At 55.2% G+C, this 57,671-nt stretch carries 51 protein-coding genes and 1 tRNA gene (1 of these 52 running past the window's edge); 21 read left to right on the top strand and 31 right to left on the bottom strand.

The window, feature by feature from the left end:
• From WEB64_RS14570 to WEB64_RS14520, 11 genes are all read right to left on the bottom strand, one after another.
• Nucleotides 1-56, bottom strand: the 5' portion of a protein-coding gene (locus WEB64_RS14570; RefSeq protein WP_368061174.1) for a TRAP transporter permease. It extends 2,569 nt beyond the left edge of the window; only the first 56 of its 2,625 coding nucleotides appear in the window; it begins with the start codon at nucleotides 54-56; its stop codon lies off the left edge, out of view.
• 80 nt (nucleotides 57-136) lie between these two features.
• Complete coding sequence (locus WEB64_RS14565) at nucleotides 137-1,120, bottom strand: TAXI family TRAP transporter solute-binding subunit (protein ID WP_368061175.1); 984 nt, start codon at nucleotides 1,118-1,120, stop codon at nucleotides 137-139.
• A 179-nt stretch (nucleotides 1,121-1,299) separates the two neighbouring features.
• A complete protein-coding gene (locus WEB64_RS14560; protein ID WP_368061176.1) occupies nucleotides 1,300-3,681 on the bottom strand; it encodes an RND family transporter in 2,382 nt (793 codons plus the stop codon).
• Nucleotides 3,682-3,728: 47 nt separating this feature from the next.
• Nucleotides 3,729-4,874, bottom strand: a complete 1,146-nt coding sequence (locus tag WEB64_RS14555) for a WD40/YVTN/BNR-like repeat-containing protein (protein ID WP_368061177.1) — start codon at nucleotides 4,872-4,874, stop codon at nucleotides 3,729-3,731.
• Nucleotides 4,875-4,993: 119 nt separating this feature from the next.
• On the bottom strand, nucleotides 4,994-6,382 hold the full coding sequence (locus WEB64_RS14550) for a DUF1329 domain-containing protein (protein ID WP_368061178.1): 1,389 nt from the start codon (nucleotides 6,380-6,382) through the stop codon (nucleotides 4,994-4,996).
• 196 nt (nucleotides 6,383-6,578) lie between these two features.
• Nucleotides 6,579-9,221 carry an aminopeptidase N gene (gene pepN, locus WEB64_RS14545; RefSeq protein ID WP_368061179.1) on the bottom strand — a complete coding sequence of 881 codons (2,643 nt, stop codon included), beginning with the start codon at nucleotides 9,219-9,221 and terminating at the stop codon, nucleotides 6,579-6,581.
• A gap of 53 nt (nucleotides 9,222-9,274) precedes the next feature.
• Nucleotides 9,275-10,120: a DUF2797 domain-containing protein gene (locus WEB64_RS14540; RefSeq protein ID WP_368061180.1), complete on the bottom strand. Its 846-nt coding sequence runs from the start codon at nucleotides 10,118-10,120 to the stop codon at nucleotides 9,275-9,277.
• Between the two features lie 9 nt (nucleotides 10,121-10,129).
• Nucleotides 10,130-10,390 (bottom strand): YeaC family protein, encoded by a 261-nt coding sequence (locus WEB64_RS14535; protein ID WP_368061181.1) that lies wholly within the window; start codon nucleotides 10,388-10,390, stop codon nucleotides 10,130-10,132.
• A 115-nt stretch (nucleotides 10,391-10,505) separates the two neighbouring features.
• Nucleotides 10,506-11,381 carry a rhomboid family intramembrane serine protease gene (locus tag WEB64_RS14530; protein ID WP_368061182.1) on the bottom strand — a complete coding sequence of 292 codons (876 nt, stop codon included), beginning with the start codon at nucleotides 11,379-11,381 and terminating at the stop codon, nucleotides 10,506-10,508.
• Nucleotides 11,382-11,385: 4 nt separating this feature from the next.
• A complete protein-coding gene (locus WEB64_RS14525) occupies nucleotides 11,386-12,396 on the bottom strand; it encodes a metallophosphoesterase (protein WP_368061183.1) in 1,011 nt (336 codons plus the stop codon).
• A gap of 2 nt (nucleotides 12,397-12,398) precedes the next feature.
• Complete coding sequence (locus tag WEB64_RS14520) at nucleotides 12,399-13,283, bottom strand: NAD(+) kinase (protein ID WP_368061184.1); 885 nt, start codon at nucleotides 13,281-13,283, stop codon at nucleotides 12,399-12,401.
• Between the two features lie 103 nt (nucleotides 13,284-13,386).
• Here WEB64_RS14520 and WEB64_RS14515 point away from each other — a divergent pair, with 103 nt between their 5' ends.
• The gene (locus tag WEB64_RS14515; protein ID WP_368061185.1) at nucleotides 13,387-14,325 is read left to right on the top strand and encodes a DUF1853 family protein; all 939 of its coding nucleotides are present in this window, start codon (nucleotides 13,387-13,389) and stop codon (nucleotides 14,323-14,325) included.
• A 12-nt stretch (nucleotides 14,326-14,337) separates the two neighbouring features.
• On the opposite strand, the gene WEB64_RS14510 is transcribed toward WEB64_RS14515, so the two are convergent.
• Both WEB64_RS14510 and WEB64_RS14505 read right to left on the bottom strand, forming a co-directional pair.
• On the bottom strand, nucleotides 14,338-15,621 hold the full coding sequence (locus WEB64_RS14510; protein WP_368061186.1) for a DNA repair protein: 1,284 nt from the start codon (nucleotides 15,619-15,621) through the stop codon (nucleotides 14,338-14,340).
• Between the two features lie 213 nt (nucleotides 15,622-15,834).
• Complete coding sequence (locus tag WEB64_RS14505; RefSeq protein ID WP_368061187.1) at nucleotides 15,835-17,916, bottom strand: FAD-dependent oxidoreductase; 2,082 nt, start codon at nucleotides 17,914-17,916, stop codon at nucleotides 15,835-15,837.
• Between the two features lie 152 nt (nucleotides 17,917-18,068).
• Here WEB64_RS14505 and WEB64_RS14500 point away from each other — a divergent pair, with 152 nt between their 5' ends.
• Nucleotides 18,069-19,121, top strand: a complete 1,053-nt coding sequence (locus WEB64_RS14500; protein ID WP_368061188.1) for an AraC family transcriptional regulator ligand-binding domain-containing protein — start codon at nucleotides 18,069-18,071, stop codon at nucleotides 19,119-19,121.
• A gap of 220 nt (nucleotides 19,122-19,341) precedes the next feature.
• Here WEB64_RS14500 and WEB64_RS14495 read toward each other — a convergent pair.
• A tRNA-Asp gene (locus tag WEB64_RS14495) sits at nucleotides 19,342-19,418 on the bottom strand.
• 206 nt (nucleotides 19,419-19,624) lie between these two features.
• Here WEB64_RS14495 and WEB64_RS14490 point away from each other — a divergent pair.
• A complete protein-coding gene (locus WEB64_RS14490) occupies nucleotides 19,625-20,518 on the top strand; it encodes a MaoC family dehydratase (RefSeq protein WP_368061020.1) in 894 nt (297 codons plus the stop codon).
• A 37-nt stretch (nucleotides 20,519-20,555) separates the two neighbouring features.
• Here the strand turns inward: WEB64_RS14490 and WEB64_RS14485 are convergent, their stop codons facing one another.
• The 4 genes from WEB64_RS14485 to WEB64_RS14470 all read right to left on the bottom strand — a co-directional run bounded on the left by WEB64_RS14485 (nucleotide 20,556) and on the right by WEB64_RS14470 (nucleotide 26,102).
• Nucleotides 20,556-22,124 carry a response regulator gene (locus WEB64_RS14485; protein ID WP_368061021.1) on the bottom strand — a complete coding sequence of 523 codons (1,569 nt, stop codon included), beginning with the start codon at nucleotides 22,122-22,124 and terminating at the stop codon, nucleotides 20,556-20,558.
• 45 nt (nucleotides 22,125-22,169) lie between these two features.
• Nucleotides 22,170-22,796, bottom strand: coding sequence for a response regulator FixJ (gene fixJ, locus WEB64_RS14480; RefSeq protein WP_368061022.1), 627 nt, complete (start codon nucleotides 22,794-22,796; stop codon nucleotides 22,170-22,172).
• Between the two features lie 74 nt (nucleotides 22,797-22,870).
• On the bottom strand, nucleotides 22,871-23,734 hold the full coding sequence (locus WEB64_RS14475) for a M23 family metallopeptidase (protein ID WP_368061023.1): 864 nt from the start codon (nucleotides 23,732-23,734) through the stop codon (nucleotides 22,871-22,873).
• Nucleotides 23,700-26,102, bottom strand: a complete 2,403-nt coding sequence (locus WEB64_RS14470) for a Lon protease family protein (protein ID WP_368061024.1) — start codon at nucleotides 26,100-26,102, stop codon at nucleotides 23,700-23,702. Before WEB64_RS14470 ends, WEB64_RS14475 begins: the two co-directional genes overlap by 35 nt.
• A 204-nt stretch (nucleotides 26,103-26,306) precedes the next feature.
• Here WEB64_RS14470 and WEB64_RS14465 point away from each other — a divergent pair, with 204 nt between their 5' ends.
• The 5 genes from WEB64_RS14465 (at nucleotide 26,307) to WEB64_RS14445 (ending at nucleotide 31,647) form a co-directional block, all read left to right on the top strand.
• Nucleotides 26,307-26,591, top strand: coding sequence for a hypothetical protein (locus WEB64_RS14465; protein WP_368061025.1), 285 nt, complete (start codon nucleotides 26,307-26,309; stop codon nucleotides 26,589-26,591).
• Between the two features lie 127 nt (nucleotides 26,592-26,718).
• Nucleotides 26,719-27,942 (top strand): CaiB/BaiF CoA transferase family protein, encoded by a 1,224-nt coding sequence (locus tag WEB64_RS14460; protein ID WP_368061026.1) that lies wholly within the window; start codon nucleotides 26,719-26,721, stop codon nucleotides 27,940-27,942.
• A 124-nt stretch (nucleotides 27,943-28,066) separates the two neighbouring features.
• A complete protein-coding gene (locus WEB64_RS14455; protein ID WP_368061027.1) occupies nucleotides 28,067-29,029 on the top strand; it encodes a TAXI family TRAP transporter solute-binding subunit in 963 nt (320 codons plus the stop codon).
• 104 nt (nucleotides 29,030-29,133) lie between these two features.
• On the top strand, nucleotides 29,134-29,610 hold the full coding sequence (locus tag WEB64_RS14450) for a DUF1850 domain-containing protein (RefSeq protein ID WP_368061028.1): 477 nt from the start codon (nucleotides 29,134-29,136) through the stop codon (nucleotides 29,608-29,610).
• Between the two features lie 18 nt (nucleotides 29,611-29,628).
• A complete protein-coding gene (locus WEB64_RS14445; RefSeq protein ID WP_368061029.1) occupies nucleotides 29,629-31,647 on the top strand; it encodes a TRAP transporter permease in 2,019 nt (672 codons plus the stop codon).
• Between the two features lie 57 nt (nucleotides 31,648-31,704).
• Here the strand turns inward: WEB64_RS14445 and WEB64_RS14440 are convergent, their stop codons facing one another.
• From WEB64_RS14440 to pncC, 3 genes are all read right to left on the bottom strand, one after another.
• On the bottom strand, nucleotides 31,705-32,175 hold the full coding sequence (locus WEB64_RS14440) for a flavodoxin family protein (RefSeq protein WP_368061030.1): 471 nt from the start codon (nucleotides 32,173-32,175) through the stop codon (nucleotides 31,705-31,707).
• A 358-nt stretch (nucleotides 32,176-32,533) separates the two neighbouring features.
• Nucleotides 32,534-33,583 carry a recombinase RecA gene (recA, locus tag WEB64_RS14435; RefSeq protein ID WP_368058586.1) on the bottom strand — a complete coding sequence of 350 codons (1,050 nt, stop codon included), beginning with the start codon at nucleotides 33,581-33,583 and terminating at the stop codon, nucleotides 32,534-32,536.
• A gap of 146 nt (nucleotides 33,584-33,729) precedes the next feature.
• On the bottom strand, nucleotides 33,730-34,224 hold the full coding sequence (gene pncC, locus WEB64_RS14430) for a nicotinamide-nucleotide amidase (RefSeq protein WP_368058539.1): 495 nt from the start codon (nucleotides 34,222-34,224) through the stop codon (nucleotides 33,730-33,732).
• 114 nt (nucleotides 34,225-34,338) lie between these two features.
• Between pncC and mutS the strand changes: the two genes are divergently transcribed.
• Nucleotides 34,339-36,924, top strand: coding sequence for a DNA mismatch repair protein MutS (mutS, locus tag WEB64_RS14425; protein WP_368058541.1), 2,586 nt, complete (start codon nucleotides 34,339-34,341; stop codon nucleotides 36,922-36,924).
• A gap of 216 nt (nucleotides 36,925-37,140) precedes the next feature.
• Nucleotides 37,141-37,464, top strand: coding sequence for a ferredoxin FdxA (gene fdxA, locus WEB64_RS14420; RefSeq protein WP_368058543.1), 324 nt, complete (start codon nucleotides 37,141-37,143; stop codon nucleotides 37,462-37,464).
• 90 nt (nucleotides 37,465-37,554) lie between these two features.
• On the opposite strand, the gene WEB64_RS14415 is transcribed toward fdxA, so the two are convergent.
• From WEB64_RS14415 to WEB64_RS14405, 3 genes are all read right to left on the bottom strand, one after another.
• Complete coding sequence (locus WEB64_RS14415; RefSeq protein ID WP_368058545.1) at nucleotides 37,555-38,193, bottom strand: LysE family translocator; 639 nt, start codon at nucleotides 38,191-38,193, stop codon at nucleotides 37,555-37,557.
• Nucleotides 38,194-38,223: 30 nt separating this feature from the next.
• Nucleotides 38,224-39,252, bottom strand: coding sequence for a hypothetical protein (locus WEB64_RS14410; protein ID WP_368058547.1), 1,029 nt, complete (start codon nucleotides 39,250-39,252; stop codon nucleotides 38,224-38,226).
• Between the two features lie 108 nt (nucleotides 39,253-39,360).
• Nucleotides 39,361-40,194, bottom strand: coding sequence for a metal-dependent hydrolase (locus tag WEB64_RS14405; protein ID WP_368058549.1), 834 nt, complete (start codon nucleotides 40,192-40,194; stop codon nucleotides 39,361-39,363).
• Between the two features lie 203 nt (nucleotides 40,195-40,397).
• Between WEB64_RS14405 and WEB64_RS14400 the strand changes: the two genes are divergently transcribed.
• Entirely contained in the window at nucleotides 40,398-41,096 is a 699-nt protein-coding gene (locus WEB64_RS14400; RefSeq protein ID WP_368058551.1) for an SGNH/GDSL hydrolase family protein, read from the top strand.
• Nucleotides 41,097-41,107: 11 nt separating this feature from the next.
• Here the strand turns inward: WEB64_RS14400 and WEB64_RS14395 are convergent, their stop codons facing one another.
• Nucleotides 41,108-42,520 carry a PLP-dependent aminotransferase family protein gene (locus WEB64_RS14395; protein ID WP_368058553.1) on the bottom strand — a complete coding sequence of 471 codons (1,413 nt, stop codon included), beginning with the start codon at nucleotides 42,518-42,520 and terminating at the stop codon, nucleotides 41,108-41,110.
• A gap of 178 nt (nucleotides 42,521-42,698) precedes the next feature.
• On the opposite strand from WEB64_RS14395, the gene WEB64_RS14390 reads away from it, so the two are divergent.
• The 6 genes from WEB64_RS14390 (at nucleotide 42,699) to WEB64_RS14365 (ending at nucleotide 48,032) form a co-directional block, all read left to right on the top strand.
• The gene (locus WEB64_RS14390) at nucleotides 42,699-43,046 is read left to right on the top strand and encodes a hypothetical protein (RefSeq protein WP_368058555.1); all 348 of its coding nucleotides are present in this window, start codon (nucleotides 42,699-42,701) and stop codon (nucleotides 43,044-43,046) included.
• Nucleotides 43,018-43,827 carry a PhzF family phenazine biosynthesis protein gene (locus tag WEB64_RS14385; RefSeq protein WP_368058557.1) on the top strand — a complete coding sequence of 270 codons (810 nt, stop codon included), beginning with the start codon at nucleotides 43,018-43,020 and terminating at the stop codon, nucleotides 43,825-43,827. Before WEB64_RS14390 ends, WEB64_RS14385 begins: the two co-directional genes overlap by 29 nt.
• 103 nt (nucleotides 43,828-43,930) lie before the next feature.
• Nucleotides 43,931-45,112, top strand: a complete 1,182-nt coding sequence (locus WEB64_RS14380) for an NAD(P)/FAD-dependent oxidoreductase (RefSeq protein ID WP_368058559.1) — start codon at nucleotides 43,931-43,933, stop codon at nucleotides 45,110-45,112.
• A gap of 168 nt (nucleotides 45,113-45,280) precedes the next feature.
• Complete coding sequence (locus WEB64_RS14375) at nucleotides 45,281-46,921, top strand: protein kinase (protein ID WP_368058561.1); 1,641 nt, start codon at nucleotides 45,281-45,283, stop codon at nucleotides 46,919-46,921.
• A complete protein-coding gene (locus WEB64_RS14370; RefSeq protein WP_368058563.1) occupies nucleotides 46,918-47,679 on the top strand; it encodes a PP2C family serine/threonine-protein phosphatase in 762 nt (253 codons plus the stop codon). Before WEB64_RS14375 ends, WEB64_RS14370 begins: the two co-directional genes overlap by 4 nt.
• Nucleotides 47,679-48,032 carry an FHA domain-containing protein gene (locus tag WEB64_RS14365; RefSeq protein WP_368058565.1) on the top strand — a complete coding sequence of 118 codons (354 nt, stop codon included), beginning with the start codon at nucleotides 47,679-47,681 and terminating at the stop codon, nucleotides 48,030-48,032. The genes WEB64_RS14370 and WEB64_RS14365 overlap by 1 nt, the downstream gene beginning before the upstream one ends.
• A 1-nt stretch (nucleotide 48,033) precedes the next feature.
• On the opposite strand, the gene WEB64_RS14360 is transcribed toward WEB64_RS14365, so the two are convergent.
• On the bottom strand, nucleotides 48,034-48,918 hold the full coding sequence (locus WEB64_RS14360; protein WP_368058567.1) for a carboxylate/amino acid/amine transporter: 885 nt from the start codon (nucleotides 48,916-48,918) through the stop codon (nucleotides 48,034-48,036).
• A 140-nt stretch (nucleotides 48,919-49,058) separates the two neighbouring features.
• Between WEB64_RS14360 and WEB64_RS14355 the strand changes: the two genes are divergently transcribed.
• On the top strand, nucleotides 49,059-49,685 hold the full coding sequence (locus WEB64_RS14355) for a lysozyme-like domain containing protein (RefSeq protein WP_368058569.1): 627 nt from the start codon (nucleotides 49,059-49,061) through the stop codon (nucleotides 49,683-49,685).
• 13 nt (nucleotides 49,686-49,698) lie between these two features.
• On the opposite strand, the gene WEB64_RS14350 is transcribed toward WEB64_RS14355, so the two are convergent.
• Nucleotides 49,699-50,823, bottom strand: coding sequence for a patatin-like phospholipase family protein (locus WEB64_RS14350; protein WP_368058570.1), 1,125 nt, complete (start codon nucleotides 50,821-50,823; stop codon nucleotides 49,699-49,701).
• 272 nt (nucleotides 50,824-51,095) lie between these two features.
• Between WEB64_RS14350 and WEB64_RS14345 the strand changes: the two genes are divergently transcribed.
• The 3 genes from WEB64_RS14345 to WEB64_RS14335 all read left to right on the top strand — a co-directional run bounded on the left by WEB64_RS14345 (nucleotide 51,096) and on the right by WEB64_RS14335 (nucleotide 53,642).
• A complete protein-coding gene (locus WEB64_RS14345) occupies nucleotides 51,096-51,224 on the top strand; it encodes a hypothetical protein (RefSeq protein ID WP_368058572.1) in 129 nt (42 codons plus the stop codon).
• Complete coding sequence (locus tag WEB64_RS14340) at nucleotides 51,221-52,489, top strand: nitrate/nitrite transporter (protein WP_368058574.1); 1,269 nt, start codon at nucleotides 51,221-51,223, stop codon at nucleotides 52,487-52,489. The genes WEB64_RS14345 and WEB64_RS14340 overlap by 4 nt, the downstream gene beginning before the upstream one ends.
• Nucleotides 52,490-52,637: 148 nt before the next feature.
• On the top strand, nucleotides 52,638-53,642 hold the full coding sequence (locus WEB64_RS14335) for an AraC family transcriptional regulator (protein ID WP_368058576.1): 1,005 nt from the start codon (nucleotides 52,638-52,640) through the stop codon (nucleotides 53,640-53,642).
• A gap of 13 nt (nucleotides 53,643-53,655) precedes the next feature.
• On the opposite strand, the gene WEB64_RS14330 is transcribed toward WEB64_RS14335, so the two are convergent.
• The 4 genes from WEB64_RS14330 to WEB64_RS14315 all read right to left on the bottom strand — a co-directional run bounded on the left by WEB64_RS14330 (nucleotide 53,656) and on the right by WEB64_RS14315 (nucleotide 57,407).
• Nucleotides 53,656-54,837 carry an acetyl-CoA C-acyltransferase gene (locus WEB64_RS14330; RefSeq protein WP_368058578.1) on the bottom strand — a complete coding sequence of 394 codons (1,182 nt, stop codon included), beginning with the start codon at nucleotides 54,835-54,837 and terminating at the stop codon, nucleotides 53,656-53,658.
• 29 nt (nucleotides 54,838-54,866) lie between these two features.
• Nucleotides 54,867-56,018, bottom strand: a complete 1,152-nt coding sequence (locus tag WEB64_RS14325) for an acyl-CoA dehydrogenase family protein (protein ID WP_368058580.1) — start codon at nucleotides 56,016-56,018, stop codon at nucleotides 54,867-54,869.
• Nucleotides 56,019-56,079: 61 nt separating this feature from the next.
• The gene (locus WEB64_RS14320; protein WP_368058582.1) at nucleotides 56,080-56,841 is read right to left on the bottom strand and encodes an SDR family NAD(P)-dependent oxidoreductase; all 762 of its coding nucleotides are present in this window, start codon (nucleotides 56,839-56,841) and stop codon (nucleotides 56,080-56,082) included.
• 392 nt (nucleotides 56,842-57,233) lie between these two features.
• Nucleotides 57,234-57,407: a hypothetical protein gene (locus WEB64_RS14315; RefSeq protein WP_368058584.1), complete on the bottom strand. Its 174-nt coding sequence runs from the start codon at nucleotides 57,405-57,407 to the stop codon at nucleotides 57,234-57,236.
• Nucleotides 57,408-57,671: the final 264 nt, after the last annotated feature.

The following is a 57,671-nucleotide window of genomic DNA, read 5'->3' as shown; positions in this document are numbered from 1 at the left end:
TGGCTAATCTTGTCGACGTCTGCGGATTCGGAGGCTGTGGGCTCGCCGTTGGCCATATTGAGGTCCTGATTTTACTACGGTGAGAAATACAGAATGGCCGGGCAAGCACTGGTCATGCCCGGCTTTTGGGACAGACTTACTTTAGCAAGCCGGCTTCTTTATAGTATTTCTCTGCACCCGGGTGTAGAGGCGCACTTAAAGCATCAGAAACCATTTCGGACTTATCGAGGTTTCCAAACGCCGGATGCAAGCGTTTAAAACTGTCGAAGTTCTCGAAAACAGCCTTAACAACTTCATAGACCACATCGTCTGCAACATCAGAGGACGTCACAAAGGTCGCCGCAACGCCAAAGGTCGTGGTGTCTTCATCGGCACCGCGATACATGCCTCCTGGAATGGTAGCAACCCGATAATATGGATTATCAGCCACTAACTTCTTGGTGGCTTCATTATCCACATTCACCAGTACGCTATCACAGGAAGTCGTTGCTTCCTTGATTGAGCCGGACGGATGGCCAACCGTGTAAAAGAACGCATCGATGTTGCCATCACACAACGCCTGGGACTGCTCAGCCGCCTTCAACTCCGCAGCCAGGGCATACTTGTCCATGGTCCAGCCCATTTCCTCCATCAACACTTCGGCAGTTGCACGCTGGCCAGACCCAGGGTTACCGACAGATACTCGCTTACCAGCCAGGTCTTCAAAATTCTTGATCTGCGATCCCTTGCTGGCCACCACAGTGAACGGTTCCGGGTGAAGGGAGAAAACCGCTCTCAGCTTCTCATTTTTGCCGTCACTCTCGAACTCACTGGAGCCATTGTAGGCGTGATATTGCCAATCTGACTGGGCGACCGCGAGATCCAGCTCACCCTGGCGGATCGCATTGAGGTTGTAGATCGAGCCGCCGGTACTTTCAACGGAACACCGGATGCCGTGTTCTTTGCGGTCCATGTTAACCAGGCGGCAAATCGCACCGCCTGCAGGATAATAAACGCCGGTAACGCCACCGGTACCGATGGTGACAAAGCGCTGTTCTTCTGCTGATGCAACAGCGGAACCAACGGCCAGGCTAATAGCACCGGCAAGCGCCAATGTTGTCAGTCCAGATCGAAGTGCCATGAGAGAGTCCTTATTTATTGGTTTTATTTCGTTGCCTGTTATTACACACAGACACACAGATCGTTCATTTAAGAACATAGTCCAAAACGACGGTAAAATAAAGCATGGTTTAATTCGCTAACTACATGAATGACCATAAAAAAGCCCGCTTGAGCGGGCTCTGAAATCAAACGTAAATGCTATTTGGCGCGGGCTTTCTCAAGCATCTTGTCGGGACGCAGGAGGAACCTTGCCAATGCTGGCAGCAGCCAGATCGCGCCGATCATGTTCCAAAGGAACATAAAGAAGAGCAAGAAGCCCATGTCCGCCTGGAACTTGATCGGAGAGAAAATCCAGGTCACTACCCCAAGGCCCAGAGTCACGCCCGTGAATACCACTGCCTTACCCGTTGAGCGCAGGGTTTCAAAGTAGGCCTCCTGAAGCGATTTTCCTTCCAGAATGTACCGTTCAAGTTTGCTGTAGATATAAATACCATAATCCACACCGATGCCGACGCCAAGCGCAATTACCGGCAGCGTGGCAACCTTGATACCGATTCCAGAGACCGCCATGATGGCTTCACACAGAATCGAGGTAAGGCCCAGCGGGATGACGATACAGGCGACCGCACGGATGGAGCGGAAGGTGAGGAAACACAACAAACTCACGACGCCGTAGACGAATATGAGCATCATATTCTTGGCGCCCGAGATCACGTCATTGGTTGCCGCTTCGACACCTGCGTTACCTGCTGCAAGCAGGAAGGTATGCTCCTCATTACTATTGTTCTGGGCAAACTCTTCAACCCGTTCAACCGCAGAATCCAGAGTTTCAGCTTTGTGGTCCTCGAGGAAAACCAATACCGGGGTCAGGCTACAGTTGGTATTGATCAGCCCGGCCGGAGCTTCACGGATCGAGGCATTAATGATGGTCTGGTTCCGGGAAATTTCAAACCATTTCCAGTTACCTTCGTTAAGCGCCTTGGTCACCACTTTGGACACGTCTGCCAGTGAGACCGAGGATTGCACACCCGGAGTGTTCTGAAGCTCCCACTGCAACTGATCCATAGCGCGTAACACATTATATTGGGTGCACTGCTCAACCGGTGTCTTCACCATCACCACAAGTACATCGGCACTGGTGGAATAGTTATCAATGATAAACGCATTGTCCAGATTGTAACGGGAGTCCGCGCGCAGCTCCGGGGCGCCCTGATCAAGGTCACCGACCTTGAGATCCTGCTTGAAGTAAAGCCCGACCCCCAGACCGATCACAGCAATCAGCAGAGAAATTGGGGCGACACCCGGATGCGCAAAGTAAGACATGACCCGCCACTTGCGATCCTGTTTTTCACCGTGGTTCTGAACGTGTTTCACACCGCCCTTGGTGATGCCGATATACGACATGATCAGAGGATGCAGTACCAGATTGGTCACGATGACAATGGCGACCCCCACTCCAGCGGCTACAGCCAGATCTTTGATGACATCAATCTGGATGAACAACAGCGTAAGAAAACCAAACGCGTCAGAGATCAGGGCCAGCATGCCGGGAATATAGAGCGCCCTGAATGCCAGTCTCGCAGCCGTAATGGGATCAAACCCTTTAGCCGCTTCCACTGCCATGGCATTGACCACTTGCACCCCATGACTTATTCCGATCGCAAACACGAGAAAAGGCACCAGCACCGAGTAGGGATCAAGACCATAACCCAGCAATTTCAGTATGCCGAGCTGCCAGAATACCGCCACGATAGACGAAAACACCGGAACCAGCGTGCCGGCAATGCAGCGCGAGTACCAGAACAGCAATACAGTGGTCAGTAAAATGGTGATACCTGCAAACCAGGCGATGGAAGCAATACCTTCGATCAGGTCACCGACTTTCTTTGCGAACCCGACAATATGAATATCGATATTAGGGTTCTGGCCCTCATATTTGTCGCGTATCTTTTCTTCGAGCGCCCGCGAAAAACTGGCATAGTCCAGCGGCTTGCCAGTGCTGGGGTCGGTCTCATATAGCGGAGCGTATACAATGGTGGACTTGAAGTTATCCGCAACCAGGCGGCCAACTTCGCTGGACCTGAGGATGTTCTGACGCAGTGCTTCCAGACTGTCACGACTGCCGTCGTAGGTGTCTGGAATGACTGTACCGCCCTGGAACCCCTGCTCAGTAACTTCCACCCAGCGAACGTTAGCGGTCCAGAGTGACTTGAGACCCGAACGATCAACCCCGCTAAGATAGAAAACCTCATCGGTAATCTGCTTGAGCGTCTCCATGTACTCTTGAGTGAAAATATCGCCTTCTTTAACCTCAACAGCAATACGCACGAAATTACCGAGGTTTTCCAGATCATCCCGGTGCTCAAGCATATTGACAATGTAAGGGTGTTCAAGCGGGATCATCCGCTCAAAACTGGCATCCGGCTGGATTTTTATCGCGTTGTAACCAAGAAACAACGTCAGGAACAAAAACGCTATCAGTATGATGGCCCGATTATTAAATATGATCCGCTCGAGAAACGGCTCGGCTTTCGGCGTAGTTAAGTAATGCTCGCCCTTGTTGTGCTTGGGGTTGGACATTCAATGACCCTCTTGATTCATTCTGTCGTTGCCACATCAGGGCGTGATTAGAGATTTTTTCCGAGTGCGTCTGCAGTCACTACACCGCTTTCTCCCATCAGGAGAAGTCGGTTTTCAGCTACCGGCAAGACGGTCATCAGGCCTTCCCGGTCACTGCGAAAATAGCTGCGGAAGCTTTCGCCTCCATCAGTACTGGACAACACCACACCACCATTGCCAACAAGCACGACACGGCCATCCTCAGCGATGGTTCCGCCATTGAGCGTCGCACCGGCTTCGTTGGTGATCGTCGCCCAACTGCGACCAAGGTCCGTGGACAGAAAAATATTACCTCTTAATCCATAAGTGAGGATTTCATTGACATCACCCGTGCCGATCACTCCAAAAAGAGAGCCCGTGTAGGGGCTTTCCTGTGCTTCCCAGGTATCGCCGCTATCGGTGGACACCAGTATGACACCTGCCTCCCCCACGATTACCAGCGCACCACCGGCGACATCCGTTATGCCGTTCAGGTGGTAACCAGACGGATTTGCTACCTGATCAGACCAGTCGCGCCAGCTTTCACCGCCGTCGGTAGTTCTGAAGATCATGCCGTAGGCGCCAATCACAAAACCGTGGTCAGCATCTTCGAACCAGACATCGAGCATGGGGTTAACAGGCCCAATATCCAGGTCGGCTTTCATGTTCTCAAGCGTGAAGTACACATCATCGAGTGCCCACTCAAGGTCTTCCCGCTCTTCCTCCGGAGCCTCTTCCAGCTCTGCCTCAAGAATCTCGATACGCTCTTCCTTGGCTGCTATGGCAAGCTCCGCTGCGCGAAACCCGTCTAGCTGGATGGCCCAGGATTCACCAGCATCTGAAGAGTGCATGACCACACCACTATGGCCCACGGCCCAACCGTCAGTCGGGGTGCCAAAATCGATGGCTGTCAGGGTCACTGAAACAGGCACTTCGGCCTGGACCCAGGATTCACCCTCATCATCTGAATAGATAATATGGCCACGCTCACCCACTGCGACGACGCGCTCTCCTGCGACCGCAACGTCGTTGAGCAGATACTCTGCCGCCAGTGTTGTTTCTCGTGCCGGTGTCTCCAGCAAATCCCCTACGGCGAAAGCGGCAGGCGCCGCCGTTACCAGAGAAATGCCGAGGCAAACCGCTCCGATTGTTTTGCGCGTTAACCTTGTAGCCATTCGCATTGCCTTCATGTTGTGTTGGTATACAAGTGCCAGCACCCGTCAGAGTGCCGGCGCTGGTTGCGTAAGCAACGACTTCAATATTTCACATTATTCAGCATTGAAAACCCTGAACCTCAGCGAACGCTTCTGCGTCGAAGGGATGCCGGTGAGAAATACCGCTTGTTCGGTACATCGTCCGTGAAGACCCGTGTCTGGGGCTCCTCGGTATCCAGTCCTTGCACGTGGTATCGACGAGCCTGAAGGTCATGAAACACTTCCAGCGCAGTCCAGACGCCCGGCAGCTCATAATAGTTCTTCAGGAGGCCCATACTGACCCGCCAGAGTTCGCCTCGGCCATCATATTGATCCAGCAACACCGTATTCCAGCTGTCGGCATCAACGTAGAACCGACGCTTGCCGTAAATATGGCGCTCGCCTTCTTTCAAGGTAGCCTCGACGACGTGAACCCGGTGCAATTCCCAGCGGGTGAGGTCCGGATTAACGTGAGAAACACCCAGAATTTCCGAGTATGGCAGACCTTTCCTGCCAATTTCGTAATTGTTGTAGGGAATGTACATTTCCCGCATGCCTTCGTACTGCCAGTTATAGCGATCAAGTGCTCCGTTGAAAATATCAGTATCATCGGCAGTACGCAGATTATCGGCTGCAGCAATCGGAGAATCGTAACCCAGGTTTGGCGCTCGCCTTACACGACGCTGACCCGCGTTATAGCCCCAGCCATTGCGCGGATTAACGATCTGATTAAGAGTTTCATGAACGAGAATGGCGCCGCCGGCAAGCCGCGGAGGAGACTGGGTGAACGAGAGATAGTAGAAGATGATGTTATCAAGTTCAGCCTCGCCACCTTCCGGGTTATAGAAGTTAAAAAAAGCTTCTTGCTGAGACGTCACCAACGAATAGTCGCCATCCTGCTGGACTGCCACTTCACTGGAACGACGGGTGATGGAAATACCCCGCCAGCGAGTCAGGTGATTCCAGATAACCTGCCAGGCCTTCTCTTCATTACTGCCATGTAGAATTGGGAACGGGTAACCGCCATAAGCACCGTCCAGACCCTCGCCCTGCCCTACAATTGAAGCATTGGTGGCGTTTTCCTGGGTATTCCTGGCTACGAATTCCGGTACGGCGTGAGTCCTGCGAGTCTGGTAAACCGGCACATTGAAGCTGGCGGGATAGGTATCAAGCAATGCCTTTACGCCGTCTGACAGAAATTCACCATATTGCTCAGCGTTTCGGGCAGTAATGGTGAAGAGAACTTCGTCATTGGGGAACGGATTAATATGGTGCTGCCCTGAACCGGTATAACCGGCTGGAGCTTCCGTGAGTCCGCCAGCCCACGCAGGTATGGTGCCCGCGCCATTGCCTGCCTTCAAAGAACCGAATGGGGTGAGCTCATTACCAAGACGCGCAGCTTCGCTCGCGGAAACTGCCGCCATCACCGGTGAAGCTGCCACAGAGAAAGCGAAAACGCTGCCCAAAAGCCAATTCTTTTTGATTGTCATTAGTTACAACCCTAGATGCGTCTAGAAAGCCTTGATGGCTTCTCTTTATTATAATTACCAGGGTCCGAGATTAACTGATCGGGCAGAGTTGTCCATCGACCGAAAGTGCGATTTTGTATCCGAATGGTACAAAAACAGCCGGGCCAGCAGGCCCGGTTGTAAGGTTATTGCGCCACCCTCCTGAGGACTCAGGAGGTCAGTCAGCAAGGCTCTTGTACACAACTTCGTATACGTCCGGTGACAGGCTGGACTTATCCCGCACCGATTCAAGCGCAGCTTTCATACCGTTCCGATAGGTTTCGGCATATTGCCGCCAGCGCGTCAACGGCGCTACCAGACGGGCGGCAATCTGCGGATTGCTATCGTCAAGGCGAATAATATGACGGGCAAGAAAATCATAGCCTGACGCATCTCTGGCGTGGAAATTGATCAGGTTTTGCCCTGCAAAAACACCAACCACGGCCCGGATCTTGTTTGGATTTTTCCAGTCGAATGCAGGGTGCTCCAGCAGTGCATTAACTGCTTCAAGACTACCCGCCTTCGGGCTGCTGGCCTGCACGGCGAACCATTGTTCCACGACCAGCGGATCGTGCTGCCATTGCTGGTAGAACTCCGCCAACACCCGTGCTCTGTCTTCCTCGAAGTCAGAGTTTACAAGCGCCCTCAAAGCGGCGGACTGGTCTGTCATATTTCCAGCTTCCCGGAACTGCTTCAGAGCCAGCACACGACCTTCCTCGTCATTGATCTGTAACAGCCAGCCGAGGGCTGAATTGCGCAAGGTCCGCCGAGTCATAGCCTCTGGAGTTGGTTGGTAGGGACCAGACTCCGAATTGCGGTGGTAGCAGGCCACCAGCTCTTCCCGCAGACTCAACGCCAGGTGGTTGAGCACTCGGGTTCGGGCTTCACAAATGCCCTGTACATCCGCGGCATCATTAAGTTCCAGCAGATACGCCTCACTGGGCAACTGAAGCATTTTTGCGACCATGGCCTGATCCAGCCCTGAATCAGTCAGCAGGTGCCCATACGCAGTGACCAGCCGCGGCTCAACCGGCGTTTCGCTGGGCTGGCCCACCAGAGACTGGACCACATCAATTGCGAGACGTTGTCCTGCGTCCCAACGATTAAATCCGTCAGAATCGTAATTCATCAGGAAGATCAACTGTTCCCGGGTCCAGGAATAGCGCACCCGAACCGGTGCAGAGAAATTTCTGAGCAGGGACGGAACCGGACGTGCTTCAATATCGTGAAACTCGAAGGTGTGTTCTGCTTCGGTCAGCTCCAGTACGCGCTCTGTTGGCGCGTCATTTTCAGCTGGATCGAGCTTCAGAGGCTGATCTTCACCCTGCGAGTTCAGAATGCCCACTGCAAAGGGGATATGTTGTGGCTTCTTATTGCGTTGTCCCGGAGTATCGGGAACTTGCTGCCGAATGTTGAGCCGATAGATTTTTCGTTCGACATCGAATTCATCTTTAACGGAAATTACCGGAGTACCGGCCTGTTCATACCAGAGGCGGAACTGGCTCAGGTCGCGCCCACTGGCATCTTCCATGGCCTTGACGAAATCATCAGTGGTAACCGCTTGCCCATCATGCCGCTCAAAATAAAGATCGCTGCCTTTGCGGAACAGTTCGGGGCCCAGCAACGTGTGGATCATACCGACGACTTCGCAGCCCTTCTCATAGATGGTCAGGGTGTAAAAATTGGTGATTTCCATGTAGGAGGCTGGTCGCACGGGGTGCGCCATCGGGCCCGCATCTTCAGCAAACTGGGCGGTACGCAGCAGCGTGGCATCCTCGATACGCTTGACCGTGGCCGATCCCATATCGGATGAAAACTGGGAATCACGGAACACCGTGAAGCCTTCTTTGAGGCTGAGCTGAAACCAGTCACGGCAGGTCACCCGGTTACCAGACCAGTTGTGAAAATACTCGTGGGCGACGATGGCCTCAATGCGCTGGTAGGCCGCATCAGTCGCGGTATCGGAACTGGCAAGTACGCAGGAAGAGTTGAAAATATTCAGCCCTTTGTTTTCCATGGCCCCCATATTGAAGTCGTCAACGGCAACAATCATGAAGATATCAAGGTCATACTCGCGCCCATACACATCTTCGTCCCAGCGCATGGAACGTTTGAGTGAATCCAGCGCATGGTCGCACTTCTCACTGTTGCGCGGCTCTACATACATCCGCAGGTCGATTTCCCGCCCCGACATCGTGGTGAAGCTATCTTTCTTTTCGACCAGGTCGCCGGCGACCAACGCGAAAAGGTAGCTGGGTTTGGGGAAGGGATCTTCCCAGGTAACAAAATGCCGACCATCGTCCAGGTCACCACGCTCGACGTCGTTTCCGTTAGACAGCAGAATCGGATAACGGGCCTTATCCGCTTCAATGCGGGTACTGAAGCGCGCCATCACGTCCGGGCGATCCGGAAAAAATGTGATACAGCGAAAGCCCTCGGCCTCACACTGGGTACAGAACATACCGGAAGATTTATACAAGCCCTCTAACCGGGTATTATTCTGAGGCTCAATCCAGGTGACGATGGTCAGACTGAATTCATCCGATACCTCATGAACAATCAGCTTGCCACCCTTGTCGTCATAGTCCCCATTTGCCAGGGTCTGACCGTTAAGGGAAATGGTTTCCAGCGTCAGGCTGTCGCCGTCCAGTTCCAGCTTGGTGTCACTGCTCTCTGAGTCCGGGTTGCGACGAAGCTTCATCGTACTGTGCACTCTGGTGCCGTCCTCGAACAGCTCGAACCGAAGAGCAACATGATCTACGAGAAACACGGGAACCCGATATTCGTTGAGGTAAATGGTGCGATGCTCTTGGGTACGCATTGAGTGTCTCCAATATGGGTGCAGGTATGACGCACCGGAAATTTAGGACAGGGTCAGCCCGCGCGGGGATAAACCTGTAAACGGATATGATACGCCGTGTACTTGCGGATGTTGATTACACCCGTGTCCAGAATCAGGTACTGACCTTTGATACCCTGTAAAATTCCATTGACCGTCGGCGTTTTGTCCAGATTATGGGTTTTAACTTTCTCGGGCCAGACTTCAACCGGGTAACTCAGATCCAACGCTTCCCCGCTTGCTTCCCGCAGGGCGTCGTCGCCATGTTGCTCACGCAACTCCGCCAATTCAGGTTGAATCCGGCACAACAAAGCAGATCGCTCCCCAGCGAGATCCAGTTCAGGCACATCCCCTTTGAGCATGGCACGCCAGTTGGTGCGATCCGCCACATGCTGTTTGCAGACCACCTCAACCAGACCGGCGAGTTGACGGGTGGCTACCTGTAGCATCGGGATAGCGGATACCGCACCTTGATCAATCCAGCGGGTCGGCACCTGGGTGCCACGGGTAATGCCGACCTTTAGCCCTGAAGAGTTCGCAAGGTACACCACGTGATCAACCATACAATGGGTTTCACCCCATTCGGGTTCACGGCAGGTGCCCAGATGATAATGACACTTTTCCGGACTCATTATACAGGTGTCGCAGGCCGCCAGTTTCCGGAAGCAGGGATAACAGTAACCCTGACTGAAACTTTTATTGGTGCTCCTGTCACAATGGATACACCGGATCATGCCTTCAAATTCGATCTGTATTGGACGCCCAATCAGTTCGTTAAGGGGCAACCGGGTATCGCCAATCTTCAGGTTATAGCTGACCGGCAATCCAGCTTCAGCAGGCATTTTGGTCAACCGACCGGACACGTCAATCAAAGCAGTCAAACGTTTACCTCAGTTCAGAATACGAATGGGCGAGGTGCCATCATCCGTGTCACAGGCGTCGCCGCCAGCTTTTTTTCGATCAATGTACCCAACACGCTCCTGCTCCGGAATGTTGTGCAAGCCTTCATAGTGCAGCACGGCTTCCATGCAGATGGCGCGCTGCTCTGGAGAAATCGCCCGGCCGTCCGGCCATTTACCCAGTTCTATCGCTTTTTTCAGGCTCTGGTAGACCGCCGGATCCAGGCGCTCGATTAATTCATCGTAAGTCATCAAAATTTTCCTCAAAAGAGGTTGACAGATCTAAATGATAACGATTATCATTATTAAACCAAGTCGCAAAGGTCGTTTGCATTTGGTCTCTCTCATCAAGAGCTTTATGCTCTTTTTATACCCCGCCTTCTGGCGGGGTTTTTTTTGATAATGGCATCGCGACCGCCATCAGAAGACCTGCCAGAAAGCCGCCCAAGTGAGCCTCGTTAGCCATCCGTCCCATGCCCAGCCACTCCGGCAACGGCGTAAAGCCGATCAACATCCACACCACTGCGAATATCACCAGGGCCGGTGGAAACTGGAATCTGTGCACTCGTTGCTGACTAAGCCAACAGTAACCCAGTACCCCATATACGACGCCGGACAGGCCACCGAACAGCGGCCCGGAAATCATATACTGAAGACCATTGGAAGCCAGGCTGGTTACCAGAAAAAGCGCTATCAGCCGCCCTTTTCCGTCAAACCATTCAATCTGGCTTCCCAGAAACCAAAGCATCACCGAATTGAAAATGACATGTGGCCAGCTGAAATGCAGGAAGTCCGGGCTCACCAGGCGCCAGAATTGACCGGACGCCATGGTTTCCATAAAGGCGGTCATTCGCAGATCAAAACTGGCCCAGCCATATGCCCTGGGGTCCACAAACATCAGCCATGCCGTCAGTTCGCTCTGCCCAAGCCCCGTTACCCAAGCCATGATTGCAGCCAGTATTATGGCCGAAAGAACCAGCGGTGCATGCTTTGGTGAGGGTTGCCAGCGACCCGCTACGTGAACAGGAGAATGGCTGGCAGCATTAACCTCCGCTCGCAGTTCTGGTTGAGAAATAAACTGATCCAGGGCGGCCAGAACGGGCTCAGCCTCACCCGAATCCTCCAGCCAGAGCACCTGTTGACCTCCCTCCTCGGTGATCCGGTGAACGATATGATGCTGATTGAGCCACAAGCTAAAACCGGCTAAATCGATACTGCTCTCAATCTGTTTTACACGATACACCCACTTACCTCGCCACGCTGTCTTCCGACTGGAAGGTGCCCGCCTGCTCTGGCCGCTCCACATCCACCGAAACAAATTTGTCTTTCGACAGCACTTTTTCGCCGTCCATTCGGTACGCCACCAATTTGCCGTATTTTACGGCGCTGAAATCAATACAGGCCACATTTGACTTCAGTGGCGCAGGCTCTCCTTCCATCCAGTAATGACCTACAAATACCGGAGGCTCAGACTCGGGATAACTGAGTAATTGTTTTTTCTCCGCTTTGCTCAACGGGCGTTGGGCGATTTCGGGAGGCAACGGATCGGGCTGAAACACCACATCCGCATAGGTCTGAGGATCATCCGCCCAGAACCGAGTCCGGAAAAACTCACGTGTATAGCCATCGCTACCGGTAATCGAAAGCCCCTCCGGCAGACGCAGATCAGTACCCCTGAGAAGGTTATCCATGACCTGACCGGCGAAAGACTCAATGGCAGAGGAAGCATGGAGAAAGTCCTCATTAATACAGTTGCCGCCCTGAATCTGCTTGAATTTCTCGATCAGGTTTCTGTCCCAGCAGGCATGAACGGCTCGGAAATCCTCTTCCTCCAGAAACAGCGGAATAGTGTAGAACCATTCCAGAAATTCGTTCCATTCGTGTGGATAATGCTCAAACTGATCAAGGGTTTCCTTGATCAACCGGTCATGACGAGCGTTGTGCTCCCGCAGCCATTTGCGGCCGCTGCCCGGTCGGGCTCGGGTACAATACCCGAGCGCGTTGTATTCGTGGTTACCCATGACAATCTGGGCGAACCCATGATCTACCATATCCCGCACCATATGCAGCGCCTCACGGATGCGCGGCCCACGATCGATAATATCCCCGATAAACACGGCCTGGCGACGCGGGTGCTGATAAATACCGTTAACCTTACGGTATCCCATCTGATCCAGCAGGCGCGCAAGCGTGTTGGCACAGCCATGAATGTCGCCAATTATGTCAAAACCACGGGACGCTGATTTGTGAACAACCATCGTTAGCTCGCTGCTATTTCGCTGGCCCAGCCAAGTTTTTCACGGCAGGTGGCGTAAAAATTGTGATCCGTCGGATGAATCAGACGAATCTTGAACGGCTTTTTGGTGATCCGGATGACGTCACCGGGCGCACAGGAGATATCGGTTTGCCCGTCGAAACTTATCTGGGGGTAAGTCTCATTGGTGTCACCAATGACCAGTTTTATCTCGCTCTTACCGTCCACCACAATGGGGCGGCTGCTCAGGGTATGGGGAAACATGGGAACCAGGACGATAGCGTCCAGCTTGGGATGCATAATAGGGCCGCCCGCAGACAGCGAGTATGCCGTTGAACCTGTGGGGGTAGAGACAATCAGCCCATCAGAACGCTGGCTGTAAACAAAGTGACCGTCCACGTAGAGATCGAAGCCGATCATTCGGGTCGACTTGCCGGGGTGCAACACCACATCATTCAGCGCCGAACCGAACCCCAGAGGCTGACCGTTACGCTCCACATAGGCGTCAAGCAGGAAACGATGCTCTTCAATATACTCACCCTGCAACACTTTACCCAGGCGCTCTTCCATGTCGTGGGGAGAAACGTCGGTCAGGAACCCAAGGCGGCCGCGATTAACGCCCAACAACGGTATCTTTGATTTCGCCAGCTCCCTTGCGGCTCCCAACAAACTGCCATCACCGCCGACCACGATCACCAAGTCACAGATTTCACCCAGTATTTTCTTGCTGGCAACCTGTAAACCGTGCCCCGGCAACATGGCTGCGGTATCGGATTCCAGGATGACGTGGTAATTCTCGTTGACCAGATAGTTTCGGAGCTGGCGCAAGGATTCAACAACCTTAACGCTGCCCATTCGGCCAATCACGCCAATATTCCTGAATTGATCCATGGAAATTCCTGTAAATTAAGACTTTGATGTGCGTTATGGTCGCATCTTAACGAATTACGGGGTACTTCTGAAAACGATCATTGCAAGAAGTAAGGCGCGAAGAATGTTTTTTCACAATGAATCCGGTCAAGCCCATCTGCCAGAACACCAGCGGCGGCGATTCTGGCAGACGCCAGCAGTCCGGCATCTGGCGTGGCTATGCGAGGCACCTTCCCTGGTGGCTTGCGGTCCGGCGTTTTCGATAGCAGACCATTTGCCTGAGGACGTTCTGAAGCGGCTTCTGACACTTGATCAACACCCGGAGCCTTTGCTCGCGCACCTCGAAAACGGCTCCTCCCGGCGACTTGGGCACTATTTCGAAAGCCTGTACCACTACGCCCTGGCGTCTATTCTGGAGTGGCCGGTGGTGTTACGCAACACACCAATCAGGAACAGTGCCGGTCGTACTCTGGGAGAACTGGACTTTGTCGTGTGCAACCCTTTAACCGGCCAGTTGGAACATATCGAGGTGGCCGTAAAATTTTATCTCGGTTTTGTGGATCGCGGGGAGACGATGTGGTTCGGGCCGAATGCTCATGACCGTCTGGATCTCAAAACCCGTCGCATGATGGACCACCAATGCCGGATGACAGAGCGGGCGGAAACAAAAGCACTGCTAGGCAGCCGTGAGCTCGACAGTCCGATCACTCCGGCGATGGCGTTACCGGGCAACCTGTTTTACCCCATGTCCGGCCCCCAGGCGAGCGCACCGTGCTGGGCGAATGCCGATCATGAGAGGGGGTATTGGCTGCGTCACAGCGATCTGGCCAGTATTGATACTGATCATTGGATTCCTCTGCGAAAACCACACTGGCTTGGCCCCTGTCAAACCAGCACCGCACCGGAACCTGCCCTTGTAAAAGAAACCCTGGCTGCGGTTATCGAAACCAATCGGCCTCGGCTCTTTGCAAAGCTTGAGGCCAGGGCCGACGGACAGGGGTACGAGGAGACCGAACGTTATTTTGTAGTGCCAGAGATATGGCCCACGCCACCTCCGACGTAATCCTGGGGTAATTTAAACCGGTTGTGTCGCTGCTACCTGGTGCTCTTCACAACGGTCATCCTGACCGGGCACGAATTCGGAAGGCTGACTCACCCGCAGCAGCGGCTGGCCGCACGACTTTTTATTTTTCAGCTTGTGCAGGCAGACCGGCTTCTCATAATGGACCAGCCATTCCCGGTAGGCGGGCTCGTTGATGCCACATTTGTGGGCAGCATAGGCGACCGGATTTTCAAAATATCGCTCAATGTCGCCGTATGGCAACGTGATATGTCCAACGCCAGCGTGGTAGGCCACCAGGAACACGCTCTGCTCATGCAACTGCTTCATCAGAGATTCATCGGGGGGCTCCCGATGGCGCAGATCATGATTTTCCTGCTGCAGCAAGACGATCTTGTCGTTACTCATCTCCACTTCGCGCTGTTTACGCTCGAGCTGCTCCCGCAGAAGTACCGCCTCGGCATGGTTGGTCTGGCGATCGTGACTATTCTCACTACGGGAGCTCGATTCTGCCCCCAGCTTTTCCTGAATTGAGAGGTACTGTTCGTTCCTGTCAGCCAGCCGCTTTTTTAACTGTTCGTTAGAAAGCAGCTTGCGTTCATATTTTTGTTGCAGATCCGACATTTCACTGCGTAATTGCTGGATTTCCAGACGGTTGTCCCGCTGCAGATCCGTCAACGCATCCCGGTGAACACTTTGCAGGGTTTTTATACGCAGCCGCTGCTCCCGGATCATTCTCGCCAGACGGGTGCGCTGCAATCCGGCTTCCGGGTCCCCCAATATGGTGGCTGCCTTCACGAGCTCGGACCGAAGAATGGGAATATTTTCATCCGCTTCCGCGGTATCGGCCTGCTTCTGAAATTTCAGCGCGTTGGCTGCTGCGGCTTTCCTTACTGCCTGAAAATGGTTACTACCCGGGGTCATATCCGGGTCCCAGAGCTCATCCGAGGTGGCCGACGAAGGACACTGGCTGCGACAGACCAGCCGAATCGGGCCGGCACCGAGATCCGGACCTTTAGCGCCTTTTAACGCGAGCTTCTCGACCGGAACACTCCAGTGGCTATCCGCCCGACCCTCTTCATCAAAATAGAGGCGGAAAAATACCAGCGAGCGAATCAGCAAGTCTTTACCCATGAGCACGTACACAGCCCGTACGTCCGTGTCTGCAAGGTCGGACAGGCCCACGTAGCCATCCAGAAAAGCCCCGAATTCAGAGGCTCGCATCTGGCGGGCAACCTGAGCGCCGTCCATGAAAAACACTGCCGAGTATCCGTCAGTTGACTGATCGGCCGAAAACATTAATAACTCCCATCTGCTCATTCGCACCCGAAAATACGCCGGTGGGCGCTTAACCGCTACGAATATCCGCTACCTGCTGGACTTATTGTAGCCACAGTCAGTCAACCAGGCTGGATGAAAACTGCAAAGATTTGTGAGCATGGGAAAGCAGACAGAAAAGAGCCGACCCCGGCAGGTTGGCTTCAGCACAAACAATCCATTAGGGGCGCTACATCACAGCTCGGCAGCCAGGCGACTGCCCTGATTGATCGCTCTCTTGGCATCCAGCTCTGCGGCCACATCCGCTCCACCAATCAGGTGGACCGGCAAGCCTGACGCTTCCAGACCCTGCTGAAGTTCACGTAAAGGCTCCTGACCGGCGCAGATGATGATGCTATCCACCGGCAGGATTTTGTCTTCACCATGCTCAGCACCCTTGGGAGTAATAGTAACGTGCAGGCCTTCGTCATCAATGCGTCGATAGGTCACACCGGGTACCATTTTTACCTGACGGTGCTTGAGCGACGTCCGATGAATCCAGCCTGTGGTCTTACCCAGATCCTTACCCACCTTGGACGTCTTGCGCTGTAACAGGTAAACCTCCCGGGCAGGCTCCGGCAACTCCGGCGTCATACCCTTGATACCGCCCCGATGCTCCACGGTGAGATCCACACCCCACTCCCGCATGAAGTCACCGGTATCCAGGGCCGGTGACTTACCTTTATGCACAATAAACTCTGACACATCGAAGCCAATACCGCCGGCACCAATAACGGCCACCCGCCGGCCCACTGGCTTGCGACCAAGAATCGCGTCCAGGTAGCCCATCACGCTGGAATGATCAATACCCTCAATATCCGGTGTGCGAGGCGCCACGCCAGTGGCCAACACCACCTCATCAAAGCCACCTGCTTTAAGCTCCTCGACACCAACCCGGGTATTAAGCCGGACTTCTACTCCGTATTTGTCGAGCATGACCCGGTAATATCGCAAGGTTTCATAGAACTCTTCCTTACCGGGAATCTGTTTGGCGATATTAAACTGACCACCGATCTCCGCACCGGCATCGAACAGGGTCACCTTATGACCGCGCTCTGCCGCAACCGACGCGAAAGCCAGACCAGCGGGGCCCGCCCCAACGACGGCTAAAGATTTCGGCGATACTGTTTTGACGTAGGTCAGCTCGGTTTCATGACAGGCGCGAGGGTTCACCAAGCAGGACGTCAGCTTACCGCTGAAGGTATGGTCAAGACACGCCTGATTGCAGCCGATACAGGTATTGATTTCGTTCGACTTGTCGACCGCCGCCTTGTTTACAAGGTCCGCATCTGCCAGGAAAGGACGCGCCATGGAAACCATGTCTGCATCGCCTTCCGCGAGAATTTTCTCAGCTACTTCGGGCATATTGATCCGATTGGTAGTGACCAACGGAATGCTGACCTCGTTCTTCAGCCGGGCGGTGACCTTGGAGAAGGCTCCCCGCGGTACTGATGTCGCAATGGTAGGTACCCGGGCTTCGTGCCAGCCAATGCCGGTATTGATAATCGTCGCTCCGGCTTTTTCGATCGCCTTTGCCAGCACCACGACCTCCTCCCAAGTGCTGCCGTCTTCGATCAGATCAAGCATCGACAGCCGGTAAATAATGATGAAATCTGTGCCTACGCGCTCCCGCACCCGCCGGACAATCTCGATAGGCAAGCGAATCCGGTTTTCATAACTGCCACCCCAGGCATCCGTCCTGTGATTGGTGTGGGCTACGATAAACTGGTTAATGAAATAGCCCTCCGACCCCATCACCTCAACGCCGTCATAGCCAGCACGCTGGGCCAGTGCAGCACAGTCGACATAGGCCTGTATCTGCTTCTCGATACCAGCCTCATCAAGTTCATTAGGCTTGAAGGGATTGATCGGTGCCTGCACCGCTGAAGGTGCCACCAGCGCAGGATGATAAGCATAGCGTCCGGCATGGAGTATTTGCATGCAGATTGTGCCGTCAGCCTGATGGACAGCCTCGGTGATGATTTTATGCTTGTCGGATTCTTCCTCAGTGCTCATTTTGGCCGCGTGCTGGAAAACCGCCCCTTCCTCATTTGGACCGATACCGCCGGTAACAATCAGCCCTGCCCCACCCCGAGCCCGTTCGGCGTAAAAGGCAGCCAGTCGGTTAAAGCCATCTTTGGCTTCTTCCAAACCGGTGTGCATGGAGCCCATTAGCGTGCGGTTACGTAATTTGGTGAAACCCAGGTCCAGTGGCTCAAGAAGGTTTGGGTAATGTTTCAGGCCCGGTGTCGGCTCCGTAACTGTAGTGGCGGTCATACGGCTCTCCTCAGGATTCGCTGTTTCTTATTCGCCAGGGGTTACTTATCCTGACTCTGTGTTAAAAGGTCGCCCTAAATTAGTCTTCCTGCTTGCGGCACTCAATATCCTGAAATAACATTTTATACTCCTCAAATAACTTGTCAGACAGTATGGAACGTTTAAAGCCGGTTTCGCCTCACAACACTCTGGGGGACGTAAGTATACTTTACGTCTCGGTCATGGCGCGGGCCATTCAATACGAAGGCGCCGACCACACCGACCTATTCCGGCAATTCAGTCTGGACGACAAGCGCCTGGCCGCCCCGGATGCCACAATCAGCATTCCCCGGTTCATGCGTCTTGGGCAAGCCGCCATTGCACTGACCGGTAATCTGGCGCTGGGGCTGACAATGGGGCAACTGACCCGGCCAGTTGATGCGGGGCTCGCCGGGCTGGCGGCCCAGGCCGCCCCTAATGCTGGCCAGGGCCTCGTAAATCTGATCGACTACGCTCTACTGACCAGCCGAAACAGCCGTGGCCACCCAAGGTTGGATTTAAACACTGGCCGAGCGGACTTCTACTCCATTCGGCCTTATAACATTTTCAATTATTTTGTGGTGGATTCGGTACTGGCGGCCTGGACGCAGTTCCTGCGAACCGCCACCGGCTACCATTCTGTGCTAACTCGAGTGACCATCGAATACCCCTCTCAAGGAATGGATTCAGCGTTTGAAGAATGGTTCGGGTGCCCTGTTGTCTTTGGCGCCAACAGCAACTCTCTTTATCTGGTGCCTGGACTGACCTCAATGACCTGCAGTGGCGCCCAGTTGGCAATGCATAAAAAACTGACAGACCAATGCAGGGAGGCGCTGCGTAAGTTGCGCACTGGCTGGGGGGTAAAAGAGGCAGTAACCGAAAAGCTGGCGCCCTTGCTTGGGGGTGGCGCTGTGACTCTGGAGCGTGTAGCAGTGGAACTGGGTATTGCGCCTTGGACGTTACAACGGCAGTTAGCTTCTGAAAATACCGGTTTTCGGCAACTGGTCGATGCCACTCGCAGGAATCTGGCTGTGGATTATATCCGGGAAACCCGCTTGTCGCTGGCAGAGATAGCATGGCTACTGGGTTTTTCAAACCCCGCAGCTTTCCAGAAAGCCTACAAGAGGTGGTTCCAAGTTAGCCCCGGAGAGCATAGAAAACGCATCAGGGAAGGTGTTAACTTGTGAAGAGCGAACTACATTTCTATACCGTCGTCCAGGCCCTCATCGTCGTCAAAATCTTCCCACTGATATTCCACAAGATCGTCTTGATAGTCAGACATAGCATTATTCCCGATAAGTTAGCCTGATTGAGAATAAACGAATACTGTGACAGCACAATGACTGTTAACGAGAAGTAAGCAAACGGAAAAGGACGAATCAGAAAAAAAGGAAGGGCAAGGAAAAATGGCGGAGCGGACGGGACTCGAACCCGCGACCCCCGGCGTGACAGGCCGGTATTCTAACCAGCTGAACTACCGCTCCGCGCTGTGTTGTCTGACAGCCTCGTGAGACTGCGGGGTGACAACGAGGGCGCATTATAAAGAGGGCGGTCCTGATGTCAACGATTTTCGCAGATTCGTCGCCCCGGCACTGCAAATTCCTGCCTATGCTTCGGGTTACGGTTATTGAATGAAACTTTTCCGCACTAGTATGAAACGACAGCCGCTCAACAACGGAGATATTAAAGCATGCGAAGCCCTATATCCTATCGTACCAAGCCCCCTTCGCTCTGGAGGCTTTATGGCAAGGCACTGCTGTCTAAACGCAAGGTTGGCGACACTCGCGAGATTGTCATCCCCGAACTTGGCGCAAAGTTGGTGGGGGTAAGCAGCGGTGCGTCCCCTTTGACGCGCTACCAGGCTCTGTGTGGCTTTTCCTCAAGTGGTTTTCTGCCAATACCCTGGCCCCACCTGTTGGCGTTTCCTCTGCACCTCCATCTGCTGACCGAAAGTGCTTTCCCGCTGCCACTACTGGGGCTGGTGCACTTACGAAACCGTATAACCCATCACCGGCCCATCAACGTCGGCGAACCGCTTGATATTTCAGTCATGCTTTCGGGACAGGTGGAAACTGCCCGGGGGCTTGAGTTCGATCTGGTGACAGAAGTGTCCTCCGCAGGCGAGATGGTCTGGGAAGAAACCAGCACAAACCTGCACAGAGTTTCCAGTCACAGCAGCTGCCCTGACACTTCACCTGACAAGGCAAAGGCTAAGCGACCACCACTGGAAATATTCGAGCGTAGCCTACCGGTTACCGCTGCCGAATCTATCGGACGGCGTTACGGCAAACTCTCCGGCGATTTCAACCCAATTCACATGCACGCACTCGCCGCGAAAACCTTTGGTTTCCCCCGAGCCATTGCCCACGGTATGTGGAGTATGGCCCGCTGTCTGGCATTACTGGAGAACCACGGAAATACGCAAAGCGGACCGGTAACGGTGACCTGCGATTTCAAGAAGCCGTTATTCCTGCCTGGCGAGGCCCAATTGAACTGGCAGCACAACGGCAATACGCTGAGCTATCAATTATTGAATGATCGTGGCGATCTTCCGCATCTTGGCGGTGTAATCACTTTCGACTGATTGTCGGTTGATTTTAACAGCCCCTCAGGAACAAGGCTCAGGCCGGTTGGGGCTGACTAACGACTGGAAGCGTAAAAAAGAATCGTGCACCACTGTGCTGGGGGCGCTCGTAGCCGATATCTCCTCCTTGGGCGTGAATCAGTGACTGGCAGAGTGCAAGCCCGATGCCCATGCCTTCTTCCTTGGTGGTGTAGAACGGCAGGAACAGCTTGTGCTCATCCTCTTCAGTAACCCCCTTGCCATGGTCCGTCACGGTGATCCTGACGCACTCAGGACCTCTGCGCTCGGCCACAACTTCCACCGGTGCCCTACTGCCAGCACTGCGTGTCGACTCTAACGCATTGCGAATCAGATTCAGGGCCACCTGCTGCACCTGGACCGGATCTGCCATAACGTCGGGCACATCTTCTCCCACATAGACCTCAACACCACCGTCATTGTTGCGGGCGTCGACTTCCGCAAACTGGCGAGTTTCATCAAGCAGAGACGACAGCGACAGGACCTCCTTGCCAACAGCGGGTTTTTTCACAAACCCCCTTATCCGGCGTATGACTTCGCTGGCACGATGAGATTGGGCTTCAATCTTGCCAAGGGTTTCTTCCATGAGGTCTTTGTCCAGCGGCTCGTCAACGATCAATCGCAAGGCCACCCGGGCATAATTGGTAATGGCCGTCAGGGGCTGGTTTACTTCGTGGGCAAAGCCAGCAGCCATCTCCCCCATGGTAGACATTCGCGACGCATGTGCGAGCTGATCACGCTGGGCCTGAACTACTGAGCGGGCCTCCTCCAGCGCGTTTTCATTTTCAAGTTCCGTGGTGATATCCCGAAACACCACCACTGCCCCACGGAGCCGGTCGCCATCAAGTTTGGGGGTCGAGCGGTATTCTGCAGGAAAACAGGAGCCGTCCAGCCGACGCATCACAATGGCTCGTTGATGCTCCGGTATACCCTGCTTGCAGGTTGCCTGGACCGGACGTCCCAACTGCTCCATCGTATTGCAGGGTATGTCCTTGCCATCGAAATGCAGCTCGAAAAAGTTGCGACCAATCAGTTCCGCTGCGGTACAGCCCGCAGTCATCGCCGCCGCGGGGTTGGCAAAAATGATATCTCCAGCTTCGTTAAGACCGTAGATGCCCTCACTGATCGCGTTCAGTATCCGGCTCTGGTCACTTTCCAGTTGCCGGTTCCGAGCATGCAGTTCACGCTCGAGGCGAATCACCTGGGCGTGGGTTTTTACCCGGGCAATAACTTCCTGGGCCTGGAACGGCTTGGAGATATAATCGGCCCCACCAAGAGCAAACCCCCTGACCTTGGCGTCAACGTCGTCAAGAGCTGACAGGAATACGATAGCACTATCGGCAGTGGCACGGTGGCCTTTGAGGTATTGGCAGACTTCGTAGCCATCCATCTCCGGCATCATGATGTCCAGAAGGATGACTTCAGGCTGGTGGCGGCGGGCGAGTGCAATGGCCTTTTCACCATCGTTGGCGATCAACAGGCGATAACCCCGGTCTTTCAGGGTTTCGTAGAGTACTTTCAGATTCTGGGCATTATCATCCACCAGAAGTACTGTCGCTTCTGTCACTCCGTCAACGTTCTCAGTCATAAAGCTTTGCCCGGTTCAAAAGATACCCGAATCTTGACGCTCAATTTACCTCGCGTCGATACGGTCCTTTACGGACAAGATCATACGGACCAGATGTGCAAGTGAATGAGTGCCCATCTTGTGCATCACCCGGGACCGGTGGATTTCTACCGTGCGCTGGCTGATTTCAAGCTCTATGGCAATGACCTTGTTGGCCTGGCCAGCAATCATCCGGTCCATGATTTCGGTTTCCCGGGGCGTCAGTGTTTTTACACGACGCAGGATTTCCTGCTCTTCACCCAGTGTTTTACGCTGTTCCCGGTCCTGCTCCAGGGCAGATTCGATCTTTTCCAGCAGTGCGCCCTCGCGATAGGGCTTCTGGATAAAGTCGACCGCGCCCTCTTTCATGGCATCGACCGCCAACGGAACGTCACCATGGCCAGTCACGAATATAATCGGCAGGATTGAGTGGCGATCATTGAGCTTTTTCTGCAGCTCCATACCGTCCATACCCGGCATGCGGATGTCCAGAACGATACAGCCCGCCATAGTCTCGGAATAATCACTGAGGAAGGCGTTGGCCGTGCTGTAGGGCTTGACGGATTTCTTTGCGGATTTCAGCAACAGTTCCAGTGAGTCCCTTACTGCTTCATCGTCTTCCACCACATAGACGGTCTGATCAATATCGCTCATGTGCATTCTCTCTATTGGCATCCCATGACTGTTTAAACATCATGGTTTTTGTTAGCTATCTGTTTCCAGTGCCGTCATTTGTCAGAACCCGGCGTGTGGCCCGAGACAATAGCGGGCGCAACGGTGGCCGGATCAACCCGAACGTCGTACCAATTAATTCGCCAGTCCAGGTGAGGCCCGGTTGAACGACCGGTACTGCCCACCCGTGCCACCACATCGCCCTGCTCGACCCGCTGGCCAGACTCCACTTCAAAACTATCCAGATGCAAAAAGGTGGAGCTTACGCCGTATCCGTGGTCAATAATGAGGGTTCCGCCGGAATAGAACAAATCCGGTTCTGCCATTGTGACAATACCGTCGGCTGGAGCGATCACTGGTGAACCTTTGGGCGCCGCGATATCAATGCCGTAATGGGGCGACCGCGGCTCACCGTTGTACACCCGCTGGCTTCCATAAACGCCGCTGATACGCCCCTCTGCTGGCCAGACAAATCCACGCAGGAAACCGGTCAGGTCTGAGTCCGTACCCCGAACCTCCCGCACCTGCGCAGCCTCGCGACGAATGCGATCAAGATGGTTCGCTGACGGTGTCACCGTACGGGAAGGTACGCCATTTATTCGTTGAATATCATAATCCCGCTGGCCAAGCGTTAGCGCGCGCACCTGTTCCTGGCCATTCGACGTCACAACCCGCAACTGCTGTTGCTGTTTGGCTTCACGGCCGAACCCCACCACAAACTCCCCGTTCGCTGTTACTCGAACGGACCGATCATTGAGCCAGATCCGGCTGCCGGGGTCGGCGTTGCCGAACAGCAAACCGCCCTGGACCGGATTACCCTGCAGCTCCAGCGCCAGCGCGGGCCAACTCAGAAGCACCCCGGCAACCAGCCCAAATATTGAAAGCTTAGTGAATAGAGGGGTCTTTGTCGCTGTGCCCATGTTCCTCACGCTCCCGCTCCCGCATTTTATCCAATCGCTGCTGAATCGCCCCGAACACACTTTGCTTCGGATAGCGGCCGTTCTCATCCATCTTGCCTGCCGGTTTCCCCAAGAGCAGGGTAATGGCCTCTTCTGCAGTGCTTACGCTGTAAACTGCAAACTGCCCGCCCCGCACCGCCTCTACGAGCTCATTTTCCAGCATCAGATTCTGCACATTGGTATGAGGAACAATAACCCCCTGGGTACCTGTCATACCGGTCAAACGGCAGGTTTCAAAGAAACCTTCGATTTTCTCATTGGCCCCACCAATCGGCTGTACTTCACCGAACTGATTCACGGAACCGGTGATCGCAAGATCCTGCCGCACCGCATACCCCGACAACGCCGAGACCAGGGCACAGAGCTCTGCAAGGGATGCACTGTCGCCATCAACTTCGCCATAATTCTGTTCGAAGGTCAGACTGGCGGACAGGTGCATTGGCTCGGTGGCGGCGAAATGGGAAGACAACCAGGAAGTCAGGATCATTACACCTTTGGAGTGGATGTTTCCGCCCAGCTTGACGTCACGTTCAATATCGATGACATCACCGTCACCATAGTAGCAATTGGCAGTAATACGGTTGGACAGACCGAACTCAAATCCGCCAGTGGACAAAACCGATAGCGCGTTAACCTGACCCACTCGCTCTCCGGTGGTGGTCACCAGAGTGGTGCCATCCCGGATCGAGTCATAAAACTGGTCGCGGATACGGCTACTGCGATACCGGGCACTGGTCAGGGCCTGTTCCACATGGGAAGCCTGTATCAGCTTGGCGCCAGCCTGGCGGGCCCAATAGTCGGATTCTCGAAGCAGGTTCGCTATATCCGCCGCATGCAGGGACAGCCGATCCTGGTGTTCCGCCATGCGGGAACTGTGCTCGATGACTCGTGCCACCGCCTTCTGATGACAGTGAAGTAGTTTCTTTTCGATCACCAGACTGGCAATAAACTTGGCATAGAGGAGTTGGCTTTCCGAGGTGCGCATCATTTCATTTTCAAAATCAGCGGTAACGCGAAAGAGCTCGGCAAACTCAGGATCGTACTCCTGCAGCAGCATCCAGGTTTCCCGGTCCCCGAACAGCACCAATTTTACATCCAGCGGAATCGATTCGGGTTCCAGCGAGATGGTCCCCGAAAGTGTCAGCTCGCGCTCGAGGGAGTTGATCTGGATACTTCGGGAGCGCAGAGCACGCTTCAGCCCGTCCCACACAAACGGTTGTTCCAGTACCTTAATGGCATCCATCAGCAGATAACCACCGTTAGCCTTGTGCAGGCTACCCGGACGAATCAACGAAAAATCAGTGAATACCGTGCCCTTGTAGGTGACGTTCTCAACATACCCAAACAGGTTGTGATAGGTGGGATTATCCTCCACGACCATGGGTACTTCGTGGTTTTTATGATTGACCATCAGATTGATCTGGTAACGACGGGGCATTTTCTTGTCGAGCGAGGCATAGGCAATGGCAGCCTGCTCCTCGTTGTCTTCCAGAAATATCTCAAGGCTGTCTTCGAGATCTTTTCTGACCGCCTCAAAATGGGCCGTCACATCGGGCTCAGCCTGATATTTTGTAATTAGCTCATCAATCTGATGGCCAGCGATGCTTTCCAGGGTTTCCTGATTAAGCGCCTGCTGTTTATCAACATACTCCTGTTCCCACTCCGCCAGTTTTCTCAGTGCCTGCCTGAGTTTCTTTTCGAGCTTGTCGATAATTTCCTCAAACTTGTCTCGCTGTTCCTGGGTCAGTTTTTTGAACGTCTCGACGGTGTGAGGCTCTTCACCGCTCATCGCGACCAACCGATAACCGCCAGGAGTCGTTACAGTCAGGCTGACTTTTTTGCGTCGCGCCTGGGACGCCACTTTCTCAAGCTCATCTTCCTGTTTTTTACCATATTCGTTCTTGAGCTGTTCGGCACGTTCGAGAAAACTATCGCTATCGAACGTTTGAGGAATCACCTTCATCAGGCGGCTCATCAGACGGTCCATATCCTGCTTCAGGGCGTGACCCATACCGGCAGGCAAGCGCAGGATTTTCGGCACCCGCGGCTCTTCGAAATTGGCGACGTAACACCAGTCATGGCTTTTATGTTCGGTGTCGGCATGGTGCTCAAGATAACGCAGCATCATGGTTCGCTTGCCAAGGCCGTTACGACCTACCGCATAAACGTTGTAGCCGCCGTGAGGCATCGCCAGCGCAAATCGCACCGCTTCCTGGGCACGATTCTGGCCAACGATTTCAGCCAGAGGTTTGAGCTGGCGGGTTGTCTTGAACGGAAAATCTTTGAGAACACAGGCTTTATACAGCTGATTCAGGGACAGTGACTTCAAGGTTCGGTCCTGTAACGGTGAGAACATGGCACGGATAAAGGGCACGGATTGAAACCGAGCGACTCTGGCCGGTCATTGTAGAACCTGTCACCCGCCCTGTCGCCATGTCGGCTCAAGTTTTGCAGTAAATGGTCGTTAGCTATACTGGATGATAGCGGGCCGATAACAAGCTAGCGGCCAGAAACGCGAGGGTTAACAACGCCTATGGATATTTTCCGTACTCACACCGTGCCTTTGACATCATTGGACAAACCGAAGTCCGGTAATAATCAACGCACACCGGATGCCAAAAGCATCCAGCCACCGCCGCGCAAGCGTGACAGCGACCGCCGTTTCCAGCCAGATCGTCGGCGACGCCAGGAAGCATTTGACGGAGCTGATCGTCGCAAGCGCAGAACCCGACGGAGCCCGGGCCTGCTCCACCCCCGAACAGCTGAAGCCGCGCCTCTTGAAGATCGCCGTGGCCGGTTGGTGAGCACCAAAGCCTGATCAGCGCGACCTGACTTTTGACATTATACCAAGCAAAATTAACTGAATTTGGTTGTTATTATTTCAAAAACGTTGAAAATTAAGCAATTTAGATTTCAGATTGGTTCAATAACCCAAGGAGCTACCCATGTCTGGCGCGCTAAGCCATCTTCGAGTTCTGGATCTTTCCCGGGTGCTCGCTGGCCCGTGGGCGGGGCAGGTATTGGCAGACTTTGGCGCTGAAGTCATTAAAGTTGAGCGTCCGGGTAGCGGAGACGAAACGCGATCATGGGGGCCCCCTTACCTCAAGGGTGCGGATGGCAGAGATACCACCGAGTCAGCCTATTACCTCTGTGCAAACCGCAACAAAAAGTCGATGACAATCGATATCACCAAACCGGAAGGCCAGGCGCTGGTCCGGAAACTGGTCATGCAGAGTGATGTCGTTCTTGAAAACTTCAAGGTGGGCGCCCTCAAACGATATGGGCTCGACTATAAGTCACTGTCGGCGCTTAACCCGAAACTGATCTACTGTTCCATAACCGGCTTCGGCCAGGATGGCCCCTACGCCAACCGTCCAGGCTATGACTTTCTCATACAGGGAATGGGCGGTCTGATGAGCCTTACGGGACGCGCTGATGGCGAGCCTGGCGAGGGGCCAGCGAAGGTTGGGGTCGCCCTGACCGACATTACAACCGGGCTTTACGCTGTCATTGCGATCCTGGCGGCGCTCGCCCACAGGAACCTTACCGGTGAAGGCCAACACATCGATGTAGCCCTGCTTGACGTTCAGGTAGCATCCCTTGCCAACCAGGCCATGAACTACCTGGCGACCGGAACCCCTCCCAAACGTATGGGTAACGCGCATCCGAACATCGTGCCTTATCAGGACTTCCCTACCGCAGACGGCGACATCGTGCTGACGGTAGGCAACGACAATCAGTTTATCCGCTTCTGCGAAGCGGCGGGCAAACATGAGTGGACGCAGGACGAACGGTTTAAAACCAACGCGGCCCGGGTCAAGCATCGTGACATCCTCGTCCCCCTGATACGTCAGACTACGGTGATGCGCACAACAGACGAATGGCTGACTCTGCTAGAGCGCGCGGATGTGCCCGGAGGCCCGATCAACAACCTGAAGCAGGTCTTTGATGACCCCCAGGTGCAGTCACGGGGAATGCAGGTTAACTTGCCACATCCGTTGGCCGGTAGCGTCCCACTGGTGGGCAATCCCCTCCGCCTGTCTGACACGCCAGTGACGTATCGCAACGCACCCCCCACTTTAGGCCAGGACACGGCGGAAATTCTCGCTAACCTTCTGATGCTGCCGGACAGCGAAATTGAAAATTTAAAGACGACTAAGGTCGTTTGACTCGAACTCAAGGGCAGTGCTAGCTTTAGGGAGTCCTAACAACATCAACAATAACGTCTGCCGCCAATAATGTGGGGCGCCACCGGGCGCCAAACAGGGGCGCAGCAAAGTAGGAGATTCACTTATGCGATTTCTTCCAGTCGCACTCGCCGCTTCCCTCATCATCGCTGCACCCATGAGCATCGCCCAGGAACGTCTTTCCATCGCGACCGGGGGTACTGGTGGAGTCTATTATCCTTATGGCGGCGGCTTGGCAGAGCTGATCAATAACCACGTCGAAGGTTACACCGCCGTTGCAGAGGTGACGGGTGCCTCCGTTGAGAACATGGCGTTGATCCACAGGGGCGATTCTGACTTTGCCCTCGTCCTGGCCGACACCGCGTATCAGGCGTATACCGGAACGGCTGCATTTGAAGGTCGTAAAGTTGAGAACACGCGCGCGCTGGGTTCCATCTATCCTAATGCGGTGCAACTGGTGACCCTGGCTGAGTCGGGAATCACTTCGCTGCAGGACCTGAAAGGCAAGAAGGTTTCAGTAGGCGCTCCCGGCAGTGGCACCGAGCTCAATGCCAAGGCGATAATAGAAGCCAACGGTCTCTCCTACGACGACATGGAAACCTTCAGATTCAACTTCAACGAAACTGCGGACGCCCTACGTGACGGCGATATCGATGCGGGTTTCTGGAGCGTCGGGCCCCCTACCAGTTCCATCCTGAACCTGGCGGCCACCCGTGACATTAGCTTGATCGGCTTCAGCGATGAAGAAATAGCCAATGCCCAGGAAAACGAGCCGGTCTTTGCAAAATACGAGTTACGCAAAGATATGTACGAAGGTATGGACGAGCCGGTCCAGACGATCAGTATTCCCAACGTGCTTGTGGTGAACGCGGACATGTCCGACGATCTCGCTTACCAGGTCACTAAAGTGCTTTTCGAACGCACGGAAGACCTGATCGCTATCCACCCCGCCGCCAACGACACAACGGTGGAATTCAGCCTCAACTCCACGCCGGTTCCGCTTCACCCAGGTGCGATCCGCTATTACGAGGAAGTCGACGCTGACATTCCCGACAAGATTCGTCCCTGAACTTCGCCATGGCGCGAGTGCTACCTAAACGCAACTCATTCCAAGTGTCACCCGTAACGAGGGGGCGAGCGTCACTGCCCGCCCTGTTTTTTTTCCTAAGCATCATGATGTCGGTAACAGGCACTGCCAAGTCGGCTGTCGACTCCAGCTCTGCGCAACCAGCCGACACATCGACTTCTACCCGATTGGAAGTGATATCAGCCAAAGGCGTGGCGTTGGTGGATATTCCGCTCAGACCCGGTGAGCGCTGGTGCCTGGCCTGGAATCACTCAGTCACAGGCATTCAGGTGCTGGACTGCTACCGCTTTCACGAGGGCCGGATGATGCTCGAGCGGAGCCACCAACCGGACTTTGCTGCTGGCCTGGGGCACATACCAGGACGGGGCGTACAGGTATCAGATGGTGAGGGCGGCTACTGGATCGAAGATATCGACGAGCCGGTGCCCGGCAACCGCTATTTATTGCGAGTCGGTTCAAAAGACGTGAACCATCGAATTGTATGGCACGACAAGGTGACCAGCTTGAGTGCCTCGGTTGCCGGTGAGCGGGTAACGATCCAGCTAAGCTCGAACTCCAAGTAGCCTCCTGACGAGATTTCCATGAACGAGACCACACATCCACCCGTCGACTCTGCCAAGCCCAACCCAGTACAGCCTCGTCCAGTGCTCTGGCTAATTACACTTGTCGCGGTGACTTTATCTCTGTTTCAGCTCTACTCTGCAGGCATTGAGCCACTCGGTCTGTTCTATCAGCGCAGTATCCACCTGGCGCTGATCATGATGCTGGCGATCTTGATGTTCCCTGTCCTGGGCCCCAATCGTAAACGCGGCTTTTTTAGCTGGATTATCGATGTCGCATTTCTTAGTGGCGCCTTTCTGACCGGCTTCTACATAACTTTCTATCTCGATGAAATCATCAACCGCGCAGGCTTCTGGAATGACACAGACATCCTCGTGGGTTCTATTGCAATGGTCACAGTGCTTGAGGCCAGCCGTCGCGCAGTGGGGCTGGGCATGACCATTATTGGCGTGCTGGCGTTCCTCTATGCCTTCGCCGGCCCACGCGGCGACCTGCCCTGGCTTGCGGATTGGATGCCGGGAATCATGTCCCATCGGGGCTACAATCTGGATCGTGTAATCGGCCAACTCTACCTGGGACAGGAAGGTTTGTTCGGGTTGCCCCTCGGCGTGGCGGCCACTTATATCTTCGTTTTCGTGCTATTCGGCGCCTTCCTGGAATGTACCGGTGCCGGGCGCTTTTTCATCGATCTGGCCTACGCCGCCACTGGACGCCAGCGTGGCGGCCCGGCCAAGGCCGCGGTGCTCGCGTCCGCTGGCATGGGGTCGATTTCGGGTAGCGCTATCGCCAACGTGGTGACCACGGGTGCCTTTACCATTCCACTGATGAAACGTCTTGGCTACAGTCCACGCCAGGCAGGAGGGATTGAAGCCGCCGCCAGTACCGGCGGGCAGATCACGCCGCCGCTGATGGGAGCTGGCGCCTTCCTGATCGCCGAGTTCACGGGTTTGCCTTACCTGGAAATAGTCAAGGTCAGCATCCTGCCGGCCATCATGTATTTCGCCACGGTCTACCTGTTCGTTCATATCATCGCGCTGAAGCAGGGCATGCAAGGCATGGCCCGATCGGAACTGCCGCAGATGCGACAGGTGATGCAGGACGGCTGGCACTTCCTGTTGCCTCTGGGGATTCTGGTCTACCTGCTGATGATCAACATGTCCCCCATGCGCGTGGGCTTTTACGCCATTATCACGATCGTGTTAGTGGCGATTCTGCGCTACGCCGTATGGTTTTTGTTTATCGCTCCCCGCCAGGGCCAGAAAGTCACCGCCGATGCCATTAAGGTCGTGGCCAGGGCGGGCCTCACCAAGCTTATCGAAGGGCTTGAGTTGGGGGCGCGTAACGCGGTAGCGGTCAGCATGGCGTGTGCCGTTGCCGGCCTTATCGTGGGAGTGGTCGGCCTGACCGGGCTGGGCCTGAAATTCTCGGCCATGATGATGGCCTTCTCCGGCGGCAACATTTTGCTGGCTCTACTAATGGTATTGCTGGCGAGCCTGGTTCTTGGCATGGGACTGCCGGTGACGGCCAGCTATATCGTATTGATCGTGCTGGTCGGCCCCGCGTTGTCCGCGGAGTTCGGCATCCCGCTGCTGATCGCCCATTTGGTCGTTTTCTGGTATTCGCAGGATTCCAATGTAACACCCCCCATAGCCCTCGCTGCGTTTGCCGGGGCAGCGATCTCCGGGAGCAAACCCATGGAAACCAGCTTTCAAGCCTGGAAATTCGCCAAGGGTTTGTACCTGGTCCCATTGTTCATGGTGTTTAACCCTGAAATTATCATGGGCGGACCGGTACCACTGGTTATCTGGAACGGATTCATTGCCATCGCCGCGTTAATGGCGTTTGCGGCTGCGCTGGAAGGGTATCTGTTCGTGCGGATATCGCTGATTCCCCGGCTGTTGATCGCCGCCGGTGCGGCTGCTGTGTTCTATCCCAACCTGATGAGCGAGATCGCTGGCCTCGCGACAATCACTATATTCCTCGGCGCAAACTGGATCGCCAGCCGACGAACGTCGCAGCATGGAGAGGTAGCGGGATAGGCGTTCGCCCTATTAACAATGAGGTATGACACAGGTCTTGGCTGCAGAACTTACCGGTCAGAATAAACCTGCATCCAGACTGGCCGCCATGCAGAGCCCCAGTTCCTCACACTGGGTCTCGAACTCATCCTGATATTCGCCACGGCACATTAGTGGTTCCTGCACCGTGCGCCAACGCAAACCGGTGGTAATGGACTCTATCGCTCGACGGGTACCCGTGCCGTCGTGTCCAGCCCGAATATAGAACGTGAATGGCAACCCCTGGGTTTTCTCCAGGCAGTGGTAGTAGCTGCGGTCGAAAAAATCTTTCAACGCGCCACTCATATAACCAAGATTTTCCGTGGTGCCCAGAATAATGGCGTCGCAGGCGAGCACGTCGTCGGGACCTGCTTCCAGCGGCGCCAGGACAGTCACGTCGACGGCTTCGATGTCCGAATTATTGGCGCCCCGTTCAACCGCTTCTCGTAGCTTGAGGGTGTTCGGGGATGGCGCATGGGCGACTATGAGCAGTTTCTTTCGTGTATCCATAGCATTTAATGCCTGTCTTGCAGCATTGAAATCAGTTTAGCATTTCAGTGTTCAGCAGTTTTTACCTTGGCCTGGGCGAGCCTGCCACCAATGTTCCGTGCCGGGTTGGGGGGAGATCTTTACCGGACTGTTGGAGGCCATGGATGGCCGGAAACAAGCGTACAGGGATGTACTTGCAGCGTGTCCGGGAAAGACCTCCTCCCAACCCGGCTCTACCAAATGTGTGGTAAAGCTATGATCAATAGCAGTACAGATACGCTTTAATTGAAGCGCGTCAGATACAAAAAAAGCTGACGCATGGGCCAGCTTTCTAAAGTAAAATCTTGATCTTCTTTCAGGGCTGCATAGCCAAATCAGTTCAAATCAGTTCACTGCTCTCTTCTGCAGGCTCTTCAACCGACTCAGATCCTTTTTTGGCAGGCTTGGGCATCAGCTTTTCACGGATCTTGACTTCAATTTCATTGGCCAGATCCATGTTTTCTTCAAGGAACTTGCAGGCATTGGCTTTGCCCTGGCCGATCTTGTCACCGTTATAGGCGTACCAGGCGCCAGACTTATCAACAAAACCTTCTTTCACACCCATGTCCAGCACTTCGGCCATGTGGTAGATGCCCTTGCCATACATGATCTGGAATTCCGCCTGTTTGAACGGCGGGGCGACCTTGTTCTTAACCACTTTGACGCGGGTTTCGTTACCAATTACTTCGTCACCGTCCTTGACCGCGCCGATGCGGCGGATGTCCAGGCGTACCGAGCAATAAAATTTGAGTGCGTTACCGCCAGTGGTGGTTTCCGGGCTACCAAACATGACGCCGATCTTCATCCGGATCTGGTTGATGAAGATCATCAGACAGTTGGCATTCTTGACGTTGCCATTCAGCTTACGAAGGGCCTGGGACATCAGGCGGGCCTGAAGGCCTACGTGGGAATCGCCCATTTCACCTTCAATTTCAGCTTTCGGCGTCAATGCGGCAACCGAGTCCACGATGATGATATCCACAGCGTTGGAGCGTACCAGCATGTCGCAGATCTCAAGCGCCTGCTCGCCGGTGTCGGGCTGGGAAACCAGCAGGTCGTCGACGTTCACGCCCAGCTTTTCCGCATATTGGGGGTCAAGTGCGTGCTCAGCGTCAACGAAAGCACAGGTCTTACCCTGCTTCTGGGCTTCGGCAATAACCTGCAAAGTCAGTGTGGTTTTACCGGAGCTTTCCGGACCGTAGATTTCGCAAATCCGGCCATAAGGCAGGCCACCAATGCCAAGAGCAACGTCCAGGCCGAGAGAACCGGTGGAAACGGACGGTATTGCCTCACGGGGATGATCGCCCATCTTCATGATGGCGCCCTTGCCAAATTGACGCTCGATCTGGCCCAGCGCTGCGCTCAGTGCCTTCTTACGGTTGTCTTCCATTGCTGCCATACCCTCTTCACCTGTGCCGCCCAGTGGCGGTTTTTGAGCCGAACCGGATAACGTCTCGACGTCATCCAGGCAATTAACTGTATATTTGACCAGTATTAAAACATAACCTTCGAGACAGACCAACCCCTGTTTCCGGATTATTCCAGAAAGCGCTGCAAACCCTCCAGGGCAAATAAAACGGCTTGCCTTCTGACGGCCTCCCGATCACCCTCGAACACCTGCACAACGGCCTCAGCCGCCTTCTGGCTGCGCCCCCAGGCGAACCATACGGTGCCTACCGGTTTCTCTGAGCTGCCACCCTTGGGCCCAGCGATTCCACTGATCGCCACCGCCACATCGGCACCGGTAATTGCCAGCGCGCCCGCGACCATTTCAAGGACCACGGACTCACTGACGGCTCCATGCTGAGCCAAGCTCTGCTCGCTGACACCGAGAAGTTCGTGTTTGGCGTCATTACTGTATGTGACAATACCGCTGTGGACATAAGCTGAAGAGCCAGAACGGTCCGTGAGCACTTTGGCGACCCACCCTCCGGTGCAGCTTTCAGCGGTGGTTATCATCAGGCCCTTACGCTCAAGCGAATCTGTCAATCTGGCACCCGCTTCTGCCAATTGTGCTTCCGATACAGGCATAATGTTCTCCTTCATTTCATCCGGGACATTATTTTCTTACAATCCCGTTCACATCACCATGGCATATGTTTATTTGTGGTATTCCGTTTTCAGCCAAAGCAGCCGGGCCTTTCAATGTCAGCATTGCAGAATGATCTCTCCAGCCACACCCCAATGATGCAGCAATACCTGAAAATCAAGGGCCAGCACGCCAATGAGCTGGTGTTCTATCGGATGGGGGATTTCTACGAGCTGTTTTACGAGGATGCCAAGAAAGCCGCTGAACTGATGGATATTACGCTGACGGCGCGCGGCCAGTCTGGAGGCAACCCGATTCCGATGGCAGGCATTCCCTACCACGCTTCTGAGAACTACATTGCGCGTCTGGTTCGGGCCGGTCAATCTATTGCTATCTGTGAGCAGATTGGCGACCCGGCTACGTCCAAAGGCCCCGTTGATCGGCAGGTTGTACGTATTGTCACCCCCGGGACCCTGAGCGATGACGCATTTCTCGAGGACAAACGGGACAACCTGCTGGTCGCGATCTTCAACCAGCGCGAGCAGTTCGGATTTGCCTCTCTGGACATTTCCAGCGGCCGTTTTGTGGTCGCTGAACTGGATAATCTGGAAGCCTTACAGGGTGAATTACAACGGCTGCAACCGGCGGAAATTCTGATCAGTGAAGATTTTCCCTTCGAGGAAATTCTGCAAGGATTCACCGGTATTCGCCGCCAGGGCCCCTGGTTATTTGAAATGGATAGCGCGCACCGCGCGATTACCCAACAACTTCAGGTCCGGGACCTGACGGGGTTTGGCTGTGAGGGACTTCGCCTGGGCATCCCTGCCGCAGGCTGCCTGCTGCAATACGCTCGCGAAACCCAGCGCACTGCCCTGCCCCATATTCGCAAACTCAGCCGGGAACGCCGTGAAGAAGCCGTGATTCTCGATGCCGCCAGCCGGCGAAACCTCGAAATTGACACCAACCTGATGGGCGGCACCCAACATACCCTGGCCTGGGTAATGGACCACACTGCCACCTCCATGGGCGGCCGGCAATTACGGCGCTGGCTCAACCGGCCATTGCGCAATGTGGATGAGGTCAAACAACGCCAGCAGGCAGTTTCGGCGCTGCTCGACGGCTTTCATTACGAGCCGGTCCACGACCTGCTCAAATCCGTCGGCGATATCGAGCGGATACTGTCGCGAGTAGCGCTGCGCTCGGCCCGTCCCAGGGATATGGCACGGCTACGTGATGCCTTTGCAGCCCTGCCTGACCTGCAAACGACCTTGCGACCGGTCAACTCTCATCATATCGTTAAGCTGGCTAAAACCATCAGTGAATACCCAGCGTTGTCCGATCTGCTGGAACGCGCCATCATGGATAACCCACCGGTCGTTATCCGGGAGGGCGGAGTGATACGCGAAGGCTTTGACGAAGAGCTGGATGAGCTCCGCAACATCAGCGAAAACGCCGGGCAATACCTGCTGGATGTGGAAACCCGGGAACGGGAACGCACTGGCATCAGCACCCTGAAAGTCGGTTACAACCGGGTGCATGGTTACTATATTGAAATAAGCAGGGCCCAATCAGACCAGGCCCCGGTGGATTATATCCGGCGCCAGACTCTTAAAAATGCCGAGCGATTCATTACCCCGGAACTCAAGACTTTTGAAGACAAGGCACTGAGCGCCAAGAGCCGGGCCCTGGCCAGGGAAAAAGGTCTGTACGAGGAGGTGCTCGAGACCCTCGCGGAGCAGCTTGCGCCCCTCCAGGACAGCGCCCAGGCGCTGGCGGAGCTTGATGTGCTCAGCAACTACGCTGAACGGGCAACCTCCCTGCGCTTTTGCGCGCCGGAATTTTCTGATTCACCAGGCTTTGATGTGGAGGAAGGCCGCCACCCGGTGATCGAACAACTCCTTGAAGAACCGTTCGTGCCGAACGACCTGCTGATTGACGATACCCGGCGGATGCTGGTCATCACCGGCCCTAACATGGGCGGCAAGTCTACCTATATGCGCCAGGCTGCCCTTATCGCCCTGCTCGCCTACACCGGCAGCTTCGTGCCAGCAAGCCGGGCCAGACTCGGGCCGGTAGACCGTATTTTCACCCGCATGGGTTCGTCTGATGATATTGCCGGCGGTCGTTCAACCTTCATGGTTGAAATGACAGAAACCGCCAATATTCTCCATAACGCTACCGAGCACAGCCTCGTGCTGATGGACGAAGTTGGCCGCGGGACCAGCACTTTTGACGGTTTATCCCTGGCCTGGGCTACCGCCGAGCACCTGGCAAAAAACACCCGCTGCTACACCTTGTTCGCTACCCATTATTTCGAACTGACTCAACTAGCGGATGAACTGACCCATGCGGTCAATGTTCACCTGACGGCGACCGAGCACGATGACAGCATTGTCTTTCTTCATAATGTCCATGATGGCCCGGCCAGCCAGAGCTATGGCCTGCAGGTTGCCAAACTCGCCGGAGTGCCTCAGAGCGTCATCAACAATGCCAGGCATCAGCTCAGCCAACTCGAAGGCGCCTCGGCGCCGAAAGTCCAGCTTGCACCTCAACACGCAGCGCCGCAGCCGACACTGCAGGCTGATATGTTCGCCAGCCTCGAGCCCAGCGTTGTCGAGAAAACGCTGGCGGCGATGGAGCTGGATGACCTGAGCCCGCGAGAGGCACTAAACCGCCTGTACGAATTGAAGGCGAAACTTTGAAGGCTTTGCACTCGCCACTGATCGACAATGTCGAACGCACGGGAATAAACATATAGCCCGCCAGCGCTTGCGGCAGAGCGGGCTGCTCCCTACAATATTGCCCATTCCCAACACGTTCAGAAAAAGAGCGGGACAGCGTCCACGTGCCGAAACCGGCCAAAGCGGGCCCATGACCCGCCTGCTGATGAGATAGACCACAAGACCAGGAACCTATTTATGGCTTTTATCGTTACTGATAACTGCATCAAGTGTAAATACACGGATTGCGTTGAAGTGTGCCCGGTGGACTGCTTTTACGAAGGCCCGAACTTTCTGGTGATTGATCCGGACGAGTGTATTGATTGCGCCTTATGTGAACCGGAATGCCCGGCTGAAGCCATCTTCTCGGAAGATGAACTGCCTGCCGACCAGATTGAGTTTGTGGAACTCAACGCCGATCTCGCAGGCAAGTGGCCCAACATCACTGAGAAAAAAGATCCGCTGCCAGACGCCGAAGAGTGGGATGGCAAGCCCGGCAAAATCCAGTACCTGGAAAAGTAAGCCAAAGCTCAACGTAGGAACGGTTTCAACCGCGAGCCACAAATTTCGCGGTTGAAACCGTTCCTACATTTTTGCTCTCTCGCCGCCACCTTAAGGCTGGGTCACCGCCAACCTGGCACCGAACCCCACAAAAACGCCCCCTGTCACGCCTTGAAGAATCCGCTTCAACCCCTGGCTGACAACTACCTTATGAGACTTCACCACTACCAATGCCAAGCCGCATTGCCATAGCATCGCCAGTAAAAAGTGGATTGATGCGAGACCAATCGACTGCGCGAAAGCTGGCCCCTGCGGATCGATAAACTGGGGTAAGAACGCCATATAGAACAAAGCCGTTTTGGGATTGAGTACATTGGAGAACACACCTTCCCGAAAGGATCGGCCCAAGCTCACGGTTTGTGCAGCTCCGGCAGCCTGAACAACCTCCGGCTGAGCAGGTCTGATCGCATGATACAGACTCGATAGCCCGAGCCAGATCAGATAACACGCGCCAGCCCATTTGAGGATCGAGAACGCCCAGGCGGTTTGTACCAGAATCAGAGAGATACCAACTGCTGAGAGGGTAGCGTGCACAAAAAGGCCACAGCAAATACCGGCACTGCTGACGACACCATCCCGCAGGCCACCACGAGCGGTATTGCGAACCACCAACAAGGTGTCCACACCCGGAGTGACCGTTAATAACGCCACTGCGAGTACATAGGCCCATAACAGTTCAGTTGTTGGCATGCGCCCTCTCTATTTGACCCAAACGGGACACTAGGACTGGAGAATTTTCTTCACCGCTGCAGACTGATAGAACGGCGTCAGACGGCGGCGCAACAAGGCCTCAAGATAACCCTCCTCCCGCAACACGTCCACCAACGGCAGCAGGAAAGCATCAGCTTCCGCCAGAATCACCGCCCGGTCGACACCGACATCTGCAAGCAGGGTGTTGACGGGCTGGTCACCGTACTTCTGGAACAAGTGCTCAACCACCGCAAGGCAGCAACCCTCGAAATAGTCTGTTTGCCTGAAGCCCAACCAGAATTCGTAGCCCAGCACGACAAATTCCTGCAACTGGATCTCACCAAGACCTTGCCTCAGTTCTCCAATGGTTTTGTTCTCCAGAGACATCCAGGCCGCCATGACACTGTCGTGAACTTCTTCATCACTGAGCGCTTTGTGCAGGAACTCTTCGCTGCGCGCGACCAGCCCTGGCAAGCTATCGGACAACCAGGCTTTAATGCGTCGCTCAAAGGTCTCATCCAACCCCGGCACCGCCCGGTTCGCCATCCGTTTACCGAACTTCATCATCGACCCGACGCCCGGTACTTTTTTGGTCAGCACATTGTCTTCGTAGAGATAATTGATCAGACCGTGATACACCAAATTGGCAACCAGTTCCTGATAGACCGGATGCGCCATGAGCTCACTGATCACTCGCTCACGGTGCTCCCTCAATTCCAGAACTTCTTCCAGAAACGCAGTAGCCTGGTCACGGCTCAGAATGTCTTTCAGCGCAGTGGTGGACTGCACGGGTGCTTTCATTACCTCAGCAGCCATCTCCCCGGCCAGTTCCGGAATCCCACCATCCAGTTCCATATTTATGACAATGCGCCGGATAACCCCCATCACCTGTTGCTGGGAACAGAGTCTGCTGAGGGGGACGACGTCTCCCAGGGTCAGAAGCTCGTCTACTTCCTGCTGAACGAATTTCTGTAATTTGGCGCCCTTAAGAGTTGCCAACTCATGTTTGACATGTTGTTCAAGTAACGCAGAGGCAATATCTGTATGGCCTTGGGTCATGGATCTGGTTCCTGCCGAAAATTGAAGAGGCGTATCGTTACCTTGAGGCTAACACGAACGCCCCTGTTCACCCCTGTCCCGAGTCCCAAGCTTGTTCTGGGTAGACACTCAGGAAGGCCGATATTCCCCATCCAACTCTGACAGGGTGTCCGCCAGCAATGTACGGTTGTCTTGCTGCCAGGGATGAAACCCCTTGCGAAAGTAGGCCAGGAATTCCGGCAGGCATTTGCGCAGCACGCCGGGCTTACCCCAAAGAAAATTAAGGCCACCCACCCAGGTTCGAAGGCTCCAGAGTTTGCCCTCGGTTTTCAGCAGACTGCAGGTATTCAGGAAAGTGAATTTGAAAAAATTATAGGTCACAAACAAGAAAACAATGCGGCGCAGTCGGTCATCACCGACACACGCCCGGTAAACGTCAAACGCGACGGCCTTGTGTTCGGTTTCCTCGATCGCATGCCAGCGCCACAGCTTTTTCATGGTTGGAGTTGCCCCTTCCATCCACTCTGGATGCCGCAGGATCGAGTTTGCCAGCACCGCCGTATAATGCTCTGCCCCGCAGGTGCCGGCCAGTTGTCGATTCGGAGCAAGTTTAGCCACCCACTTCATGTGCTTCTGAAACCGCTCATCAATGGCTTCGATATCGTAACCACGAGCTTTGAGGGCTTCGTTGTAATTTTTGTGCTCGCGGCTGTGCAGGGCTTCCTGGCCAATAAAGCCGCGGATTTCCTGAGCCAGCTTCGGGTCAACGATACGGTCACGATAAAGCCTTACGGCATTGATAAACTGTTGCTCGCCGTCCGGGAACTGCAGCGAAAGCGCATTGAAGAAGGCCGTTCGGAAGGCATTGTTGCCGTGCCAAAGAGTGGTTAACTCCTCGGTCACGTCAAAACTGACATGCCGGGGCGATACGGAAATCCCCTGCGGGGTTGAACTGATCGACATAACGGCCTCCTGATTATTCTGTTTACGACACGTAGCATTTCGATCAAATTAAAGCAGTCGCTTCATTTTATACCTTAAACCTTGATACCAGGCCAATAACCAACGAATGTTTTTTTTGTTAACGGAATGCGACATTTCAGGACAGTGATTTTTTACCGGGATCGGTGCATGATAGTCGCAATCTGAAAAGAGGAGATTGATCCTTGCTGCACAATCTGTCGTTGATTCCGCTCGCCCCCTTTCTGATATTCCAGGGCAGACGTGTAAAAGCAAAAACCCCCAGGCTGGCGGAGGCCAGTGGTCCCCGAAGCGGCACTGTCGGTGAAGGTCCGCTACTGAACCTGCTTATTCTGGGAGATTCGGCCGCCGCAGGGGTCGGGGTTGAGTCGCAAAGTGATGCATTGTCAGGGCAGTTAGCAGAATTGCTCGCCAGCAAAATGACGGTGAACTGGACCCTGCAGGCCCATACCGGACTCAAGGTAGTGGATTTCCTGCCGCCAGCTGAACGCCTGCCCAAACTGCAAGCCGGAGTGATTGTGGTGTCCCTGGGCGTTAACGATGTGACCGGTAGAACTTCTGTGCGGCGGTGGACGCGTCAGGTCAACGAACTACTGGACCTCTTGCAAAGACGTTATCGCCCCAAACAGGTCCTGTTTACAGCGGTACCGCCGATGGATCGATTTCCGGCGCTACCCGAACCATTACGTTGGTATCTTGGTGAGCGGGCAAGACAGCTTAACTTTCAGCTTGAGCTGATCCTCGCCGACCGCCCCGGCGCCCGCCTGGTCCAGGTGGAGTTTGAGGAAGACCACGCCACTATGGCCATTGACGGCTTCCACCCCGGTAAAGCGGGTTACTCAGCCTGGGCCAGAGCCCTCGCTGATATGATTGAGGTCGGCTGAGCCATATTCGTTCAAGTTTCTTTGGCAACCTGCCTCGCCAACGCGCCGAGACGCTGGATGGCCTTCTCAATGCGGTCGCTCCACGGATTGGCGCCATTCAGCCGCAGGTAGTCTTCGTATTTGTCCGTCGTAGAGAACATCCGGCCAGGCGCAGTATGAATGCCCTCCTCCCGCGCCAGACGGTATACCTCATAGCCAGAAGCTTTGTCTGGCAACTGCAGCCAGAGCACAAAACCGCCCATTGGTTTACTGACGGCCGTGCCTTCTGGAAATTCCCGGCCAATGGCCGCCCGCATCCGATCAGTCGCCTCCCGGTAACGTTGCCGCGCTGTGCGAAGATATCGGTCGTAGCCACCCTGCTCCAGAAAATGGCCGACTGCCAGTTGTGGCAGGGAAGCTGTCGCCAGGTTGGAAAATACTTTTTGCTGGCTGGCTCCCGCCATATAGCGCCCTGGAATCATCCAACCCAGCCGGAGCCCCGGTGAAATGGTTTTCGAGAACGAGCTGCAGTAGATCACGTTGCCAGTCTTATCAAATGCCTTCGCAGGCCGGGGCCGCTCACCTTCGTAGGGAAGATCCCCGTATATGTCATCCTCGATCAACGGTACACCCGCAGCATCCATCATATCCACCAGGCGACGTTTGTTGTCATCGGTCAGCCTCACCCCAACCGGATTACTGTGGTTCGGTACCACAATGCACGCTTTGATCGGCCATTGTTCCAGAGCCAGTTGCAAACCTTCCAGGCTGATGCCCTCGGAGGGATGGGTGGGAATCTCAATGACCCGCAGCCCGACCACTTCCAGCGCATGCAGAATGCCGGGGAACGACGGTGACTCCACCGCCACGATATCGCCAGGTTGAGTAACGGCCCGCAGCGCCAGAATAATGGCTTCCTGGGCGCCGTTAGTGGCAAGAATATCCTCTGGCGTTACCACAACCCCGAGCGCAGTCATACGCTGCGCGAGCTGACGCAGGTAGGATGGTTTTCCGGGAAAAGCATAATCCAGGGTTTCATAGCCCTGACGCGCGGCCCAGATGGTGGCCTGCTGAATCTGGCGTAAAGGAAGAAAGTCCGGATGAGGCACAGCGGCACCCAAGGGCACCAGCCGCTTCTGGGTCTCGGAACACAGCGCCAGGGTCATGTCCCGGGCAGTGACCGGCGCCGGGCGCACCTTCGGCTTAGGCATATCCGGTACCGGAACATCTCTGCGTGGCAGGTGCACAAAATATCCGCTGCGCTCCCGTGCCATCAGATACCCCCTGGCTTCGAGAGTCTGATGAGCTTGCAAAACGGTCGAGATACTGACGCCGAACTGACGGCTCAACACCCGAACCCCGGGCAAGCGCTCACCGTCACGATAGACACCTTCGTGAATCAAGGTCTGGAGCTGGTCTGCAACGCGATTATAAAGAATTCCCATAGCTCTATCCTGCCAGACCGGTGAACGAAGACAGCAGTACAGTTAGATGACTAATTCAGCAGCACAGATTCATTCTAGACCTTCCTGTACCGGTGCAAAAGCCGCTTTTCTGAATCTGTTATGGTCTCAAGGCCCGGAGCAGAATGGTGTCACAGTACCCGAAGAAGGAACCGATGCCATGACTATACAATGCCCATACCAATGGCAGCCATCGTCTGGCCGACGCCACGGCCAGCGCAACGATTTACTGGGTCTCGCTGGCGACCACCTGGCCAAACCGGTCAGCCCCGGAAAAGCTACCATTAAACTGGCAAGCCTGGGATTCGCCGTAGAGCAGCCGGGGCCGGATCGCTGGGTGCTCTCAAAAGCAGGGGCTACCCTTCGTGTTTATCTTTATGGGCACGCCGAGTTATCCGCTTTCGCGAACCGTCGAGCCCTGGCTTATGCTTGTGGTTTCGACCATCCTGACACTTGCCAACCGACTTTGGAGACCAGACATGACAAGCCATGCCCTGTATCAGGTTGATGCTTTCACCAACCGCGTTTTCAGCGGCAACCCGGCTGCCGTGGTGCCTCTGATAGCCTGGCTGGATGATGCGCTTATGCAGTCCATTGCAGTTGAGAACAACCTGTCAGAGACCGCCTTTTTTGTGCCTGGTGCGGCCGACGCTGACCACGACTTCCATATCCGCTGGTTTACTCCCGGGGGCGAGGTGCGGCTTTGTGGCCATGCCACTCTGGCATCGGCCTGGGTTTTGTTTAACCGGCTTGACTGGAACAAAGACACCGTTCGTTTTCATTCCGCGAGTGGACCCCTGGGAGTAACTCGTAAAAACGACGACTGGCTTGAACTGGATTTCCCCAATCTGGCGTTTGAAACCGTCGAAACGCCCGACTTGCTCAAACAAAGTCTTGGCAGTATTCCCGACACAGCTTTCTTTGTTCCTAACGACACCAACTACATGCTGGTGCTGGAATGTGAAGCAGAGGTAAAAAACGCTAACCCCGATATGCGTGTCCTGAAAGCCCTGGGCAACCAGGGCCTGATCATTACCGCTCCGGGGCAAAGCTGCGACTTTGTCAGCCGCTACTTTGCGCCAGGCATGGGTATTGATGAAGACCCCGTCACCGGCTCTATCCATAGCGTGCTCACGCCTTACTGGAGTGAACGACTGGGTAAACCGGCACTGATCGCTCACCAGGTGTCCGCGCGCGGCGGCATTCTGAAGTGTGAGCTGCGCGGGGATCGGGTGGGCATCGCGGGCCAGGCAGCGTTTTATATGGAAGGCTTTATCCAACTGCCCTGATGGCAGTGATTGCTGTGCCGGACAGGTTTCAGATTCGGGCTGAGAGACTCATCGCATCTCTGCCCGTATAATCGCGCCATTCATTCAGCCATCCCGGAGTTCCATGTCTTCAAGCTACGACGTCATCATTATAGGCGCAGGGGCCGCTGGACTTATGTGCGCGGCCACTGCGGGTTACCGGGGGCGTCGGGTGCTCGTGCTGGACCACGCCAACAAACCCGGCAAGAAAATCCTGATGTCCGGCGGCGGGCGCTGTAACTTCACCAATCTCAACAGCTCCCCCGCCAATTTCCTATCAAATAATCCGCACTTCTGTATTTCCGCGCTCAAGCGGTATACCCCCCAACATTTTCTGGATCTTGTTGAACGCCACGGTATTGAACATGAAGAAAAAGCGGCGGGGCAACTGTTCTGCCAGACCAGCAGCAAAGACATTCTGGAGATGCTGCTGACCGAATGTGAATGGGCGGGCGCCGAAGTGCGGATGGAGACAGCGGTACAGTCAATTTCCGACAGCGGCAAAGGTTACACCTTGCAGACCAACGCGGGCAAACTGTCCTGTGACTCCCTCGTGGTGGCCTGCGGCGGTTTGTCGATCCCGACTATGGGTGCCACCGGATTTGGCTATGAAATCGCACGCCAGTTCGGGCTCGAGGTATTACCAACCCGGGCGGGGCTGGTACCGTTCACTTTACACCCGGAACTCAAGTCCCGGCTCGCGCCCCTGTCCGGTGTCAGTTGTCCGGTCGACGTGCACTGCAACAACGAGCATTTCCAGGAGCCCATGCTAGTCACCCACCGTGGCCTGAGTGGCCCAGCCATGTTGCAGATTTCAAGTTTCTGGAATCCCGGCGATGCACTGACCGTTGACCTCCTCCCCGGCCTCGACGCCGGTGAGGATCTGACCAGCCTGAGAGTTTCAAAACCTCAATCCACCGTCGCCTACTACCTGATGCAAACCTTGCCCAAACGCTTTGCCCAGGCCTTCAACGACCTCCATGGCTGGCAAGGCGCTCTTCAAAACCTGAAAAACAACGATATCGAAAACATCGCAAAAACACTCAACGAGTGGCAAGTCAAACCAGCGGGCACCGAAGGCTACCGTACCGCCGAGGTCACCCTCGGCGGCGTCGATACCCGCCAGCTGTCCTCCAAAACCCTAGCCGTCAACGACCGTCCCAACCTGTTCTTCATTGGCGAAGTTGTCGATGTCACCGGGCATCTGGGCGGTCATAATTTTCAGTGGGCATGGGCCTCGGGGGTTGCGGCTGGAGGGGCGGTTTAGATATTGACGGGTACTATTACGGATCGATGGAGGATCGCGACTCAGGCCCGGATGAACACAATAACTTACAAAAAACGTTAAATGCCCTGTATCCCCTGCCATCATCTCTTTTTAAACTGGCCAGACCCATACGTGTAGTTCCACGGAGTAGATGCCATCCGTTTCCTGTTGTCACGTCTGTTCAGTCTTCGCCTGCTGGTAATCGCTCTGGCTGCGATTGTCTTGCTCGCCAGTGCTGAGCTGCCGATGGTTTCGATGCTTGATCGCGTTCTGTTCGATGGTGTTCAGCAAGCCACTGGGCAAAATGTACCCGCGGCCTCCTTGGGCCTGTCAGTGCCAGAGTTTGCCAGTCAGATTGCTGCCAGTAATTACAGCCAGCCGAGCTGGACCGATCATCTCCTTCGGGGCGCCGTTGTGCTCTGCCTGGGGTTTCTGGTGTTTCTCATACCGATGCTGAGCGCCGCCATGTCGGTGGTACTGGTTCTACTGATTTCCGGTGGCCTGGTGTTAACTCAGGCTGCGCTGATGCTCTATCAGCAGCTTTGGCTTCCGCTCGGCCAGGTCGTCGTTCTTCTGGCAGCCGGTTTCATGGTCATGCTGTTCTGGATGCAGTCCTTTCGGGAGATCCGGGAACTTCGGAGCAATGTGCAAGAGGCAAGATTTCAGCTCGGTAAACTGTTACTGGGGCAAGGCAAACCGGATGAAGCACTGGACGCGCTGGCTGACTGCCCGCCGGACGATGCCACTCTTGCCCTGCAATACGACATTGCTATCCAGCAGGAACGTAAACGCCAGTATGACCAGGCCAGGCGAACCTATCAGCAGATCCTGCAGCAGAAAAAACGCTTCCGTGATGTTAAAGACCGGCTGGATGCGATGGATCGGCTGACTGCTGACTCCCCTTCAGCTTTCAGTGCCGGGTTCGATTCCACCCGCACGCTGATCATGCCGGACCAGGCGGTCAGCAAACCGACCCTTGGCCGTTATGAGATTGACCGGGAGATTGGCCGGGGTGCCATGGGGGTGGTTTATCTTGGCAAGGATCCGAAGATCGCTCGCACCGTGGCAATCAAAACCCTCAGTTACAGCCAGTTCGAGCAAACAGAATTGAGTGAACTCAAGGCCAGATTTTACCGGGAAGCTGAAGCTGCTGGCCGACTGAATCACCCCGCCATTGTCACCGTCTACGATGTCGGCGAAGAGGCTGATCTGGCATTTATCGCGATGGACTTCGCGCCAGGAAAGCCCCTTAGTGCCTATGGCAAACTTAACGGGTTGCTACCCATCGCAGTGGTGCTGAAGGTACTGTCCCAGGTGGCAGAAGCCCTGGACTACGCCCACCGTCACAAAATTATTCATCGCGACATCAAACCGGGCAATATTATTTATGACGCCAAGACCGGAGGCCTTAAAATAACCGATTTCGGCATTGCCAAGATCACCGACGACTCCAGAACCCGCACCGGCAGCGTTATGGGCAGCCCACTGTACATGTCGCCAGAGCAGTTAAAGGGCCAGAAAGTCACCGGAGCGTCGGATATCTACAGCCTCGGCGTTTCCCTCTATAAACTGGTTTGCGGAGAAACACCCTACACTGGGGACACGCTGGCGAACCTGACCTACCAAATTCTGAACAAGCGCCCGCGCAGTGTCCGCGAATTTAACCCTGAGGTGCCCGAGGGCGTGGTACGCATCATCAACAAAGCGATCCAGAAAGAGCCGGCCAAACGCTTTGGTAGTGCTGGCGAGATGGCTGAAGCGCTGCGTAAGTCGCTCACCAAAGAAGCCAATAAGGAGGCAACCGGATGACCATCACTGCAACCGGGTTGAGCGACCTCGGCACCAAACGCGACAGCAACCAGGACAGTCTGACCTGGAGGGTATCGGCCGATGGCCAGCGGGCTTTGGGCGTTGTCGCTGACGGCATGGGCGGCTATGAAGGCGGCGAGATCGCCAGCCGTATTACCGTTGAAGCGTTAGTGGAAACACTCCAGGAGCTGCTGGAAAACAGCGCTCTGGAAGCTGACAGCCTGCGCGCCCACATTCAACAAGGTATTGATCTGGCGAGTCGCCGTATTGACGATGCGCGCAAGGGCCAGGAAAAGCTCAGTAAAATGGGCACCACCGTCGTCCTGGCCTGGTTGCAGGAGGACACCGCCTGGATTGCTCATCTGGGCGATTCACGGGCTTACCTGTTCCGGCATGGCGAACTTAGCCAGCAGACCCGTGATGACACCGTTGCTCAGAATATGGTGGACGATGGCTCTATTAAACCGGAGGAGGTGCCCCGGGTGCCTTTCCGAAACGTGCTAACCCGAGCACTAGGGTCATCAACGGATAGCGCTGCCACCATCACTAGCGTCAAGCTGGTTCCAGGCGATCACCTGATCCTCTGCTCAGACGGTCTGACCGACGCTCTGTCCGATAACCAGTGGCCCGCCATCATAGGCCAGGAAAAGGACCTGGAGAGCCAGGCCCGGGCGTTGATAGACGCCAGCCTGAGGAACCAGGCGGCCGACAATGTCTCCCTTATCCTGCTGCAGTTTGACCAACCAAGGAGTATGTAATGGCGGTTCTTTCACAACTGGTGGACAACGTGGTGGTCAGCACCTTCGAATTAAGTGGCCCGCTGGTGCAGATCGGCCGTCGCGGAGACTGTGACATCCGCATTGACGAGATTTCTGTTAGTGGCCACCATGCGTTGATTGAAGTCGAGCAGAACGCCTATCTTGACGGCGCTATCGACTACTACATCACCGATAGTAATAGCACCAATGGGACGTTCATCAACGATGTCCGTCTCAGCAGCCGACAAAGGCTCAACAGCCACGATATGGTACGCATCGGCTGGAACCTGTTCCGGTTTCTGGATGAAGATGAAAACAGCCTGGAGAAAACCGCCTACATCCTCGAGGAATAGCTTACGTCCGCCGCACAAGCGTGGCGCCGGTCAGTCTACCCCGTGAAAAACGGGCGTTGACCCATAGCGAGAACATAATGACCGCTCCGCCCAGGCCCAGCCGCAATAAGTCAGCATCCCGGTTCCAGATCAGCAAGTTGACTAGCAAACCAGCGGGCACCAGGGCATTGTTCATGATCGCCAGGGTGCCAGCGTCCACCAGGCAGGCGCCCCGGTTCCATAAAAACAGCCCCAAACCTGATGCCGCCAATCCCAGCCACACCAGCACACCCCATTGTACCGGGGTGGCGGGCAACCGGCTGGCATCGCCAAAAATCAGAAAGGATGGTAAGGCGATGGCAAGGGCGCCAGCGTAAAAGTACCCGAAAAACCGGTACAGGGGCATCTCAGTGGGGTAGTGTTTTATAAGGTGTTTATAGCCCACCTGCCCGGCAGCAAACGTAACATTGGCCACCTGCAGCAACAGGAACCCGGTAACGAAATCCGCGCTCAGGCCGTCGTATCGGATAATCCCTGCACCGAGGGTAGCCAGGGCAGCCGCCACCAGGGCCACTGGAGAGAACCGGCGGTTCAGCAGATCGTCAATCAGGGTGACGTAAAGTGGCGTGAAAATAGTAAACAACAATACCTCAGGTACCGAGAGGTAGCTGAATGACCGGTACAGGCAGAGATAGGTGATGCCAAACTGCAGCGCTCCAACGACCGTAACCCCCACTTTCAGTTCTTGACGAACACCTCGCCAGCGGGTCAGTGGCAGGAACGCAAGTCCCGCGAGTACGACCCGGCTGAGGACGGCAAAGTCGCTGTCTACCTGTCCGGCCAGGAACACGCCGATCAAACTGAATGAAAATGCCCAAAGAACCGTGACAAAAACCAGAAGTGCCATAACCTACCCCATGAAAACCGGCCGCAGAGTATACGTTATCAATCCCTCAAGCCGTATACTTGTGATTCAACTGGCAACTCCTGGAGAGCGCTATTCCTCGCCGTCGGCCCAAAAAAATTCGGACCTTCACCACGCGCTATGTGACGCCGTTCATCTTCATTTCCCTGATGACGTGGCTGGTGGGCGGCTTTGCCATTGTGGTACCGGCCCCGCCATTGCGGCAGGATAACGTCTGCGAAATTTTTCGGGAACAACCGACCTGGTACGACCACGCGGCCAGCTCCCGGGATCGTTGGGGCACACCCATTGCCGTCCAGATGGCGTTCGTGCATTACGAATCGTCTTTTCGCAGCCATATCCGGCCACCCCGGAACCAACTGTTCGGATTCATTCCCTGGGAACGGCCCTCAACCGCCTACGGTTACGCCCAGGCATTGGACCCGGCCTGGAGTGACTATATGGCGGAAGCTGGCAGTGTCCTCGCCACCCGGGACCAAATGAAACACGCTCTCGACTTTATCGGCTGGTACAACCGCAAAACCCACGAACAACTGGGCATCCCGCTGAACAAATCCGACCATCTGTATTTCGCTTATCACGAAGGCCGTACCGGATACCGTCGCGGTTACCACAAACAGAAACCCGCTCTGCAGCGCATTGCGGCGAATGTCGCCACCAGAACCAAAACCTACCAATCTCAGTTGGCTTCCTGTGAAAAGGAATTTCAGTGCCGCCGATTCTACGAGTTCGGGCCCTTTTGTCGCTGACTATTCCTCCGGCTTAATCCTCAAAGAACCGCTCGATCTGCCTGGCATGGTTTTGGGCATCCTGATAACCCAATTTGATCAAAGCAGTGCAGAACCCGTGATCGAAGAGCAGATAGCTGGCCAGACTGCCTCCGGAGGCATAACTCCTGTCCGTTGCACCCGCAAGCTTGCGCAGTATCAGAGGCATGGCAGACATATGTTCTGCGGCCAGCTCATCGATAGGCTCGCTGGGGGAGATTTCCAATAATCGAACTGGATTGAGTGCAAGCCCCGATTCCGCCAGCTTATCCGGCGGAATCAGTTCAATGAGTTGATTTATCATCCGCAGGCGGTCGATATCGTAATCCAGTGTATCCAGAAACATGCCGTTGAAAACATGGGCGATAACCTGTCCGAACGTCGGCGCCTCTGGTTTGGCCGGGCGGTTTGGCGAACACATACTGTTGGCGCTGACACCAATCACTAATACTTTTTGGGCGCCAAGACGAAGCGCCGGGCTGACGTGGGCCATTTGCCGGGTAACGCCATCACCAAAATATTCCCGGTTGATCTGCACAGGCGGAAACACCGTCGGTATGGCTGAGGATGCCATGACGTGTTCAAGCCCGAGGGTGGTTCTGGCACCGGCCCGCTGGCCGACGGTCCAGCTTTTGAGCGACTCATGACCATCGAAGAAGCAGACATTCTGCCCGGTGGAATACCCGCACGCATTGACGCCAACGGCTGATATATCGCCGTCCGCAATCGTCTGCTGGATGGCCTGGAAATTCATTTCCCGGCTCATTAGCCTCCGTAGAGGGCTATTGTCGAGCAAGGAGAGATGGCTGCCACTTTTACTACCAAAGACCATGCGTCCGGAAACCCGTGTCATATTGCGAAAAATATCAACGGGATTATTCCGGTACACATCGTTCACCGTCAGCTCAGACCACAGTTTTTCAAGCCGGTAAACGTTATGGCGAAAAATGCCTCCGCCACTGGCCAGCGACAGCGCGTTGATGGCGCCAGCGGAGGTACCTACGATAACCCTGAAAGGGTGAGCCCAATCGGGGTACATATCCGAAATCGCGCGCAGCACGCCAACCTGATAGGCCGCCCGTGCACCTCCTCCGGTCAGAACGATGCCGGTCTCCGTCATGTCAGCTCACTTTTCTGCACCTGATCACTCGATAGCGTCCATTTGAGGATATTTCAAACTCTCCAGCATTCAGCCTAAGCTTAGCTCAACGAGGCAGACTAACGCAGATGAGAATCGCTGTACCGGAGAATTGTTTGTATCTGGTCAGGAGAACTCCTAGTCTGTTCGCCTCTGCCTCTCGAAGTGTGAGGGTACAGCAGTAGCGAAATTAACCTATACCATAGGGGCTCTTCGGAACTGGCCCTGTTTCCTTTCTTTTACTGGGGGGCTGCATGATTATCACGGAGATCAGGGTAAACGTAAAAATCGGGCATCAACGACCAGGCATTGCGCTCTGGCGGCGGCTCCGGGAGCCCAAGATGATCGGGTTGATCGGTGGGAGCCCGGAGACACCGGCATGAAATCTATGTCGAGCACAGGCTTCGCCCTGTTCGGTGCTGCTCTGATCGCAATCAGTTTCGGGCTCGCGCGCTTTGCTTTTGGACTGTTTGTACCCCCCATCCGCGCCGAGCTGGAACTGACACCAGAGGTAATTGGCATCATCGGCGCGCTGCCGCTCATCAGTTTCGTGCTGGCGTCCCTGGTCGCGCCTTTTACTGCCGATCGTCTCGGTGCCCGCACCACTGCGGTGCTATCCAGTGGTTTTGGTGTTGCCGGTCTCGCAGTGATCAGTCAGGCCATAGGTCCACTCTCCCTGGGCATAGGCGTGGTCGCTTGCGGCATCTGTACCGGTCTGATGATGCCCGCACTCACTGCGGCCATGCAGGCGGTAGTAAACCGTTCGTTGCACGGGCGCGTAAGCTCCGTCATGAACGCAGGCACCAGCATTGGCGTGGCCGTCGCTGTGCCGACGGTTCTGTTCTTATCGGACGCCTGGCGCTTCGCGTACCTCTCGTTTACCGTGCTGGCGGCCATCGGGGTCATTGCAGCGTGGTACTTCATACCCTCGGTGTCGCGGGTCACGCCTGCTAACGCCGCACCCCCGCCTCCGATTACTGCGCTGCAGTGGTCGCGTCTGTTTCGGCTTACATTGTTTGCATTCGCGATGGGCTTCGTCTCTGCGGCATACTGGGTTTTCGCTCCCGATTTGACCGTCACCCTCGGTAACCTGCCATCCGGCGAAACCGGGTGGCTCTGGCTCGCAGTCGGCATCGCTGGTCTCGGAGGGGCAGTGGTGGCCGACTTGGCCGATCGCAATAACCCTCCCATCACACACGCGCTTATGCTGGTAATGCTGGCCGCAAGCCTTGCGTTGCTCGCCGCCAGCCCGGGTCAGTTGTTACTCGCGGTGTTTTCCGCTCTGGTCTTCGGCTTGGCCTACATGAGTCTGACGGGGCTGTACCTGATGACTGGCATTCGTCTGTTACCGGGTCGACTGTCGATGGGACCGGTGCTGCCATTTCTGGCCGTCGCGCTCGGGCAGGCAGCCGGTTCCCCTGTTATTGGCATGTTGGTGGACAAATTCGGTTATGCCGATGGGTTTGCAATCTTCGCCTCGATTGGCATTCTGGTGGCAATGCTGTCACCGCTATATCCGCGTTATATTGATCATGAGTCCGAGGAAGAGGTAGAACCAACCGGCCTTCAGGCAGCTTACAACCTCCAGCTCCTCAAAGTGGACGGTGAGCCAATTGAACCCATCACAGGCGAAACCAAATCCCAGTAGCCGTAGAGCGTCGACGGTTACTGGGCCGGTGAAACAGGACAGCACACCATTACCGTTATCATCTCTTCATAAATTCTGTAAGATCGTGGCAACCTGAAACTGCTGGCGAATACCAAGCCGGTTCCGCCATTGCCAGGGCCCCAGTGCCATGAATAACCTGACTTTTTCATCCCATTACGCCCGCTCTGTTCTCCACGGCTTGGAACAAACCAATGCCCCGGCTGACGAGTTGTTACTACTGCGGGGCATTGACCCCGAGGTAATCCGCCAGCCTAGGGCCCGGGTGCCGACAGACCAGTTTATCCGGTTATTCCGGCTGGTGTGGAGTGTGCTGGACGATGAGTTCATGGGGCGCACCACTCGCCCCTGCAAGGTCGGGCATTTTCACCTTATGGGGTCGTTGGTTGTCCATTGCGACAGTCTGGAAGACGTCGTCCTGCAAAGCATACGATGCTATCGACTGTTTACAGACGACATTGTGATTGAACTGAATCTGGAAGGTGAAGAAGCCGAGCTGCGAATGACCCATCGCCGGCCGGAACTGGACCCGGACAGTTTTCTGGTGGAATGGTTGCTGTTGGTATGGCACCGGTTAATCGGCTGGCTGATCGGCCGAAAAATCGTGCTCAGCCATGCGACGTTTCAGCACCCGTTACCGGGGCATTTTGATGAATACCGCTTTGTATTTCCGTGCCTGTGTGATTTCGAACAGGCCCACAACAGCCTGTTTTTCAGTAAGAATTACCTCGCCATGCCCGTCACCCGCAGTCCGGCAGAACTGGATGCCTTCATTCTCAGTTCTCCCCGTAACCTGTTGATCTGGACCGATGATGACGACAGCCTTACCACGCAGGTAAGAAGACTGCTGGAAGTGGCCGATGCCACCGGCCTGCCGAATCTGGACTGGGTTGCAGAGCATCTCCACTTGACCACTTATACACTGGCGCGAAAGCTCAAAGCCGAGGGCAGCTCCTACCAGAAAATCAAAGACAACCTTCGGCGCGATCAGGCAGTGATCATGCTCTCCCGCCAAAACCTGAGCATCACCGAGATTTCCACCCAGCTCGGCTTTGCCGAACCCGGCGCGTTCTCCCGCGCCTTCAAACACTGGACCGGGCTCAGCCCCCTAGCCTACCGAAAGCAGGACCCGTGAGCGCACGCTGGCATCAGATCAGCTCGATCGCCACCGCCGTGCCTTCACCGCCGCCGATGCACAGTGACGCCACGCCACGCTTGAGACCCCGTTGTTTAAGGGCATTGATCAGGGTCACCAATATCCGTGAGCCCGATGAGCCAATGGGATGCCCCAACGCACAAGCGCCACCATGGACGTTCACTTTGGTGGCATCCAGCCCAAGCTCCTGAATAGCCAGCAGGGTCACAACAGCGAAAGCTTCGTTGATCTCGTAAAGATCAACATCACCCTGACTCCAGCCAGCCTTATCAAGCACCTTCTGGATTGCCCCAATCGGCGCCAGGGTGAACTCCGCTGGTAGCCGGGCGTGAGTAGCGTGGGCGACAATGCGCGCCTGAGGTGTAAGACCCCGGGAAGTTGCCGCCGCTTCGGTCGCCAACACCAGGGCAGAGCCGCCATCACTGATAGAGCTTGAGTTGGCAGCGGTCACCGTGCCGTCCTTGCTGAACGCCGGTTTCAGCTGGGGAATTTTTTCCGGTCGGGCATTGCCTGGCTGCTCATCGGTATCCACCACTGTGTCACCACCACGGCCAGGCACCGTGACTGCGGCAATCTCATCACTGAACCCGCCATTGCGAATCGCTTCCAGGGATCGGTTAAGGGATTCGATGGCAAACGCGTCCATTGCTTCACGTCCAAGACTGTAGTTATCCGCCGTGCGCTGGGCAAACACCCCCATCAGACCGCCTTCATAGGCATCTTCCAGGCCATCCAGGAACATCGAATCCATCACTTGACCGTGACCCATACGCATGCCACCACGGGCTTTGGGCAACAGATATGGCGCCTGACTCATGTTTTCCATACCACCGGCAATCATGATGCGGTTGGTGCCCGCTTTGATCTGGTCATGGGCCATGATGACTGCCTGCATGCCCGAACCACACATCTTGTTGATGGTGGTACAGCCCGAAGAATCGGGAATTCCTGCGGCACGGGAAGCCTGTCGTGCCGGCGCCTGGCCGAGCCCGGCCGGTAATACGCAGCCCATAATCACTTCATCGATATCCGCAGGTGTCAGCCCGGCGCGTTCGATGGCTGCCTTGATGGAGATAGCTCCCAGCTCCGGTGAACGCACCGAGCTCAGCGCGCCCATCAGGCCGCCCATAGGGGTGCGGGCCGAACCCGCGATCACTACGTTACTGTCTGACATAATTTCACCTCAATAGGTTGGATGGCCTGTTACGCCCGGCCAAGCAGCGAGCGTGCGATGACCTCTTTCATGACCTCGGACGTGCCACCGTAGATCCGCTGCACCCTGGCATCCATAAACGCGCGAGAAATCGGGTACTCGGTGGTATAGCCATAACCACCAAACAACTGTAAACAACCGTCGGCCACCCGGCATTGCATTTCCGTGGCGCTGTACTTGGCCATGGAGGCCGTGGCCGCATCCAATTCGCCCCGTTCGTACTCGGCGATGCACTGGTCGATAAACGCCTTGTTGATGCGGTAGTCGGTTTCCATTTCGGCAATCTCGAAGCGGGTGTTCTGGAACTGCTTGAGTTTTTGCCCGAACAGCATCCGTTCATCAACATACTTCAGGGTCAGGTCCAGCGAACCCCGTGCAGCTGCCACACCCAAAGCGCCGATCACCAGGCGCTCCCGGGGTAATTCAGTCATCAGATACATGAAACCCTGGCCTTCTTCACCCAGCAACGCTGAACGCGGGACCCGCATGTCTGAGAAGAACAGCTCCGAGGTGTCACCACAATGTTGCCCGATCTTTTCCATATTACGGCCCCGGCTGTAACCGAGCGTTGACGTGTCTACCAGAAACAGGCTGATGCCCCTGGCACCCGCCTTCGGGTCTGTTTTGGCCGCCACGATGACCATACCTGCGTGCTGGCCGTTGGTGATGAAGGTTTTCGAGCCGTTAAGGATGTAGTCATCCCCGTCTGCTACTGCGCTGGTGCGCATCGCCTGTAAATCACTGCCAGCGCCCGGCTCGGTCATGGCGATCGCACCGACCACCGCACCAGAGGCCATCTTTGGCAACCATTGCTGACGCTGTTCTTCATTGCCCAGATGGCTCAGGTAAGGCGCAACAATATCCGAGTGCACCATGACGTTCGTGGACAAGGCGCCGAACCCCATCCGCGCAAGTTCTGCCCCAACCACTACCGAGTACTCGAACGGCACGCCGCAGCCGCCGTACTCTTCAGGCATATCCACGCACAGCAACCCCGCCCCGCCCAAGGTCTGCCAGAGCTCGCGGGGCACGATACCGGCTTTATCCCAGCTCTCATAATGGGGTGATACTTCACGTTCGAAGACCTTCACGACCGTGTCCCGGAACAGGGCCAGCTCTTCGGCTTCAATAGCCTTCGTCATAGGGTTCTCCAGATAATTCAACAAAAAAAGCGTATGCCTGATTTTTCGCCACCCAGCCGGATTACTTGGGCGCCATCCGTAGGGCGCAATCCAGCCGGATTACTTCGCCGTTGAGAATGGGGTTTCGAACCATCTGATCCACCAGCATGCCAAATTCCTCTGGCTTGCCCAGCCGGTGCGGAAACGGAAGCGTGGCCGCCAGGCTGTCCTGAACTTCCTGCGGCATACCGGCCATCATGGGTGTCATGAACAGTCCCGGAGCAATGGTGTTAACCCGAATGCCTTCCCGCGCAAGTTCACGGGCAGCCTGGATGGTCATCGCGACCACGCCGCCCTTGGACGCACTGTAGGCGATCTGTCCGATCTGTCCTTCGTAGGCGGCTACCGAGGCGGTGGAGATAATCACTCCGCGCTCGCCGTCTGGGTTTGGTTCACGCTGAGCCATGTCCGCAGCTGCGAGCCGCATAATGTTGAAGGTGCCGACCAGATTGACCTGAATCACCTTATTAAAGCTCTCAAGGGGCATCACGCCCTCGCGCCCCAGAATTTTTGCCGCTGGCGCAATACCAGCACAATTAACGGCGATACCACACAAACCATGGGCCTCACGGGCTTTTGCCACAGCGGCCTCTGCGCTTTCAGCGGAAGACACATCACAGTGGACAAAAATACCACCAATGTCCCGGGCTACGGCTTCGCCCTGCTCTTTCTGGACATCGAATATCGCTACCTTGCAGCCTGCTGCAGCCAGTGCACGGGCTGAGCCCTCACCCAGTCCTGAAGCACCGCCGGTCACTATTGCAGCAACGTCTTTGAAATCCATACTGTTCTCCTTTTGCTTAACGGGGGCCTGACGACATCATTCAAACATGTGCCGATCAGGGAATACGAAATGCGGATAACAATAGTGTGGCCCAGTGTAAGCGCTGGCGCCATGACATAAACAGGCAGGAAATTTGTTAAAAACTGGGGTTCTTTGAAGACCGCAAATACTGCTGACGGACTTGGACCGGCATATTGGCGAGTTGTCTGTCCCCCAGTGCTTCCATGCCCCGATGCAGAGAACTGAGATTCAACTCGGGGTGAGTCAGGTTAAGCAGATGACTTATCGCTTCTGCATAGGGATGTCTATAAAACCAACTCCAAAAATTTTTCGACAAACTATAAAATTTATCAAATTCAGACAGGCCCATCAGGTTTATATATCTAAGAGAGTTACTGTCCGCCGATGTCGGTGATCTGGCTGTCGACACTGTAGGTGAGTACAGGTAGGTCGTCTGGCATGGAGTGGGCGAACACGCGGCCATCAAGATCACAGGTGTGGGCGTCACCGTCACCCAAGTCCAGCCGTTGACGACACCTCTGGCTTTCAGAGCGATTCACAATCAAGGCGCGACTTTGCAGTCATGTCTGGACCTTGCAAGAAGTCGCAACGCGGAGTGTGAATCGCTCTGAAAGCCCCGAAGGGCGCGCTCTGAAGGCTGCATCTGCGGCGTTGCGACTCTTGCCAAGGGCTACGGCCATTGGCGGCGAGCCGCGCCTTGCACCTACAGCCTTCAGAGCACGCAGAGGCGATTCAGGAGTTAATCAGAGGCTCCCTAAATTACTACCTCCAGCTAAGGCGGCACTTCTAAACATAGTAGCTCTCAAACC

Origin of the sequence: Marinobacter sp. (genome assembly GCF_040882185.1) — a bacterium.
In the GTDB taxonomy this organism is placed as follows: Bacteria; Pseudomonadota; Gammaproteobacteria; order Pseudomonadales; family Oleiphilaceae; genus Marinobacter.
The sequence above is the reverse complement of the archived record's forward strand: the minus strand, read 5'-3'. Positions and strand labels throughout refer to the sequence as shown.

What these genes read in the sequence shown, in the direction of transcription:
- WEB64_RS14565 (WP_368061175.1), bottom strand. Translation starts at nt 1,120, where the DNA reads ATGGCACTTCGATCTGGACTGACAACATTGGCGCTTGCCGGTGCTATT.
- WEB64_RS14560 (WP_368061176.1), bottom strand. Translation starts at nt 3,681, where the DNA reads ATGTCCAACCCCAAGCACAACAAGGGCGAGCATTACTTAACTACGCCG.
- WEB64_RS14555 (WP_368061177.1), bottom strand. Translation starts at nt 4,874, where the DNA reads ATGGCTACAAGGTTAACGCGCAAAACAATCGGAGCGGTTTGCCTCGGC.
- WEB64_RS14550 (WP_368061178.1), bottom strand. Translation starts at nt 6,382, where the DNA reads ATGACAATCAAAAAGAATTGGCTTTTGGGCAGCGTTTTCGCTTTCTCT.
- pepN (WP_368061179.1), bottom strand. Translation starts at nt 9,221, where the DNA reads ATGCGTACCCAAGAGCATCGCACCATTTACCTCAACGAATATCGGGTT.
- WEB64_RS14535 (WP_368061181.1), bottom strand. Translation starts at nt 10,390, where the DNA reads ATGACTTACGATGAATTAATCGAGCGCCTGGATCCGGCGGTCTACCAG.
- WEB64_RS14525 (WP_368061183.1), bottom strand. Translation starts at nt 12,396, where the DNA reads ATGGTTGTTCACAAATCAGCGTCCCGTGGTTTTGACATAATTGGCGAC.
- WEB64_RS14520 (WP_368061184.1), bottom strand. Translation starts at nt 13,283, where the DNA reads ATGGATCAATTCAGGAATATTGGCGTGATTGGCCGAATGGGCAGCGTT.
- WEB64_RS14515 (WP_368061185.1), top strand. Translation starts at nt 13,387, where the DNA reads ATGTTTTTTCACAATGAATCCGGTCAAGCCCATCTGCCAGAACACCAG.
- WEB64_RS14510 (WP_368061186.1), bottom strand. Translation starts at nt 15,621, where the DNA reads ATGTTTTCGGCCGATCAGTCAACTGACGGATACTCGGCAGTGTTTTTC.
- WEB64_RS14505 (WP_368061187.1), bottom strand. Translation starts at nt 17,916, where the DNA reads ATGACCGCCACTACAGTTACGGAGCCGACACCGGGCCTGAAACATTAC.
- WEB64_RS14500 (WP_368061188.1), top strand. Translation starts at nt 18,069, where the DNA reads ATGGAACGTTTAAAGCCGGTTTCGCCTCACAACACTCTGGGGGACGTA.
- WEB64_RS14490 (WP_368061020.1), top strand. Translation starts at nt 19,625, where the DNA reads ATGCGAAGCCCTATATCCTATCGTACCAAGCCCCCTTCGCTCTGGAGG.
- WEB64_RS14485 (WP_368061021.1), bottom strand. Translation starts at nt 22,124, where the DNA reads ATGACTGAGAACGTTGACGGAGTGACAGAAGCGACAGTACTTCTGGTG.
- fixJ (WP_368061022.1), bottom strand. Translation starts at nt 22,796, where the DNA reads ATGAGCGATATTGATCAGACCGTCTATGTGGTGGAAGACGATGAAGCA.
- WEB64_RS14475 (WP_368061023.1), bottom strand. Translation starts at nt 23,734, where the DNA reads ATGGGCACAGCGACAAAGACCCCTCTATTCACTAAGCTTTCAATATTT.
- WEB64_RS14465 (WP_368061025.1), top strand. Translation starts at nt 26,307, where the DNA reads ATGGATATTTTCCGTACTCACACCGTGCCTTTGACATCATTGGACAAA.
- WEB64_RS14460 (WP_368061026.1), top strand. Translation starts at nt 26,719, where the DNA reads ATGTCTGGCGCGCTAAGCCATCTTCGAGTTCTGGATCTTTCCCGGGTG.
- WEB64_RS14455 (WP_368061027.1), top strand. Translation starts at nt 28,067, where the DNA reads ATGCGATTTCTTCCAGTCGCACTCGCCGCTTCCCTCATCATCGCTGCA.
- WEB64_RS14450 (WP_368061028.1), top strand. Translation starts at nt 29,134, where the DNA reads ATGATGTCGGTAACAGGCACTGCCAAGTCGGCTGTCGACTCCAGCTCT.
- WEB64_RS14445 (WP_368061029.1), top strand. Translation starts at nt 29,629, where the DNA reads ATGAACGAGACCACACATCCACCCGTCGACTCTGCCAAGCCCAACCCA.
- WEB64_RS14440 (WP_368061030.1), bottom strand. Translation starts at nt 32,175, where the DNA reads ATGGATACACGAAAGAAACTGCTCATAGTCGCCCATGCGCCATCCCCG.
- recA (WP_368058586.1), bottom strand. Translation starts at nt 33,583, where the DNA reads ATGGAAGACAACCGTAAGAAGGCACTGAGCGCAGCGCTGGGCCAGATC.
- pncC (WP_368058539.1), bottom strand. Translation starts at nt 34,224, where the DNA reads ATGCCTGTATCGGAAGCACAATTGGCAGAAGCGGGTGCCAGATTGACA.
- mutS (WP_368058541.1), top strand. Translation starts at nt 34,339, where the DNA reads ATGTCAGCATTGCAGAATGATCTCTCCAGCCACACCCCAATGATGCAG.
- fdxA (WP_368058543.1), top strand. Translation starts at nt 37,141, where the DNA reads ATGGCTTTTATCGTTACTGATAACTGCATCAAGTGTAAATACACGGAT.
- WEB64_RS14415 (WP_368058545.1), bottom strand. Translation starts at nt 38,193, where the DNA reads ATGCCAACAACTGAACTGTTATGGGCCTATGTACTCGCAGTGGCGTTA.
- WEB64_RS14410 (WP_368058547.1), bottom strand. Translation starts at nt 39,252, where the DNA reads ATGACCCAAGGCCATACAGATATTGCCTCTGCGTTACTTGAACAACAT.
- WEB64_RS14405 (WP_368058549.1), bottom strand. Translation starts at nt 40,194, where the DNA reads ATGTCGATCAGTTCAACCCCGCAGGGGATTTCCGTATCGCCCCGGCAT.
- WEB64_RS14395 (WP_368058553.1), bottom strand. Translation starts at nt 42,520, where the DNA reads ATGGGAATTCTTTATAATCGCGTTGCAGACCAGCTCCAGACCTTGATT.
- WEB64_RS14390 (WP_368058555.1), top strand. Translation starts at nt 42,699, where the DNA reads ATGACTATACAATGCCCATACCAATGGCAGCCATCGTCTGGCCGACGC.
- WEB64_RS14385 (WP_368058557.1), top strand. Translation starts at nt 43,018, where the DNA reads ATGACAAGCCATGCCCTGTATCAGGTTGATGCTTTCACCAACCGCGTT.
- WEB64_RS14380 (WP_368058559.1), top strand. Translation starts at nt 43,931, where the DNA reads ATGTCTTCAAGCTACGACGTCATCATTATAGGCGCAGGGGCCGCTGGA.
- WEB64_RS14370 (WP_368058563.1), top strand. Translation starts at nt 46,918, where the DNA reads ATGACCATCACTGCAACCGGGTTGAGCGACCTCGGCACCAAACGCGAC.
- WEB64_RS14365 (WP_368058565.1), top strand. Translation starts at nt 47,679, where the DNA reads ATGGCGGTTCTTTCACAACTGGTGGACAACGTGGTGGTCAGCACCTTC.
- WEB64_RS14360 (WP_368058567.1), bottom strand. Translation starts at nt 48,918, where the DNA reads ATGGCACTTCTGGTTTTTGTCACGGTTCTTTGGGCATTTTCATTCAGT.
- WEB64_RS14350 (WP_368058570.1), bottom strand. Translation starts at nt 50,823, where the DNA reads ATGACGGAGACCGGCATCGTTCTGACCGGAGGAGGTGCACGGGCGGCC.
- WEB64_RS14345 (WP_368058572.1), top strand. Translation starts at nt 51,096, where the DNA reads ATGATTATCACGGAGATCAGGGTAAACGTAAAAATCGGGCATCAACGA.
- WEB64_RS14340 (WP_368058574.1), top strand. Translation starts at nt 51,221, where the DNA reads ATGAAATCTATGTCGAGCACAGGCTTCGCCCTGTTCGGTGCTGCTCTG.
- WEB64_RS14335 (WP_368058576.1), top strand. Translation starts at nt 52,638, where the DNA reads ATGAATAACCTGACTTTTTCATCCCATTACGCCCGCTCTGTTCTCCAC.
- WEB64_RS14330 (WP_368058578.1), bottom strand. Translation starts at nt 54,837, where the DNA reads ATGTCAGACAGTAACGTAGTGATCGCGGGTTCGGCCCGCACCCCTATG.
- WEB64_RS14325 (WP_368058580.1), bottom strand. Translation starts at nt 56,018, where the DNA reads ATGACGAAGGCTATTGAAGCCGAAGAGCTGGCCCTGTTCCGGGACACG.
- WEB64_RS14320 (WP_368058582.1), bottom strand. Translation starts at nt 56,841, where the DNA reads ATGGATTTCAAAGACGTTGCTGCAATAGTGACCGGCGGTGCTTCAGGA.